General features: G+C 44.4%; 60 protein-coding genes (2 of these 60 cut by a window edge). 42 read left to right on the top strand and 18 right to left on the bottom strand.

Annotated elements, in window-relative coordinates:
- Nucleotides 1-474, bottom strand: the 5' portion of a protein-coding gene (locus Q8O20_RS00885; protein ID WP_305529618.1) for an aminotransferase class IV. Its footprint begins 96 nt before the window's first position; the window shows 474 of its 570 coding nt (coding positions 1-474); its start codon is at nucleotides 472-474; its stop codon lies off the left edge, out of view.
- Nucleotides 475-1,398: a cysteine synthase A gene (cysK, locus tag Q8O20_RS00880; protein WP_305529617.1), complete on the bottom strand. Its 924-nt coding sequence runs from the start codon at nucleotides 1,396-1,398 to the stop codon at nucleotides 475-477.
- A 230-nt stretch (nucleotides 1,399-1,628) separates the two neighbouring features.
- Here cysK and Q8O20_RS00875 point away from each other — a divergent pair, with 230 nt between their 5' ends.
- From Q8O20_RS00875 to Q8O20_RS00860, 4 genes are all read left to right on the top strand, one after another.
- Nucleotides 1,629-3,086 carry an acetyl/propionyl/methylcrotonyl-CoA carboxylase subunit alpha gene (locus Q8O20_RS00875; protein ID WP_305529616.1) on the top strand — a complete coding sequence of 486 codons (1,458 nt, stop codon included), beginning with the start codon at nucleotides 1,629-1,631 and terminating at the stop codon, nucleotides 3,084-3,086.
- A 111-nt stretch (nucleotides 3,087-3,197) separates the two neighbouring features.
- Nucleotides 3,198-4,319, top strand: coding sequence for an McrC family protein (locus Q8O20_RS00870; protein ID WP_305529615.1), 1,122 nt, complete (start codon nucleotides 3,198-3,200; stop codon nucleotides 4,317-4,319).
- Nucleotides 4,320-5,873 (top strand): McrB family protein, encoded by a 1,554-nt coding sequence (locus tag Q8O20_RS00865; RefSeq protein ID WP_305529614.1) that lies wholly within the window; start codon nucleotides 4,320-4,322, stop codon nucleotides 5,871-5,873.
- Nucleotides 5,874-5,939: 66 nt separating this feature from the next.
- Nucleotides 5,940-6,227, top strand: coding sequence for a GIY-YIG nuclease family protein (locus Q8O20_RS00860; protein ID WP_305529613.1), 288 nt, complete (start codon nucleotides 5,940-5,942; stop codon nucleotides 6,225-6,227).
- A gap of 110 nt (nucleotides 6,228-6,337) precedes the next feature.
- Here the strand turns inward: Q8O20_RS00860 and Q8O20_RS00855 are convergent, their stop codons facing one another.
- The gene (locus tag Q8O20_RS00855) at nucleotides 6,338-7,555 is read right to left on the bottom strand and encodes an apolipoprotein N-acyltransferase (RefSeq protein ID WP_305529612.1); all 1,218 of its coding nucleotides are present in this window, start codon (nucleotides 7,553-7,555) and stop codon (nucleotides 6,338-6,340) included.
- Nucleotides 7,556-7,624: 69 nt separating this feature from the next.
- On the opposite strand from Q8O20_RS00855, the gene yajC reads away from it, so the two are divergent.
- From yajC to rlmC, 11 genes are all read left to right on the top strand, one after another.
- Nucleotides 7,625-7,891, top strand: coding sequence for a preprotein translocase subunit YajC (gene yajC, locus Q8O20_RS00850; RefSeq protein ID WP_304741970.1), 267 nt, complete (start codon nucleotides 7,625-7,627; stop codon nucleotides 7,889-7,891).
- Nucleotides 7,881-9,458 carry a protein translocase subunit SecD gene (gene secD / locus Q8O20_RS00845; RefSeq protein WP_304741972.1) on the top strand — a complete coding sequence of 526 codons (1,578 nt, stop codon included), beginning with the start codon at nucleotides 7,881-7,883 and terminating at the stop codon, nucleotides 9,456-9,458. Before yajC ends, secD begins: the two co-directional genes overlap by 11 nt.
- The gene (gene secF / locus Q8O20_RS00840; RefSeq protein ID WP_304741974.1) at nucleotides 9,458-10,429 is read left to right on the top strand and encodes a protein translocase subunit SecF; all 972 of its coding nucleotides are present in this window, start codon (nucleotides 9,458-9,460) and stop codon (nucleotides 10,427-10,429) included. The genes secD and secF overlap by 1 nt, the downstream gene beginning before the upstream one ends.
- A 10-nt stretch (nucleotides 10,430-10,439) precedes the next feature.
- The gene (locus tag Q8O20_RS00835) at nucleotides 10,440-10,781 is read left to right on the top strand and encodes a DUF6394 family protein (RefSeq protein WP_304741976.1); all 342 of its coding nucleotides are present in this window, start codon (nucleotides 10,440-10,442) and stop codon (nucleotides 10,779-10,781) included.
- A 15-nt stretch (nucleotides 10,782-10,796) separates the two neighbouring features.
- The gene (gene leuS / locus Q8O20_RS00830; protein WP_305529611.1) at nucleotides 10,797-13,244 is read left to right on the top strand and encodes a leucine--tRNA ligase; all 2,448 of its coding nucleotides are present in this window, start codon (nucleotides 10,797-10,799) and stop codon (nucleotides 13,242-13,244) included.
- Between the two features lie 4 nt (nucleotides 13,245-13,248).
- Nucleotides 13,249-13,746 (top strand): LPS assembly lipoprotein LptE, encoded by a 498-nt coding sequence (gene lptE / locus Q8O20_RS00825; RefSeq protein ID WP_305529610.1) that lies wholly within the window; start codon nucleotides 13,249-13,251, stop codon nucleotides 13,744-13,746.
- Nucleotides 13,747-13,755: 9 nt separating this feature from the next.
- Entirely contained in the window at nucleotides 13,756-15,291 is a 1,536-nt protein-coding gene (locus tag Q8O20_RS00820) for a GGDEF domain-containing protein (RefSeq protein WP_305529609.1), read from the top strand.
- A complete protein-coding gene (locus Q8O20_RS00815; RefSeq protein WP_305529608.1) occupies nucleotides 15,288-16,439 on the top strand; it encodes a folylpolyglutamate synthase/dihydrofolate synthase family protein in 1,152 nt (383 codons plus the stop codon). Before Q8O20_RS00820 ends, Q8O20_RS00815 begins: the two co-directional genes overlap by 4 nt.
- Complete coding sequence (locus Q8O20_RS00810) at nucleotides 16,439-19,426, top strand: DEAD/DEAH box helicase (RefSeq protein WP_305529607.1); 2,988 nt, start codon at nucleotides 16,439-16,441, stop codon at nucleotides 19,424-19,426. The genes Q8O20_RS00815 and Q8O20_RS00810 overlap by 1 nt, the downstream gene beginning before the upstream one ends.
- An 88-nt stretch (nucleotides 19,427-19,514) precedes the next feature.
- Nucleotides 19,515-19,982 (top strand): CZB domain-containing protein, encoded by a 468-nt coding sequence (locus Q8O20_RS00805; protein ID WP_305529606.1) that lies wholly within the window; start codon nucleotides 19,515-19,517, stop codon nucleotides 19,980-19,982.
- A 1-nt stretch (nucleotide 19,983) separates the two neighbouring features.
- Nucleotides 19,984-21,102: a 23S rRNA (uracil(747)-C(5))-methyltransferase RlmC gene (gene rlmC, locus Q8O20_RS00800; protein ID WP_305529605.1), complete on the top strand. Its 1,119-nt coding sequence runs from the start codon at nucleotides 19,984-19,986 to the stop codon at nucleotides 21,100-21,102.
- Here the strand turns inward: rlmC and Q8O20_RS00795 are convergent.
- Nucleotides 21,069-21,599, bottom strand: a complete 531-nt coding sequence (locus Q8O20_RS00795; protein WP_305529604.1) for a M48 family metallopeptidase — start codon at nucleotides 21,597-21,599, stop codon at nucleotides 21,069-21,071. The two genes, rlmC and Q8O20_RS00795, sit on opposite strands and share 34 nt — an antisense overlap.
- 44 nt (nucleotides 21,600-21,643) lie before the next feature.
- On the opposite strand from Q8O20_RS00795, the gene Q8O20_RS00790 reads away from it, so the two are divergent.
- The 5 genes from Q8O20_RS00790 (at nucleotide 21,644) to Q8O20_RS00770 (ending at nucleotide 25,778) form a co-directional block, all read left to right on the top strand.
- Nucleotides 21,644-22,225: a hypothetical protein gene (locus Q8O20_RS00790; RefSeq protein ID WP_305529603.1), complete on the top strand. Its 582-nt coding sequence runs from the start codon at nucleotides 21,644-21,646 to the stop codon at nucleotides 22,223-22,225.
- Nucleotides 22,222-23,031, top strand: coding sequence for a TIGR00282 family metallophosphoesterase (locus Q8O20_RS00785; protein WP_305529602.1), 810 nt, complete (start codon nucleotides 22,222-22,224; stop codon nucleotides 23,029-23,031). Before Q8O20_RS00790 ends, Q8O20_RS00785 begins: the two co-directional genes overlap by 4 nt.
- Nucleotides 23,032-23,052: 21 nt before the next feature.
- On the top strand, nucleotides 23,053-23,706 hold the full coding sequence (locus Q8O20_RS00780) for a 3-methyladenine DNA glycosylase (protein WP_305529601.1): 654 nt from the start codon (nucleotides 23,053-23,055) through the stop codon (nucleotides 23,704-23,706).
- A 28-nt stretch (nucleotides 23,707-23,734) separates the two neighbouring features.
- Nucleotides 23,735-24,364, top strand: coding sequence for a hypothetical protein (locus tag Q8O20_RS00775; RefSeq protein ID WP_305529600.1), 630 nt, complete (start codon nucleotides 23,735-23,737; stop codon nucleotides 24,362-24,364).
- A 160-nt stretch (nucleotides 24,365-24,524) separates the two neighbouring features.
- The gene (locus Q8O20_RS00770) at nucleotides 24,525-25,778 is read left to right on the top strand and encodes a hypothetical protein (protein ID WP_305529599.1); all 1,254 of its coding nucleotides are present in this window, start codon (nucleotides 24,525-24,527) and stop codon (nucleotides 25,776-25,778) included.
- Here the strand turns inward: Q8O20_RS00770 and Q8O20_RS00765 are convergent.
- The gene (locus tag Q8O20_RS00765; RefSeq protein WP_305529598.1) at nucleotides 25,775-26,518 is read right to left on the bottom strand and encodes a trans-aconitate 2-methyltransferase; all 744 of its coding nucleotides are present in this window, start codon (nucleotides 26,516-26,518) and stop codon (nucleotides 25,775-25,777) included. The genes Q8O20_RS00770 and Q8O20_RS00765 overlap by 4 nt on opposite strands.
- 2 nt (nucleotides 26,519-26,520) lie before the next feature.
- A complete protein-coding gene (locus Q8O20_RS00760) occupies nucleotides 26,521-26,712 on the bottom strand; it encodes a YwbE family protein (RefSeq protein WP_305529597.1) in 192 nt (63 codons plus the stop codon).
- Nucleotides 26,713-26,824: 112 nt separating this feature from the next.
- Here Q8O20_RS00760 and Q8O20_RS00755 point away from each other — a divergent pair, with 112 nt between their 5' ends.
- Nucleotides 26,825-26,956 carry a hypothetical protein gene (locus Q8O20_RS00755; RefSeq protein ID WP_305529596.1) on the top strand — a complete coding sequence of 44 codons (132 nt, stop codon included), beginning with the start codon at nucleotides 26,825-26,827 and terminating at the stop codon, nucleotides 26,954-26,956.
- Between the two features lie 13 nt (nucleotides 26,957-26,969).
- On the opposite strand, the gene Q8O20_RS00750 is transcribed toward Q8O20_RS00755, so the two are convergent.
- The 8 genes from Q8O20_RS00750 to Q8O20_RS00715 all read right to left on the bottom strand — a co-directional run bounded on the left by Q8O20_RS00750 (nucleotide 26,970) and on the right by Q8O20_RS00715 (nucleotide 33,096).
- The gene (locus Q8O20_RS00750) at nucleotides 26,970-27,329 is read right to left on the bottom strand and encodes a cupin domain-containing protein (RefSeq protein ID WP_305529595.1); all 360 of its coding nucleotides are present in this window, start codon (nucleotides 27,327-27,329) and stop codon (nucleotides 26,970-26,972) included.
- Between the two features lie 54 nt (nucleotides 27,330-27,383).
- Nucleotides 27,384-28,037: a methyltransferase gene (locus Q8O20_RS00745; protein WP_305529594.1), complete on the bottom strand. Its 654-nt coding sequence runs from the start codon at nucleotides 28,035-28,037 to the stop codon at nucleotides 27,384-27,386.
- A 13-nt stretch (nucleotides 28,038-28,050) separates the two neighbouring features.
- Nucleotides 28,051-28,236, bottom strand: a complete 186-nt coding sequence (locus Q8O20_RS00740; protein WP_294896376.1) for a hypothetical protein — start codon at nucleotides 28,234-28,236, stop codon at nucleotides 28,051-28,053.
- Between the two features lie 95 nt (nucleotides 28,237-28,331).
- A complete protein-coding gene (locus Q8O20_RS00735) occupies nucleotides 28,332-28,550 on the bottom strand; it encodes a cold-shock protein (protein WP_294896378.1) in 219 nt (72 codons plus the stop codon).
- A gap of 199 nt (nucleotides 28,551-28,749) precedes the next feature.
- Nucleotides 28,750-30,375 (bottom strand): DNA polymerase III subunit gamma/tau, encoded by a 1,626-nt coding sequence (locus Q8O20_RS00730; RefSeq protein WP_305529593.1) that lies wholly within the window; start codon nucleotides 30,373-30,375, stop codon nucleotides 28,750-28,752.
- A 57-nt stretch (nucleotides 30,376-30,432) separates the two neighbouring features.
- Entirely contained in the window at nucleotides 30,433-31,179 is a 747-nt protein-coding gene (gene murI / locus Q8O20_RS00725) for a glutamate racemase (RefSeq protein WP_304740853.1), read from the bottom strand.
- Between the two features lies 1 nt (nucleotide 31,180).
- Complete coding sequence (rho, locus tag Q8O20_RS00720) at nucleotides 31,181-32,506, bottom strand: transcription termination factor Rho (RefSeq protein ID WP_304740855.1); 1,326 nt, start codon at nucleotides 32,504-32,506, stop codon at nucleotides 31,181-31,183.
- Nucleotides 32,507-32,631: 125 nt separating this feature from the next.
- Nucleotides 32,632-33,096 carry a hypothetical protein gene (locus Q8O20_RS00715; protein WP_305529592.1) on the bottom strand — a complete coding sequence of 155 codons (465 nt, stop codon included), beginning with the start codon at nucleotides 33,094-33,096 and terminating at the stop codon, nucleotides 32,632-32,634.
- 114 nt (nucleotides 33,097-33,210) lie between these two features.
- Here Q8O20_RS00715 and Q8O20_RS00710 point away from each other — a divergent pair, with 114 nt between their 5' ends.
- The gene (locus Q8O20_RS00710; RefSeq protein WP_305529591.1) at nucleotides 33,211-34,014 is read left to right on the top strand and encodes a formylglycine-generating enzyme family protein; all 804 of its coding nucleotides are present in this window, start codon (nucleotides 33,211-33,213) and stop codon (nucleotides 34,012-34,014) included.
- Here the strand turns inward: Q8O20_RS00710 and Q8O20_RS00705 are convergent.
- Nucleotides 33,992-34,405 carry a YchJ family protein gene (locus Q8O20_RS00705; RefSeq protein ID WP_305529590.1) on the bottom strand — a complete coding sequence of 138 codons (414 nt, stop codon included), beginning with the start codon at nucleotides 34,403-34,405 and terminating at the stop codon, nucleotides 33,992-33,994. The two genes, Q8O20_RS00710 and Q8O20_RS00705, sit on opposite strands and share 23 nt — an antisense overlap.
- A 62-nt stretch (nucleotides 34,406-34,467) precedes the next feature.
- Here Q8O20_RS00705 and Q8O20_RS00700 point away from each other — a divergent pair, with 62 nt between their 5' ends.
- Nucleotides 34,468-35,778 (top strand): DNA recombination protein RmuC, encoded by a 1,311-nt coding sequence (locus Q8O20_RS00700; RefSeq protein WP_305529589.1) that lies wholly within the window; start codon nucleotides 34,468-34,470, stop codon nucleotides 35,776-35,778.
- On the opposite strand, the gene Q8O20_RS00695 is transcribed toward Q8O20_RS00700, so the two are convergent.
- Nucleotides 35,773-36,321, bottom strand: coding sequence for a phosphatidylcholine/phosphatidylserine synthase (locus tag Q8O20_RS00695; protein WP_305529588.1), 549 nt, complete (start codon nucleotides 36,319-36,321; stop codon nucleotides 35,773-35,775). The two genes, Q8O20_RS00700 and Q8O20_RS00695, sit on opposite strands and share 6 nt — an antisense overlap.
- Before the next feature lie 142 nt (nucleotides 36,322-36,463).
- On the opposite strand from Q8O20_RS00695, the gene Q8O20_RS00690 reads away from it, so the two are divergent.
- The 17 genes from Q8O20_RS00690 (at nucleotide 36,464) to Q8O20_RS00610 (ending at nucleotide 54,056) form a co-directional block, all read left to right on the top strand.
- Nucleotides 36,464-37,663, top strand: coding sequence for an OprD family outer membrane porin (locus Q8O20_RS00690; protein WP_305529587.1), 1,200 nt, complete (start codon nucleotides 36,464-36,466; stop codon nucleotides 37,661-37,663).
- A gap of 9 nt (nucleotides 37,664-37,672) precedes the next feature.
- On the top strand, nucleotides 37,673-37,918 hold the full coding sequence (locus Q8O20_RS00685; RefSeq protein ID WP_305529586.1) for a FeoA family protein: 246 nt from the start codon (nucleotides 37,673-37,675) through the stop codon (nucleotides 37,916-37,918).
- A complete protein-coding gene (feoB, locus tag Q8O20_RS00680) occupies nucleotides 37,908-40,019 on the top strand; it encodes a ferrous iron transport protein B (protein ID WP_305529585.1) in 2,112 nt (703 codons plus the stop codon). The genes Q8O20_RS00685 and feoB overlap by 11 nt, the downstream gene beginning before the upstream one ends.
- Before the next feature lie 34 nt (nucleotides 40,020-40,053).
- Complete coding sequence (locus Q8O20_RS00675) at nucleotides 40,054-40,716, top strand: response regulator transcription factor (RefSeq protein WP_304740874.1); 663 nt, start codon at nucleotides 40,054-40,056, stop codon at nucleotides 40,714-40,716.
- Nucleotides 40,716-42,014 carry an ArsS family sensor histidine kinase gene (locus Q8O20_RS00670; RefSeq protein ID WP_304740876.1) on the top strand — a complete coding sequence of 433 codons (1,299 nt, stop codon included), beginning with the start codon at nucleotides 40,716-40,718 and terminating at the stop codon, nucleotides 42,012-42,014. The genes Q8O20_RS00675 and Q8O20_RS00670 overlap by 1 nt, the downstream gene beginning before the upstream one ends.
- Nucleotides 42,015-42,782, top strand: coding sequence for a 5'/3'-nucleotidase SurE (gene surE / locus Q8O20_RS00665; protein WP_304740878.1), 768 nt, complete (start codon nucleotides 42,015-42,017; stop codon nucleotides 42,780-42,782). It abuts the gene before it with no gap.
- On the top strand, nucleotides 42,779-43,417 hold the full coding sequence (locus tag Q8O20_RS00660; protein WP_305529584.1) for a tRNA threonylcarbamoyladenosine dehydratase: 639 nt from the start codon (nucleotides 42,779-42,781) through the stop codon (nucleotides 43,415-43,417). Before surE ends, Q8O20_RS00660 begins: the two co-directional genes overlap by 4 nt.
- A gap of 35 nt (nucleotides 43,418-43,452) precedes the next feature.
- On the top strand, nucleotides 43,453-45,207 hold the full coding sequence (locus Q8O20_RS00655) for an EAL domain-containing protein (protein ID WP_305529583.1): 1,755 nt from the start codon (nucleotides 43,453-43,455) through the stop codon (nucleotides 45,205-45,207).
- A gap of 50 nt (nucleotides 45,208-45,257) precedes the next feature.
- The gene (gene greA, locus Q8O20_RS00650; protein ID WP_304740884.1) at nucleotides 45,258-45,755 is read left to right on the top strand and encodes a transcription elongation factor GreA; all 498 of its coding nucleotides are present in this window, start codon (nucleotides 45,258-45,260) and stop codon (nucleotides 45,753-45,755) included.
- On the top strand, nucleotides 45,742-46,755 hold the full coding sequence (argC, locus tag Q8O20_RS00645; RefSeq protein WP_305529582.1) for an N-acetyl-gamma-glutamyl-phosphate reductase: 1,014 nt from the start codon (nucleotides 45,742-45,744) through the stop codon (nucleotides 46,753-46,755). Before greA ends, argC begins: the two co-directional genes overlap by 14 nt.
- The gene (locus Q8O20_RS00640) at nucleotides 46,715-47,488 is read left to right on the top strand and encodes a UDP-2,3-diacylglucosamine diphosphatase (RefSeq protein ID WP_305529581.1); all 774 of its coding nucleotides are present in this window, start codon (nucleotides 46,715-46,717) and stop codon (nucleotides 47,486-47,488) included. Before argC ends, Q8O20_RS00640 begins: the two co-directional genes overlap by 41 nt.
- Nucleotides 47,485-48,429, top strand: a complete 945-nt coding sequence (locus tag Q8O20_RS00635; RefSeq protein WP_305529580.1) for a chemotaxis protein — start codon at nucleotides 47,485-47,487, stop codon at nucleotides 48,427-48,429. Before Q8O20_RS00640 ends, Q8O20_RS00635 begins: the two co-directional genes overlap by 4 nt.
- Before the next feature lie 10 nt (nucleotides 48,430-48,439).
- Nucleotides 48,440-50,941 carry a chemotaxis protein CheW gene (locus Q8O20_RS00630; RefSeq protein ID WP_305529579.1) on the top strand — a complete coding sequence of 834 codons (2,502 nt, stop codon included), beginning with the start codon at nucleotides 48,440-48,442 and terminating at the stop codon, nucleotides 50,939-50,941.
- A gap of 2 nt (nucleotides 50,942-50,943) precedes the next feature.
- On the top strand, nucleotides 50,944-51,438 hold the full coding sequence (locus Q8O20_RS00625) for a chemotaxis protein CheW (RefSeq protein WP_304740895.1): 495 nt from the start codon (nucleotides 50,944-50,946) through the stop codon (nucleotides 51,436-51,438).
- A gap of 29 nt (nucleotides 51,439-51,467) precedes the next feature.
- Nucleotides 51,468-52,772: an aminopeptidase P N-terminal domain-containing protein gene (locus tag Q8O20_RS00620; RefSeq protein WP_305529578.1), complete on the top strand. Its 1,305-nt coding sequence runs from the start codon at nucleotides 51,468-51,470 to the stop codon at nucleotides 52,770-52,772.
- Between the two features lie 33 nt (nucleotides 52,773-52,805).
- On the top strand, nucleotides 52,806-53,690 hold the full coding sequence (locus Q8O20_RS00615; RefSeq protein ID WP_305529577.1) for a DUF6602 domain-containing protein: 885 nt from the start codon (nucleotides 52,806-52,808) through the stop codon (nucleotides 53,688-53,690).
- A 228-nt stretch (nucleotides 53,691-53,918) separates the two neighbouring features.
- Nucleotides 53,919-54,056 carry a DUF2442 domain-containing protein gene (locus Q8O20_RS00610; RefSeq protein ID WP_305529576.1) on the top strand — a complete coding sequence of 46 codons (138 nt, stop codon included), beginning with the start codon at nucleotides 53,919-53,921 and terminating at the stop codon, nucleotides 54,054-54,056.
- A gap of 18 nt (nucleotides 54,057-54,074) precedes the next feature.
- Here the strand turns inward: Q8O20_RS00610 and Q8O20_RS00605 are convergent, their stop codons facing one another.
- Together Q8O20_RS00605 and Q8O20_RS00600 are read right to left on the bottom strand one after the other, a co-directional pair.
- A complete protein-coding gene (locus Q8O20_RS00605) occupies nucleotides 54,075-54,500 on the bottom strand; it encodes a hypothetical protein (RefSeq protein WP_305529575.1) in 426 nt (141 codons plus the stop codon).
- Nucleotides 54,500-54,988, bottom strand: coding sequence for a hypothetical protein (locus Q8O20_RS00600; RefSeq protein WP_305529574.1), 489 nt, complete (start codon nucleotides 54,986-54,988; stop codon nucleotides 54,500-54,502). The genes Q8O20_RS00605 and Q8O20_RS00600 overlap by 1 nt, the downstream gene beginning before the upstream one ends.
- Nucleotides 54,989-55,062: 74 nt before the next feature.
- On the opposite strand from Q8O20_RS00600, the gene Q8O20_RS00595 reads away from it, so the two are divergent.
- Nucleotides 55,063-55,761, top strand: coding sequence for a DUF445 domain-containing protein (locus tag Q8O20_RS00595; protein ID WP_305529573.1), 699 nt, complete (start codon nucleotides 55,063-55,065; stop codon nucleotides 55,759-55,761).
- Between the two features lie 78 nt (nucleotides 55,762-55,839).
- Nucleotides 55,840-57,671, top strand: the 5' portion of a protein-coding gene (locus tag Q8O20_RS00590) for an ATP-dependent Clp protease ATP-binding subunit (protein ID WP_305529572.1). It continues 745 nt past the right edge of the window; the window shows 1,832 of its 2,577 coding nt (coding positions 1-1,832); its start codon is at nucleotides 55,840-55,842; its stop codon lies beyond the right edge, outside the window.

The raw sequence follows: 57,671 nt of genomic DNA, 5'->3' as shown, positions 1-57,671 counted from the left end.
GGCGAGGGTGAGAAATTTTTCATCGAGTAAACGTTCCCGTGTTGTCCCCTCTAACAGCGGAGATTCGGGAGTGAGCCATTGTCCTTTTATGAAGAGGGCAATGTTGGCGATGGTGGTATCAGTTAGATGATTATTTTTAACAATGAGAACATCATCACAATCTTCACGCTGTTCAAATAACGCAGTAAGTTGTTCGCGCTCTGAGTATTTAAGGGGATATTCGATTGTATCGCAGATGAGAAGTTTGAGTGAAGCAATTTTTTTTGGGGTATAGGGATGATACTCAATGGTATATCCGTTTGCGTCATAGAGAAAGCGGCATCGGTATAGCTCTTGATCGGGAGGGGCTATTAGCGTTTGTAAATCATACTTTTGATGAATACCGAGCACTTGAGACGATTTTTCCAACCGTTTTTGATGATAGGGGAGGTGTAGAGCTTCTCCCCCTTCACAACGAATGGTTTCTAAAAGCATTTACGCTTCAAACAATGGGGTACTCAAATAACGTTCAGCCGTATCGCATAAAATCGTGACAATGGTTTTTCCTTTGTTCTCCGGACGTGCCGCAACAAGTGCTGCGGCGTGAACGTTGGCTCCTGCAGAGATTCCGACGAGGAGCCCTTCGGTTTTAGCGAGTGCTTTGGAAGCAGCTATGGCTTCTTCGTTACTAACGGTAATGATTTCATTGTAAAGAGTTGTATTGAGAACATCCGGGATGAATCCTGCACCGATTCCCTGTATTTTATGGGGTCCCGGTTTTCCCCCAGAGAGGACGGGAGAATCTTTGGGCTCCACAGCGATAATTTGGACATTCGGTAATACGGCTCGAAGTGCCTCTCCGGTTCCGGTAAGCGTTCCTCCCGTTCCGACGGCGGCTATGAAAATATCAACATTTCCGTCTGTGTCGCTGAGAATCTCTTGTGCCGTCGTAATGCGGTGAATAGCAGGATTGGCGGGATTGGCGAATTGTTGTAAAACAAGCGCATTGGGATTGGAAGCGACTAATGCGTTGGCTTCATCAATAGCCCCTTTCATCCCCGCTGCGGCAGGAGTGAGGACGAGGTTGGCTCCGAGGGCTTTGAGAAGATTGCGGCGTTCAATTGACATTGACTCAGGCATTGTAAGGGTAAGGTTAAGTCCCAAAGCGGCGCAGATAGAGGCAAGTGCAATACCGGTGTTGCCGCTGGTAGGTTCAATAATAAGGGTGTCGGCATTGATTTTCCCCTCTTTCATAGCACTTTGAATCATATTAAATCCGATACGGTCTTTGACAGAACTGGTCGGATTCATAAATTCGCATTTTCCCAAAATAGTCGCTCCGCTTGTGGATGAGGGGCCGTTGAGCCGTACGAGAGGAGTATTGCCGATGAGTTCAGTGATATTTGCCGCGATTTTCATAAAATGTATCCCTGTTTTTTAGCCATTATAATAGCAAATTTTTTATTATCCAATAATCATGAGTGATTCAATAAGGATAGAGAAAATAGACGTGCTTCGTTTGATGTTTTTGTAGGAGGTTAAAAAATTTTGCATAAACAGCAGATTTATCCTATAATTTCATTTTTAAATCAAGATATCGGGTATCTTAAGAGCCTAAAATACTCCAAGATGTTCAAGCGAGGAAATAAGTGAAAACTAAAAAGATCAGCAAAGTATTGATTGCAAACCGTGGTGAAATCGCACTTCGTATTATTCGTGCTTGTAAAGAGTTGGAAATTAAAAGTGTCGTTGTCTTTTCAGAAGCAGACGTTAACGGTGTTTGGGTTCGTAAAGCCGATGAGTGTTATCCGATTATGGGTGATCCTATCGCCGCATATCTTGATTATGACCGTATCATCTCATTGGCTAAAAAAGCTGATTGTGATGCAATCCATCCGGGATACGGATTTTTATCAGAAAGTGCTGAATTTGCACAAGCGTGTATCGATAACGACATTATCTTTATCGGACCGAAACCGGAGCATATCGCCCTTTTCGGAGATAAAATGGCGTCTAAAGTAGCGATGCGCGCTGTCGGTGTTCCGATGCTTCCGGGTACGGATGAGCCGATCGATAATATCGATGATGCCGAAAAAATTGCAACCGGTATCGGATTTCCAATCATTATCAAAGCGGCTTTCGGCGGCGGTGGACGCGGTATGCGTATTGTTGAGAAAGCGGCTGATTTTAAAGAGATGTACGAGTCAGCTACTAATGAAGCATTGCGTTTCTTTAGCCGTGGTGAAGTTTTCATCGAAAAATACCTCAAAAATCCGCGTCACATTGAGATCCAAATCGTTGCCGATAAATACGGTAACGTTGTCCATCTCGGAGATCGTGATTGCTCGATTCAACGTCGTCACCAAAAGGTGATCGAAATCGCTCCTTCACCGTTATTGAACGAAGAAACTCGCCGCGAGTTGTATCGTATTTCGACCAAAGCGATGTTTAAACTAGGGTATGAGAGCGTCGGTACTATCGAGTATCTGGTTGACCAAGATGACAATATCTACTTTATCGAGATGAACACTCGTGTTCAAGTTGAACATCCGGTTACCGAAGCGATTTCGGGGATCGATTTGATTCAACGTATGATTCAAATTGCCGAAGGCGACCCGCTTAAATTTTTGCAAGAAGAGATTAAATTCCGCGGATACGCTATTGAATTCCGTATCAATGCGGAGAATCCGAAATTAGGATTTGTCCCATCACCGGGTCTAATAACCAACTATCTTGCACCGGGTGGTCCTGGGGTTCGTTTGGACTCTATGGCGTATACTAACTATCAAATTCCCTCAAATTACGATTCAATGATCGGAAAACTGATCGTTACGGCTTTGACATGGGAAGATGCGGTGCGTAAAGCACGTCGTGCTTTGGATGAATTTCTTATCGAGGGTGTTCCGACGAATATCCCTCTTCACCGTCAAATTGTCCGTGATGAGCACTTTATCAAAGGGGAACTCGATACAGGGTATCTTGATACCAAATTGCAACACTTTAATCTCGATGCGATCCACAACATGGATGACGAAGAGGCTAAAATGAAACACATTGCCGCTGTTATCGAAGCAATCAACAAAAACAATCTCAACGTTCGCCACTAAATTTTTTTTTCATTCCGTAGATGACAGCTTCTGTCATTGCGGACTTGATCCGCAATCTAAATCCCATTTTTATAATTTAGCTTTGCAAGAAAAAGTGTATAATAGTTATCAATGATTGTACACGAATATGAAAAAATAAACCTTTTTATTCCAACTGAATTTCAATGCTATTTCTCTGAGAAATGGGGTGAGGTCAAAGCAACTCAATATTGCGGTGCGCTTAAAATCAGTAATCAAACTCTAACAATTCTTCCAAAAATTGACAAACATAATGATGTCGCTAATCTTCGTTATCTCACCTATATGCTCTCGTATGTTTATGATTTAAAAGTGGATGAAAGTATTTCTTCTACCGATACCGAAAAAAGTCCGATTTTAGAACTATTGATCTCGATTTTCTCACGTGAACTGATACGTGAAGTTGAAAAAGGGATGTATCGCGAGTATATCTCGGTGCAAGATAACCTTCGAGTGATGAGGGGACGTTTTATGGTTGGGATGGATGCACGGACAAATTTCGTGCGGGACAAAATTTATTGTGAATACGATGAGTTTAGTCCCGATAATCCTCTCAATGCACTTTTCGCATATACGGTCAATGTATGTCGTCGCATTACTAACAGTGCCGATAATAGACGACAGCTAGGGATGCTTAATCTGATGTTCGATGAGGTTACTCCCTATTATAATCCTCATACAACCTATCATTGGTATCGGCTTAATGAGAGGTTTCGACATCTTTATAAAATCGCTCTGCTCATCCTTCAAAATCTCAATATTCGTTTTGACAAAGCTGGAGCAAATGAGTGGGCATTTATGTTTGATATGAACGTGCTATTTGAGCAGTTTATCGGCAAAATCGTCCGAACTATTGAGCCGACAGCAATAATCCAAGCCGAAAATAATTTCGGTAATCTCAAACTCAAACCCGATATTTTGATCCCTAATTGTCTTATTGTCGATACGAAGTATAAAAAGGTCAATGGCAAAGATGAGTTGAAGCGGGATGATAAATATCAGATGTACGTGTATGGGAAAAACTATAAAATCGATCAAACGATGTTGCTCTATCCGAAGCATTTAATCGATTTATGTGATTCTAAGCCTCTTTATTTAGGGAAACAGGGAGAAAGTGTGATGCTAAAAATGCGAAGCGTAGAGTTGCAGTCTGATGCGACAAGTTATAAGAATTATATTGAAGAGATAAAAAATAAAATGAAAGAGGTTTTATAGATGGCAAGGGATACAAAGAAATTTAATTTTAATGGCAAAGAGAGACTTTCGAAACGTCAACTTGTTTATGAAGTAATTAAAAAATATATTGAAGATCATCCAAATATATCTGTTAATGAACTCAAAAATGAATTTAATTCGATGCATAGAAGTTATAAAGTTTGTTTGTTACAGAATGAATATGACAACTTTGTTAGCCGTACGCAGACAGGAGAATTTCGCTATTTTGAGGCACCTATAAAAATCTCTAATGAAAATATATTTATATGCAATCAGTGGGGTACCAATTTTCCAAATGTTTTAAAAAAAATATCTGAATTGAATTATCACATTACATCGAATTTTGTTGAAGTATCTAGTATTTCGGAAAATGATGAGGATGATGAAGTAATTGAAAATCCAAAAAATATAATTTTGTATGGTCCTCCTGGTGTCGGTAAGACCTACTCACATAAACAGCTAATTTCGATTCTTGAAAAGGGTGATAGCCTCGATACATTAATGGATCAAGATTATGAAATTGAAACTTTTGATAATGTCAAAAAAGAAGGGCGTTATCAGTTCTTGACCTTTCATCAAAGTTACAGTTATGAAGATTTTGTTGAAGGATTTAGACCGAATGAGGATGGTAAAATAGTTCGAGAAGATGGTATTTTTAAAAATATTTCTTATAAAGCTAAGAAAAACTTACTTGACTCATTCAAACCAATTCAAACGTTAGAAGAAGAAAAAACTTTTGATCAATTATTTCAAGAATTTATTGATCATGTTCAGCTTGCTATTGATGAAAAAAGCAAATATGAACTTACAGAAAATGTGTATATTTTTGAAGTTGAGGATGACGCTTTTCGCTATAAAGGTGATAATTGGTCTCGTCATGATTCAGGGATTCGTATGAGATTTGATATTTTAAAAGATATGTATATTCATAAAGTTAAATCGCGTAAAGACATCAAAAATTTAGATCATATCCAAGGGCTTGCCGATCAACACGCAACGTATTTTTGGGAATTATTAAAGAAATTTTATACGTTTGAAAAGTCTCTTAAACCAGTTGATACTAGTAGTGAAACAAATAAGTATATTGCAGAATTAAAAAACTATTATCTCATCATCGATGAAATCAATCGAGGAAATATCTCCAAAATTTTTGGTGAACTTATTACCCTTCTTGAAGAAGATAAACGTCTCGGTGAAGATAATGAACTGATGGTAACATTGCCATACTCGAAAGAGCAATTTGGTGTTCCTAAAAACCTCTATATCATCGGGACAATGAACACGGCAGACAAGTCAATTGCACTCGTCGATATTGCACTACGCCGCCGTTTTACATTTGTGAGAATGGAGCCGATAGAAGAATTTTTGCCTGAAAATGTTAAAAAGATTAATGAGATCATTAAAGAACGAAGAGGTAGTGATTATCTCATCGGGCACGCTTATTTTATGGGGAATCATGATAATGAGTTTGTGATGAAATACAAAATCCGTCCGCTTTTGGAAGAGTATTTTTACGGGGAAAATATTGACAAAATTTTTGAGGGGTTGATATAGTTATTTGAGATCCTGAATCAAGTTCAGGATGACGGAGAATCTAAGTTCAGCATGACAAGGAACCGAATGAAAAAAGGTTTTGTTTATATAATGTCTAATAAAAAAGATGGAGTTTTATATATTGGGGTTACATCAGATATCGTGAAAAGAGTCTATGAGCATAAAAATGGTTTTGTGGATGGATTTACAAAGCAATATTATTTAAAAAATTTAGTTTATTATGAAGTTTATGATGACATCGAAGAAGCGATAAAAAGAGAGAAACAGCTTAAAAATTGGCATAGAGAGTGGAAAATCGAGTTGATTAATAAACAAAATCCTGATTGGGAAGATTTGTACGAAAGTATTTTATGAGATGCTGAATCGAGTTCAGCATGACGGTTTATGTCATTCCGTGCTTGACACGGAATCTAAGATCCTGAATCAAGTTCAGGATGACGAAACACAAATTCATCATGACAAAATTAGTAGACTATTCCGCTTCCCCCGCCGTTAGCCGCATGAAACACAATGGTATTATTTTTACGAGCATAAAAACGAATAAGAAGATTTTGCACCGTCGGCTCGATCGAGGGTTTGAACCATCCGTTGTTACTTACGGCAATCATATAACGTGTATCGGGAGTATAAAGTTCTTCGCGGGTTGCTTCGTAGCAGACGGCATTGCGAAACGTTACCCCTTTAATCTCAAAATCGGTCGGTTTGTCTGCCGTTACGAAATCGGCACCTCCTCCGAAAATTTCACGATTCACCCATCCGCGTAAAAATTCAGGAAGCGGGATGTATTCTCCGAAGGGGACAAGGATCGTTTTTTTTGCAACCGTGACATTGCCTTGATCGAAAAGATAGGAGACGTTATAGTTGAGGTTATTTTCTTTATGCAATGTTCCCGTAAGTATGGCGATATGCAGGGAACGTTTTGCAAGTGCTTCGGATATCGCAGTATGCTCATTCATATAGAGAGGAAATGCCGATTCGGGGAGAACGACCAGATCATACCCTTGCGCGATCGCTTCATCAATAGCATCAAAATTTTCTTGTAGTGTTTGCTCTAAACGCTCCCCCTGCCATTTGAAATCTTGCGAAATATCGGTAGAGACCAGTTTTATTTTTACATCAGGAAGCGGCGCGGTGGGATGGGTGGTTTGAATCGCGCCGAGAAGAAGGATAAGGGGAAGAATTTTTTTCCGCCCCTCAAACCATATTGTTGAGGCGAGCGAAAAGAGGATTAGAGCAAACTGCCATTTGGTAAATCCCATGTAACTTTCAACGAAGATCAGTTCGGGTTGCATCCAGTTGAAATCCATCGGCCATATATAGGTGAGACCGAAGAGGATGATCGCGCGGATGAGGGGATGTGCGGTGAGTGCCATCGTTCCGTAATAGAGGGCATAAACGATTCCGAATCCTAATGCGACAAGCCACGTCGCCCATCCGAGGCCGTAATACTGGAAACTAAATCCGATCCAATAGCACCACAGTAACCCGATCCAAAATCCGCTGATGAGAATAGTACGTTTGGGTGCGTGCAAAAGGGCATAAAGGGCAATAAGCCCTGAAAAAGTATTCAAAGCTTTAGAGGTGAGAGCGAAATGTTCCCAATAGATAAAAGCTGAGAAAAAGAGGGCGATGAGCAAAGGGGCAACAAGGAGTTCGATAATAGGTGCAGTTCGATATTTCATAAAGTAATTATATCGTTGTTAGCCACATTTCAGTATAATGCCCCAATTTCACATCACCCAAGGATATCCATGGAAATTGTTACTCAAATTCTCCCATTTGTCTTTTTGATCGCTATTATGTATTTCGTGATCATTCGTCCCCAAAACCAACAGGCTAAAAAACATAAAGAGATGATTGAATCCCTTACAAAAGGGGATAAAGTGGTCACTAGCGGTGGTTTGATCGTTGAGATCAAAAAAGTCGAAGAGGGCTTTTTCTCTGTGAAATTCAATAATGAAACCGAAGCACGTCTTGTAAAAGACGCGGTTGCCAGAAAGTACGAGGATGAAGCTTAATTTCCGTGTCGTATTACTTATAGCTGCTGCACTTTTCGGGATTATTTTTTCGATCCCGTCTCTAACCCAAAGTCAGCAAGGTGCAAAAGTGACCCTCGGGTTAGATCTTCAAGGGGGGCTCCATCTCCTTTTAGGGGTTAAAACCGAAGAGGCTGTCAATTCACAACTCAAATCGGTCGCTTCCGGTCTAAAACATTTTTCGGAACAGAATGATATTTTAATCGACGGTCTCAGTGTTGAAGAAAACCAAGTTATTTTTTCTCTTTTGGACAGCGAAGACGGTGTAAAGATTGATGAGCATTTAAAAACCGTTCAAGGTGCTGTTGCAAAAGCGTCGGGTGAATCGTACCGTGTCTCTTTTACGCCGGAAGAGGTTGAAAAGTTAAAGGCACAGGCTGTCGATCAGGCAATCGAGACGATTCGTAACCGTCTTGATCAGTTCGGTTTGGCGGAACCTGTCGTTGCGCGACAAGGTGTCGACAAAATTTTGGTCGAACTACCGGGGATCAAAACGCCTCAAGAAGAGCAACGTGCACGTGAACTGATTTCCCGTGCCGCGAAGCTTGAACTTATGGCGGTAGATGAAGATCGCTCCATGCGTGTCAATGATATGAGTGAGGCCGAGGCTGCAAGCTTCGGAGATAAAATTCTTGAAGATGCCCTTCAGCCTAAAATGAAACATCTTGTAAATGAGATCCCGATTTTGGATGGGACGATGCTTACCGATGCACAGGTCGGGTATGATCAAAATAACCGTCCGGTGATCAATTTTTCACTCAACTCTGCCGGTGCGCAGGTTTTCGGTGATTTTACAGGAAGAAGTGTCGGAAAACGTCTCGCGATCGTTTTGGACGGGAAAGTGTATTCAGCCCCCGTGATCAATGAACGTATCGGCGGGGGAAGCGGTCAGATCAGCGGTAACTACACAATCGAAGAGGCGAACGATTTAGCGATTGCACTCCGCTCCGGTGCTTTGCTTGCCCCTATCTATATGTTGGAAAAACGCTCTGTCGGACCTAGCTTGGGTGCGGACAGCATTAAAGCGTCTTTGCTCGCATTGGTGAGCGGATTTGTATTGGTCATGATTTTTATGATGATGTACTACGGATTGGCAGGTATTATCGCCAACCTTGCAGTTTTAATCAATATCTTTATTATTTTGGCAATGATGGCACTTTTAGGTGCGACACTGACATTACCGGGTATGGCGGGTATCGTCCTTCATATCGGTCTTGCGGTTGATGCGAATATTATTATTAATGAGCGTGTCCGAGAACAATTGCGTCTGGGTCTTAGTGTTCGAAAAGCATTGGAAGAGGGGTACAGCAAGGCTATGCGTGCCATCTTGGATTCCAATATAACGCAAATTATTGCGTGTACCATTTTGTATGTCTATGGAACCGGTGCCATTAAAGGGTTTGCCGTAACCCTCAGTATGGGTATTTTAGCCTCAATGTTGACGGCGATTGTCGGAACCTACGGGATTTTCCAACTCTTTACCAATCGTATTGAAAAATCGAAAAACTACAAAATGTGGTTTGGAATGACGAGAAAGGTGAATGCATAATGGAATTGTTTAAAGAAGATAAAGTCTATAACTTCCTAGGCAAAGGGAAAATCTTTTTCGTTGCTTCGTTTGTCCTTTTCTTTTTAGCGATTGCTCTTATCGCGACAAAAGGATTTTCTTTCGGTATCGATTTTACCGGTGGAACGGTTGTTCAGGTCAAATATCAGGGTGTTGCACCTATCGATAAAGTACGTGAAGCGCTAAAAAAAGATGAGCTTTTCAAGCACGCCAGTGTGACCGAATTCGGTTCACCCGAAGAGATCATTATAAAAACGGCGGCTTCAACGGACGGATTGAGCAAAGATATCGGAGACGTTACCCGCGAAATTCTCAAAGGGACGGGTGAGTTTGAGATTCGCCGTGTCGATATGGTTGGGCCGAAAGTAGGAGATGAGCTCCGCGTTAAAGGGCTTACCGCATTTCTTTTGACGTTGGCTGCGATTATGGCGATGGTGACCTTTCGCTATGAGTGGCGTTTTGCATTAGCGGCGATTATCGCGATCGTCCACGACATCGTTATTACGTTTGGGTTTGTCTCCTATTTTGAGATTGATTTCAACATTGAGAGTGTCGCGGCACTCCTTATGATCTTGGGATATTCGATTCATGATACGATTATTGTCTATGACCGTATACGTGAGCATATTCAAGAAAGTAAGAACAGTGATTTTGTTATGATCGTGAATGAAGCGGTTTCTCGTACTCAGTCTCGAACAACATTGACCTCATTGACGGTATTTTTTGTGGTACTGACTCTCTTCTTGTTTGGGGGAGATATTATGATCGGTTTCAGTTTCCCGATGCTCGTCGGTGTTATAATCGGAACGTACAGTTCGATTTTCGTTGCTGCACAGCTTGTCGTCTGGACAGGATTCAGTGTCTCTCACTATCGTGAAAAAATGGCTGAAAAAGTAAAACTTCAGGCGGAAAAAGAGCGTCTTCGGGCGCAGTTCGAACAAGGTATAGTCTAAGGAGCAGGTTATGGATTGGGGAAAAGTCGTTTATGTTTTTTTCACGCTGATGAGTTTGACCTCGGTAGCGGGGTTTTTATACGATCATACATCGATTATGTTGTTTATTGCGGCCAGTTTGAACCTGATCTCAACCATTTTGAAATTGGGTGTTCGTAACCTTTTGGCGGCAGAGCTTCTCGCTGCTTCGTTGGTAGCGGATCTTCATTTGATTCCTGCATTTATCTACATGGAAGTGGTAGGCAATCAAACGTGGGCTATTTCATTGGCTATCGGTGCCTTGATCGCCAATCTTTTTTCAATTTTTATGGTATTCATTGAGAGTGCTAAAGCTAAAGAGAATTACGAATAAATATAGGAGTTTTTTTTGAATTATACCCCCGCATCGATTGAGGCCAAGTGGCAGAAAACTTGGAGTGCAACCAAAGCGTATGAACCCTCAAATGATTTTTCTAAACCTAAAAAATATGTATTAAGTATGTTCCCTTACCCCTCGGGGCGGATCCATATGGGGCATGTTCGTAACTACACGATCGGTGATGCATTTGCCCGTTATTATCGTCAGCAGGGGTTTAACGTTCTCCACCCGATCGGATGGGACAGTTTTGGAATGCCGGCAGAAAATGCGGCGATCAAACACGGTGTCCATCCGAAAAAATGGACGTATGAAAACATTGCTACGATGCGCGGCGAACTTGCAGGGTTAGGTCTTTCGTTTTCGGAAGATAGAGAATTTGCGACCTCGAACCCTGAATATACGGCGTTCGAACAGGGATTTATCATCGATATGTTCAACAAGGGATTGTTGTATCGTAAACAGGGATTTCTGAACTGGTGCCCGCATGACTTGACCGTTTTAGCCAATGAGCAGGTGGTTGACGGCGGATGTTGGAGATGCGGAACTGAAATCGTCCAAAAAGAGATGTATCAGTATTATCTCAAAATCAGTGACTACGCCGAAGAACTCCTAGAATCGCTTAAAACCCTCGAGGGAAAATGGCCGAAACAGGTTTTGACGATGCAGGAGAACTGGATCGGAAAATCGTACGGTTTGGAGTTTGCGTTTAAGCTTGATGATGAGAGCGAAGCGCGTCTCGGTGCCGTGTATCAAAGTTTTGATGTTTTTACGACCCGTCCCGATACGATTTACGGGGTAAGTTACGCCGCTCTTGCACCCGAGCATGAAATCGTTCGTCATATGATCTCATTCGGATTGCTCGATGCGGATACTGTCAATGCTATTAAAGCGATGCAGCGCGTGAGTGCACGTGAGCGTGCTACAAGTCCGAAAGAGGGAGTATCATTGGGGATCAATGTTATTCATCCTCTTACCGGTGCCAAAGTGCCGGTTTGGGTAGCGAATTTCGTTCTCACCGATTACGGCTCGGGTGCAGTTATGGCGGTTCCGGCTCATGATGATCGTGACTATGAATTTGCAACCAAATATGATCTTCCGATAAAAGCGGTTATCTTCCCGAGTGAGGGTGAATTGCCTGCAGGGTGTGCGTATACCGAAACGGGAATATTGCGTGAGAGTGCACAGTTTAGCGCTCTGGATAATGTCAGTGCCAAAGCGTCGATTATGGATCATTTTGAAGCCGAAAAGCTCGGTAAAAAAGTAGTTAATTTCCGTCTCAAAGATTGGGGGATCAGCCGTCAGCGCTACTGGGGTGCTCCGATCCCGTTGATCCACTGTGACACGTGCGGAATCGTCCCCGAAGATAAAGCCAATCTTCCGGTAGCACTCCCTGAAGATGTCGTCATTAACGGAGAGGGAAATCCGCTCGAACATCATGAGACATGGAAACACTGCGCATGCCCGAAATGCGGCAAAGCGGCGATTCGTGAGACCGATACGATGGATACCTTTATCCAGTCGTCATGGTATTTCCTCCGCTATACTGTACCGAATGATCATAAAGAAGTATTTGATAAACAAGCCCTCGATTATTGGATGGGTGTTGATCACTATATCGGCGGGATAGAACACGCGATTTTGCATCTGCTGTACGCCCGTTTCTTTACCAAAATGCTTCGCGATTTGGGATACGTCAACAGCGATGAGCCGTTTGAACATCTCCTTACTCAGGGGATGGTTCTTAAAGACGGTGCAAAGATGTCGAAATCCAAAGGAAATACCGTCGATCCGGGTGCTTTGGTAGAGAAATACGGTGCCGATACCGCGCGTCTGTTTATCCTCTTTGCCGCTCCTCCGACCCAAGAGTTGGAGTGGAACGACAGTGCGGTTGAGGGGGCATATCGCTTTCTCAAACGATTTGCCGATCGCAGTCAATACGTCAATGTTACCGACCGCTTGCCGATGATCGATCATACTACCCTCTCTAAAGAAGAGAAAGGGGCTCGCAAAAAAGTCTATGAAGCCCTCAAACGTGCCCAAGAGGTTTACGGTGAGCGTCATACGTTTAACACGATGATTGCCGGTGTCATGGAAGCGATGAATGCATTGGGTGAACAAAGTAATCGTGATGTGTGGACGGAAGGGTACTGGATACTCACATCTGTACTGGAACCGATTGTTCCCCATATTTGCTGGGAACTCTCAACCGAATTCTTCGGTAGTAAAAATTTTGGTGTTCAAGTGGTGCGCGAAGAGGTCTTTGAAGTTGATAGTGTAGCTTTAGGTGTCTCCATCAACGGTAAGAACCGCGCAACGATCGAAGTGGGAGTGAATGAATCTCAAGAGAAAATTATTGAGATGGCAAAAGTTTCCGTAGAGAAATGGTTAGAGGGAAAAGAGATCGTAAAAGCGATTGTTGTCCCCGGCAAACTTGTCAATCTCGTGATAAAAGGGTAACACCATGAAATTTTGGATACTGAGCGCATTGATCCTCCTTAGCGGATGCGGCTATCAGCCCTCAAGCTATTACGCGAAGAGTGTTGTCGGTGAAAGTGTCAGTACCGAAGTCGTGGTAAGGATGGAAGACCCTCAAAATACGGTTATTATCAAAGATGCCGTCGATACGGCGGTTATTACAAAGTTTCGGGCTTCGCTGGTTCCTAAAAATTCAGCGAAAACTCATTTGGTAATTTCAATCGGCGGGGTCTCTTTTAGCCCGCTTCGATACGATACTAACGGGTACGTTATCACCTACCGGGCTATAGTCAGTATGAGTATTAGTCGTAAGACTGATGGTAAAACTGCTTCGTATGGAACCAGCGGGATGTATGACTTTGAAATCGAGCCCAATGCGATTATTTCCGATCAAGCCCGTTTTGAAGCGATACGACAAGGGGCTCAAAAAGCGATCGATGCTTTTGTCGCACAAGTTGCGGCGCAGGGCACAATTTCGAAATAAAGGGTAATTATGACCATTAACCAGATCGTACGAAATACCGTTGAAAGACTTAAAGCCGAGGGGAAAGTATGGACTCCCGATGTTTATACAGAAACCTTTTGTTCGGAAGCCAAACGTGCGGGATTTGCGGTTGAAGACTGCAGTGGAATTGATCGTTACAGTTCTCTTTTTGATAAAAAAACAGCGGAAGAGATTAAACAATACCGTGTTCGGACGACGGCTGAACTTATCCGCTTTTTAATCTCTAAACTTAGCCGTATGAACCCCAATGAAGCGACGGTATTGGTGGAGCTTTTGAACGATCTGGCCAAAAAAATGGCACAAAGTATTGATGTACTACATAACCCTGATGCATCGGCACTGGCGAAGAAAACCATCACTATTTTGGAGTCTCAAGGGGGATCAACCCAGATAGAGCTGCTAAAGCAGGCATGGGCAAACTTTCTTAGTGTCTATGATGACTCTTTTTTAATGAAGTTAGCCCATTTCGGTTCGGTTGATTCAGCTAATTTACGAAGTACCATCGAGAGTCTTAATCTGCATAAGAGTGCAGAGGATGGGGTAGACCATAACCGAACCATTCGTTTACTTATATCCTCTTTGGTTCCCTCAATCGCACCTACAATGGACAATGAGACGATCGAACTCTCCCAAAAGCTGAGTGATAATCCCTCCTATATCGCTACCGATGAGTGTGAAAAAGAGCTCAAAACAGCGATTGCTATGCGGATAGCTTTGGACAAGCGCAGTGTTGAAGAGATGGTAAATGCACTCGATAAACTTCTCGAAAAACTCTCCGCGCAGCTCATTGATTTGATCGAGAGAAGTGAAAGTTCAAGCAGTGAGATTCGAGAAGTTAAGCGTGATCTCGAAGCACTCGAAAATAACAAGCCCACCGATTTTAAAACGGCACATAAGCGGCTCTATACTATTGCCAGTACGTTAGAAGAGAAAGTCGAAGTATTGAGCAAAGATTTGAAGGTTCACAATGAAAAAGTGACCAAAATGGGGAAAAAGATTGCTACCCTTGAAGCGGAGTTGGCTCAGGCTACACAAGCTTCACGGGAAGACTTCTTAACCAAACTCTTTAACAAACGGGCAATTGAAGAGTATATGAATCTCAAAGAGGCCGAATTTGAGCGGCATGGGCACTCTTTTTGTGTTGCAATGCTCGATTTGGACCATTTTAAAGCAGTGAATGATACGTACGGGCATGAAGCGGGAGATGCAGTCCTTATCGCATTTGCAAAAATTCTCAAAGACGAGGCTCGAACCAGTGATATCGTAGGACGTTTCGGGGGCGAGGAATTTTTGGCGATTTTAGGAGACACTGATTTAGAAGGGGCCAAAATATTTTGTGAAAAAGTGCGCACCCACGTTGAGCAAGCCCATTTTATGTATCAAGGGCAGCGTATTGCGGTGAGCGTCAGTATCGGTGTTGCCGAACGCAGTGATTATCCTTCCTTAAAAGGGCTGGTAAAGGGGGCGGATGAGCACCTTTATGATGCTAAACGTAAAGGGCGAAATCGCGTCGAGCCTGCATGAAACTGAGCGATTTTCTATCCCGTAAACCCCTTTTTTATGATGTAATCGATTATGAGCGCTTTCCCAAAGCGTATCAAGCGGTTGCGCATCTCCTCCCTAGCCCTAAGATAATCCATCTTGTCGGCACGAACGGTAAAGGTTCAACTGGGCGTTTCTTAGCCACTGCACTGAGCCGTGCCGGGAAAAAAGTCGGTCACTACACGTCGCCCCATATTCTCCGCTTTAACGAGCGTATTTGGGTGGATGGTTCCGAGATAAACGATGAAGCGTTGGAAGCGGCACATAAAAAACTCCTCTCCTTGTTACCTGAAGCGATTGCCGAAGCGTTAAGCTATTTTGAGTACACGACTCTCCTTGCCATGGTTGCGTATGAGGGGTGTGAATACGTCGTATGTGAAGCGGGGCTAGGGGGGGAGTTTGATGCAACGAATGTTTACGAGAAGGCATTGAGTGTTTTTACCCCTATTGATTTTGATCATGCGGCGTTTTTAGGGAACACCATCGATTCTATCGCAACGACCAAACTGCGAAGTATGCAGGGAGTTGCTCTTTTGGGAAAACAAAAACACTCTGAGGTAGAGTCTATCGCACGTACGATTGCGGATGAAAAAGGGTGTAACCTCTATACCTTTTCAGAACGCTTTACACCTGAAATAGAGACAATAGCATTGCACCTTGCCACGAAAAACGCTCTAAGCGGCTATTTATGCGATAATCTGATGTTAGCAATGATGGCGTATGAGCTTTTAGGGTATAAAGCGACCGAGGAGCTGTTTGATCAGAGTGCATTGTTCGGACGCTTAAGCGCTATCGCTCCTAACATCACGTTGGATGTAGGGCATAACGCACTGGCGGCAGAATCGATTGTTCAAAGCTTTACGGGAAAAAGAGTGACCCTTATCTATAACACTTACGGCGATAAGGATTACCGAGAAATATTGGCTCTTTTAAAGCCTATTATTGACTCGGTTGAGATTATCGAAGTGAATGAGGCTCGGATTGTGGAACGGAGTGCATTGGAAAATGCATTATACGATTTGAAGATACCGTTTTCTCCGTTTGAAATAATCGGTGAGGACAAAGAATATTTGGTTTTCGGCTCGTTCAGCGTAGCCGAGACGTTTTTAAAGAGGATGAATAAGCACTGATGTCACAAGCACGATGGTATGAATACGTAAAAAATAACCCGAAAAACCTCCCTGAAATCCTCCTCTGCGAGGATGCGAAAGAGGCATCGGAACTGAGCGATGTTTCGACATTTTTAGCGATCCCCCATATCGTTTTGCCCGATTTTCGTGCGACCTATATGGACGATTTACGCCCGTTTAGTGAAGAACTTTTTGCCCTTTTTGCAGCACTGCGCACCTATTACACGGCGTCCAAAAAACCGCTGATTATTTCACCCGTCAAAACGCTCCTCTTTCCCCTCCCGAATCCCTCTTTGCTTCAAAGCGAAAGAATAGAGTTCGCTTCCCGTATCGATCTGGGGAGTTTTAAAGAGAAGCTCCTCCATTGGGGATACACCTTTGTCGATATGGTGGAGATGGAGGGGGAAGTCTCCCATCGCGGCGATATCCTCGATATTTACGTCCCGAACCAAAGCAACCCGTATCGTATCAGCCTCTTTGATGATGAGGTGGAAGAGATCAAAGCGTTCGATGTCGAAACCCAGCGTACCGACAAAGAGGAACTGGCTTCCATCGATGTCACGAGTGCTTTTTTCTCCCTTGACGCGGATCAATACAAACATTTTGAAAAAGCGATTTCATCCGCCCAAAGCGATAGTTTTGTCAAAGACATCGCCTCTTTGGGATTATGGGTATTGGGCGAACACGGAGTGGATCTGTGCGAAGGAAAAAAACGTCTCCGTATCCGAGAGATGAAAAGTGTTCTCGATGAAGCCTACGGTCTTAATCAGCCTGTATTACCACGTGAACGGCTTGAGGTAGATATCCTTCCCGAATCCGAAAAGTACACTCCATTGGGGGGAGGGAATTTCGAAACTCTCCGAAGCGTCCATAAAAATAAAAAATTTACCCTCATTGCCGCCAGTGATACTCAGCTTAAAGCCTCTGGGATATTCGATGTTAAGGGGATAACGCTAAAAACCTCAGGGATTGTCCTGAATCTAATCGGCCCCGACGAAGTGATCTTCTCCCTCAACCGCCATGAGAAAAAGCGTCGTCGCCGCCGTACTTCCATCCTCCTCGATGATTTGAAAGTGGGGGATTACGTCGTACACGAAGAGTACGGGGTGGGGATTTTCGTCGGAATCGAGCAGGCGGAGATCCTCGGTGGGATTAAAGACCTTGTCGTCATCAAATACATGGGGGATGATAAACTTCTTCTCCCCGTTGAAAACCTCGACTCGATCGATCGCTATATCGCATCAGGTAGCCTCCCTGTGCTTGATCGTCTCGGTAAAGGGAGCTTCGGCAAGCTCAAAGAGTCGGTTAAAGCACGGTTGTTCGAGATCGCTTCCGAGATTGTCGGAATCGCGGCTAGTCGAGCTCTTATCAAAGCCTCTGTCATTAATGTCGACGGGGGTGAGTTGCGCCGATTTCAAGCCGCCGCAGGTTTTGATTATACCCCCGATCAAGCGAGTGCGATTAGCTCTATCGTTCGTGATCTCTCTTCGGGGCAGATTATGGATCGGCTCCTCAGCGGCGATGTCGGTTTCGGAAAAACCGAAGTGGCGATGAATGCTATTTTTGCCGCAGCCAAAGGGGGATATCAATCGCTCCTCGTTGTTCCGACGACACTTCTGAGTTCTCAGCATTTTCAATCGCTCAAAGCACGCCTTGCACCGTTTGGTCTTCGAGTCGCCAAGTTGGACCGTTTTGTCAGCGCTAAAGAGAAAACGGCAACCTTGAGAGCGTTAGAAGCGGGAGAACTTGACTGTGTCGTCGGAACCCATGCTCTCTTTGGGGTGAGCTGTGCGAAGCTTGGGATTGTTATCATCGATGAAGAGCACAAATTCGGGGTGAAACAAAAAGAGAAACTCAAATCGCTCTATGAAAACGTCCATCTTCTCAGTATGAGTGCGACGCCGATTCCCCGCAGTCTCAACCAAGCCCTCAGCTCGATTAAAACGATGAGCGAACTCCTCACCCCTCCAAGTGAGCGTTTAGGGGTACGGACATTTGTCAAAAATTACGATGAGAAACTGATCAAAGAGGTGATCTTGCGGGAGCTTCGACGCGGCGGACAGGTTTTTTACGTCCACAACTCAATCGATTCGATGATTATCAAATCAGGCGAGCTCAAAGCCATCCTTCCCGATCTTCGTATCCTTATCCTCCACTCCCAAATCGGCGCCACCCAAACCGAGGATGAACTCGCTAAGTTTGCCGACCGCCAATACGATGTCCTTCTCGCCACCTCGATCATCGAATCAGGAATTCATATGCCGACGGTCAACACGATGATCATCGACGGAGCGGATCGTTTCGGAATGGCCGATTTGCATCAGCTGCGCGGACGGGTCGGACGGGGGCATACCGAGGGGTACGCCTATTTTATCGTCGATGACAAAGACCACCTCACCGAAGAGGCGAAAAAACGGCTTGTCGCGTTGGAATCAAACTCGTTTCTCGGAAGCGGTTCGATGCTCGCCTATCATGATCTCGAAATCCGAGGAGGGGGAAATCTCGTCGGAGATGCCCAAAGCGGTCATATCAAAAACATCGGCTATGCCCTCTATCTTCGAATGTTGGAAGATGCCATCAAAATCCTCACCAACCAAACGACGGCAGTGCGGGCGAAAGTGGATATCAAACTCACCGTCAGCGCCTTTATCAGCGATGAGATCGTCACCGAAGATCGCCTCCGCCTCGAACTCTATCGCCGCCTCAGCCAGTGTGAATCCCCGAGTGAGATTTATGAAATCGAAGAAGAGGTAGGGGATCGTTTCGGTAAACCTGATACCTCTACCAAGCAGTTTTTCGAGATTATGGTGATCAAGTTATTGTGTATCGAGAAAAAAATCAAAATGGTAAGCAATTACAACCAAAATATCACTATAGAATACGCGAGTGGGGTAAAAGAGACACTGCAGAGCAAAAGTAAAGACGATGATGATCTTATCGGAGTCGTCTTGCAGTATCTTCGCACCGCAAAACCAAAAGGGGAGTAATCACTGGAGAGTGAAAAATCCGCCGTTCAATGTTTTATTATAATTTCGGATAGGTATAATAGCAGTACTAAACCATAGGTAGGCAAAAATGGATAAAACTCTAATATTGCAGTCATTGGGTGAAGCGAAAAAAGCGCATCTTAAATGGGTGCAGCGCGCTAAGCTATTGATTGAGGGTTTGGCTATCGATGAGAGCGCAATACCTCTCAACAGCACAGACTGTGCATTTGGGAAGTGGTTTTACAGTGAAGGACAAAAACTTAATGCATTGGGGAATATGGGGTGCTTAAGTGACATTGAAAAAGCCCACTTTACCCTCCATGATGAGTACATGCAGATTTTTAAAATTTATTTTTCGGACAACGAAAGAACGTTCTTTTCAAAAATTTTCAATTCAAAAAAAAAGATAAACGAAAAAGATAAAGAGATTGCAAAAGGGCATTTTATGAAACTTCAAGCCGCATCAGATGAAGTGTTGGAGCATATCGGTCGGCTGGAACGCCGTTTAAATGCGATTTCCCAAAGCTCATTTGATGCCAATATGAGCGGGATATAAGTTGAGTTTTTGCAGTTATTACGATACCCAGCAATGCCATTCGTGCAGTTGGATCGATTATCATTATGCCGAACAGCTGAAATTAAAAGGGGAGCATTTACATACCCTTTTGAATCCGTACAAGCCTGAGGATTGGCTCAAACCTGCAACGTCGCCGCTCAAGGGGTTTCGAAATAAAGCGAAGATGGTAGCAACCCCGACATTGGAGGGTATTGTGCTGGGGCTCTCTGAAGAGGTGAGTCTCATCGAGTGCCCACTGTATGATATCAGTATGCAAAAAACATTGCATACGATCCAAGAGTGGCTCCGAGAGTTAGGGATCAAAGGGTATGACGTACGATTGCGAAAAGGGGAGCTGAAATACGTCCTCCTCACCAAAAGCAAATCCAACGGTTCGATGATGCTCCGTTTTGTCCTCAAATCGCATGGAATCATAGGACGCTTAGAGAACGGCGTAGACGATTTGATAAAACGCGCCCCCGATCTTAAAGTGATCACCGTCAACATACAGCCGGTTCATATGGCGATTTTAGAAGGGGATGAGGAGATCTTCTTAACTGAACAGCGTCGCCTAGAAGAGCGATTCAACGGCATCCCTCTCTATATACGCCCCAAAAGCTTTTTTCAAACCAACCCCGAAGTGGCCGAAAAACTTTACCGCACCGCAAGCGAGTGGGCGGATGAGAGCAAACCGAAGATTTTATGGGATCTTTTTTGCGGAGTAGGGGGATTTGGTCTCCATTGTGCGACAGGGGATCGGAGTATCGTCGGTATCGAGATCGAACCTGAAGCGATAGAGTGCGCCCGTGATTCGGCCGCGCAGTTGGAGCTTAAAAACGTCCGCTTCGAATCGCTCGATGCGGCGAGCTTCGGAGCAAGTTCGGGCGAGAAACCCGATGTGATTATCGTGAACCCGCCGCGCCGTGGGTTGGGAGAGCAATTGTGCAAGTGGTTGATCCGCGTCAATGCGGATCGGATTCTTTATTCGAGCTGCAATGCGACGAGTTTAGCCAAAGACCTTGAGAGCCTCAGCGGTTACAGTGTTCGACGCGTTCAGCTTTTTGATATGTTTCCCCACACGACCCACTATGAGGTTTTGGTGGAGCTGGTACTCGTATAAAGTTCTCCAAATGTATCGAGATACGTAAGGTAAAGACGTACTTCGAATTCGAGCTGATGATACTCGGGTTCGATATGGGTGCAAAGTTTATAGAAGGCTTTGTTGTGCTCTTTCTCTTTAAGATGGGCGAGTTCATGGATGAGTATCATCCGTAAAAACGGTTCGGGGGTTTTTTTAAACAGATGTGAGATTCGAATCTCATTTTTCGCTTTGAGCTTCCCTCCCTGCACCCGTGAGACGAAGGTATGGGTTCCGAGTGCGGAGCTGAGATCACGGATCTTGGTGTCATAAAGAACCTTGGAAATCACGCCAGAACTGCGAAAATGGGTGTTTTTAATGACCATAACATAATCATAAAGGCTTTTATCGGTATTGACCGTATGGGTATCGGGATATTTGAGTAAAAGGCGCTCACCAAGGGCATTCGTATCGATCAGTTTTTTTACCTGCGTCCGTATCTCTTGGCTGTAGTGGGTCAAATATTTAAGTGATTGCATACGCAATTGTAGTATAGTTACACAACATAATGCAAAGGTTCGGGATGGAACATCAAAAGATCGACGAACTCGTCGCAAAGATCAAAGCACTCGAATCGGAGCTGGAAGCGGAACTGCATCAAGAGTATGAGAAATTTACCTGTGAAATAACGAAAAAACGGGAAGAGCTTCTCGCCTCTTATCGGCGTGAGCACCAAGGATTATTACGCTATTTGGCGACGACACCGATTTTGCATTTGCTGAGTGCCCCCGTAATTTGGTCGGTTATGATCCCTGCCATGGTTCTTGACGCATTTGTAAGTGTTTATCAGTGGATCTGTTTCCCGATCTATAAGATCACCAAAGTCAAACGGAGCGATTACATCATCATCGATCGTCATAGGCTTGGCTATCTCAACATCATCGAAAAACTAAACTGTCTCTATTGCAGTTATTTCAACGGATTGATGGGGTACATTACCGAGATTGCGGGTCGTACCGAACAATACTGGTGCCCGATACGCCATGCATCGCGGGTCAAATTTATGCACAACAATTACAAAAAATTTTTCGATTATGGAGACAGTGAGAACTTTCGTCAAAGAAGCGCAGAGCTTAGAGAGGATCTCAAAGAGGAGAAAGAGTGAAAATAGCGTTTATCGGAGATATCGTCGGCCGTCCGGGACGGAGTATGATAAAAGAACACCTTACAAAGCTTAGACGTGAACACGAAATTGATTTCGTCATTGCCAACTACGAAAACGCCTCGCACGGCTTCGGGGTGACACTCAAAAATGCCCAAGAGCTGTTTGCTCTGGGGATCGACGTGATGAGCGGCGGAAACCACACGTGGGATAAAAAAGAGATCGAACCTCTATTGGAGTCAATGCCTCTCCTGCGTCCTCATAACTACCCTGAAGGGGTCAAAGGGACAGGGTGTAAGGTTTTCGACATTGCAGGGGAAAAACTTGCTGTGCTCAATATTATGGGACATTACGGGATGCCGTACGTCGATAATGCGTTTCGATGTGCCCGTGACACCGTCGCACACCTCAAAAATGACGGAGTCAATCATATCTTCCTCGATTTTCATGCCGAAGCCTCCAGCGAGAAGCGTGCAATGATGATGTTGCTCCAAGGAGAGGTGAGCGGCATTATCGGAACTCACACCCACGTGGGAAGTGATGATTTTCAGATTGCCAAAGGGACGGCGTATCTCACCGACATAGGTTTGAGCGGGTGTCGCGACAACGTCATCGGGATGGATTCGAAAGTTCCGTTAGAGCGGTTTATCACTGGGGTATCGGGACGATTCGAAGTGCCTGAAAAATGCCGCAAAATTCTCCAAATTGCTATAATGACATTCGATGAGGGGAAATGCACCGAAGCATTCAAACTCAAAATATTTGATGATGGAAGAGTATTCCGCACCGATGCGTGGTGCGAGGAATAGCCATCCGATAAAGGAGCTTCTATGCAGTTATCCGATTCTTTCGAACTTTTCAGTGCATTGGAGAGCCTTAAACTCTTAGAGGAGTCTCCGCCGCTGTGGTGGCCTGCCTATGGCACTTTTGAAGTGGTAGTCGGTGCCATCCTCACCCAAAACACCCAATGGTCACGTGTTCAAATCTCCCTCGATAACCTCCGTATCAAAGAGTTTCTCGCCCTTCATGTCTTAGCCCATTGCGATGTCGAGGAGCTGATGGAGCTGATCCGACCCAGCGGCTTGTTCAAAGCCAAAGCCCAGAGCCTCATCCGCCTCTCCCAAGCGATCATTGATGATTTCGGCGATTTCGAGACCTTTGCACTCAGTGTCGATAGAGATTGGCTGTTATCTCAAAAAGGGATCGGCCCTGAGACGGCGGACAGCATCCTATGTTATGCCTGCGCCCGTCCCGCGATGGTCGTCGATAGCTACACGGCACGGCTGTTAAATGCGTTCGGATATGAGTTCGAGAGTTATGATGAGTTGCAGGAGTGGTGCGAAGCGGGGGTGCGAGGCTATTTCGACACGGTTCAGCTCCCTGCGGCTTTTGCGCGGTTTCATGGGATGATTGTGGAGTATGTGAAGGGGAATAGTCGGGGGAAAAATGTTGATATCGGAAAACTTAGTTCTATGTCGGCATAATAAGTTAAAATTTATATGTGGAATTATAATGAGTGATAATGAAAATAAGTATGATATATCAAAACATCCATTAGTAGTTATTGTTCTTGCAGTGGTTGGAACTTTTGGATTTAGTTATCAATTCGTGTTACCAATTATGACAGCAAAATTACAAAATGACGTAGACAAAATACCTGTTTTTGAAATGCAAATTAAAGAAGATAAGGTAAAAATTCAAGAGCTTGAACAAAAATTAAAGCAAACAGAAAGTCAATTATTCATTGCTCAAAATGCTAATTTATTTACTCAAGACAGCCCATATCCAGTTGGTTTAGGAAAAGTTAGGATTGGGGATCCAATAGCAAATTTGATTACAGTCTATGGAGAAAAAGAATTACAAAAAAAAGATAGTTTTTGGTCTATAGATAAGATACATTCAAAATTCATTCATGTAACTTATTACTTTAATGATGAATCTCAAAAAAAAGAAATAACGCATATCTTATTTCGTACGAATGTTGACTCTCATAATAAAGATGCTTTGCAAGAAATATTAGAAAATAACTTTGGTGTACCTCTTCGATTGAAAAATGATGAAGTTGCATGGAAGACTTCAAATGGAATGATTTATAAGATTGAGGATTTTTCATATTTTTTATATCCTCCAGAACAAAAATAATTTAAAACACCTCTTTAACCCGTCCCACTTCCCTACTTTTTTGTTTAGGCAGAAAAGTAGCAAAAGAGCATACTGCGATCCAAGAACACTCGTTCCTCACTTTTATCCTATTAAGATAAGATACCTCTCATATTACGCGAGCAAATTATCAGGAGTTTATGTGGTTAAATTTTTTGTTATGGCGCCTATTTTTATCGATTATAACGGCGATTTGGTAGAAGAAAATTTGGTAGTTTTTTCTTCTGGGAATAAAAAAACCGTTGAAACGATCGTGACGGGTGCAGGATTAAAAAAATTCTCCTCAGAAGTATTTCATTACCACGCCAATCAGCAAGAAGTTCTAAATATCGCTAATGCGTTGGCGCAAGAGCGAAACCTCTACCCGTACTATCTGGAAATATCACACAAGAGTACAGCTGAAATATCAACGGTTGCTTCATTGATTGTGGATGACAATCTGAAGTTTTTGGTGGCATTTGAGATCGAATGTACCGGATATACGGATGCAGGAGACTTTATTTACGAATCTCTGAAAAACAGGTCTCCGATTGAAAATCTTGGCCTGAGCGGATGGCGTGATGAGGTTTTAGCCAAAGCAAAAACTGTCGTTTTGGATATCATGGGGCAATGTGCAAAATCGATAGGGGTATCAGCCCCTTTGGGGGCATCGTTCGTCCTCGATTCGTTTTATCCGCTGGTGATATCTGATGAAGCGGCACAGATAGACATGTCGGAACTTTTCAGTAATGAGGAGAGCAGCGCTGAGCAGAGTCATTCCACACTTGGCGGCGATAATAAAGAGGCTTTTGTCCGTATCGGGTGGAACTATGGGCTCTCTCTGGGTCTTAACGATGCAACGGCAAATCTCAAAATAATCAGTTTTTTACTTTTTTTACAGAGCTATTATTATCAAATGCGGTTTTTTAAACTTTATTTTTTGGACAAACTCGAAGATTTGATTGTCCAAAAAGAGATATCCAAGACGGAGAGCGAGACGTTTGCCCGATTAAAGCTCTCATACCACAAATTTACCCTCCATTTTATGAACTACAAAACCGGACTGAATCCAAAGTATTATTCGGAATTTGAAAAAGTCGAATTGCTGTGGCATTTGAAAGACGATATGGAAATTATCGATCGCGCTTTTGATATACAAAATGAGCGAGCCGATAAACTCTATCAGGCAACCGTAGAAAAAGACAACAACACCCAAAATCTCGCGCTCAAGCTAATCACGGTACTGCAAATATTTGGTATCTACAGTATCTATTATGACGGACTACAGTTGTCGAAAGAACCGATTTCCTATTTTAAGGGGGCGACACTCCTAGCCGTTATCTTGAGTGTCGTGATCGTGGCACTGCTGTGGAAAAACGGGTTCAAAGCGGTGTTTGCGAAAAAGAAACTCGATTAAGAGGGGATACCGGAGAGAAAGATGATCTGGTCTCTGAACTCGATCATCTCTTGGTCTGCGTAGGTGGATTCTAGCTGTGATATCCCTTTTGCGATCTCTTCATCGGTAAAGTTTTGCAGATTAGACATAAACCGGTTTCGCAGCATCCCGTACCATCGCTCTTTGGGCATACTAAAGACAAACTCCTCTGTTATCGAGGCAGGGTTGATTCCAGCTTCGAGCAGCTCTTTTTTCATCGATTCAAGTGAGGGTTGTCCCTGTGCAAACGTTTCGAGTGCTGCTGCAAAAAATGGCAACGGGGTATTTTTCGGACGGGTGACGATTAACAGTTTCCCCTTTTCACTCAGCTGACGACGGATTCCTTCAAAAAGTGTTTTACGTGCATCTACAAAGTGAACCATCTCTTTGAGTAGTATTTTGTCATAGCGGATATTGCGTTCGGAAAACGATAACGCATCAGCGCAGACAGGTTCGAGGTTATCGCTTTGTTGTATCTGTGAGAGCATATTTTCTGAGGGTTCTACGCACAGCGGTTTGTTATGAAGATCCGCTTTTTTGGCGATGAGTTTGGTGTAAAATCCCGTTCCGCCCCCAAGATCGACGAATCGATCATCGGGCATTAAATTCAAAGTGGAGACAATAGTCGTACTCATCCAGTTTTGATATTCGGGTGTCATCTGCCAAAGGCCGTTAAACTCATCAGCGATGGTGTCAAAATGGTTCTCTTTTTGTACGCTCATCTTTAAAATACCTCTTTGACTCGTCCCACTTCACCGCTCATCAACCTCACTTTTATCCCGTGCGGATGATTCGGTGATTTGGTGAGGATATCGCGGACGACCCCCTCCGTCAGTCTACCTGAGGATTGATCCTCTTTGAGGACGATGCTCACCCGTTTGCCTGACATAATATTTTTACGTTCTTTACCGTCCATAATTGATCCTTTTTCGTATTCAAGTGCAATGATAGCGCAATAGTCGATAAACGGTATGTGAACGGTAAACGCGTTATAATTCCACCATCAATTTACAATTTTAGGAGAATCAATGATTCGTTTCGTAATGCTCTCAATAGTGACAATTTTAATGTTTAGCGGATGTACGGTAAAAGAGTTTGGCGACGGTGTGAGTGATGGTATCGGCGATGTTAAACGGGTGATTCGCGGGAATAATAACTAATCCCGCATCCTCTTTAGCACGCTAACACTTCGATAACGTCTACCCCTTTGGGGACGAGACATAAAAAACTGTAGGTTTCATCACCCAAGGTCTCATAACTGTGCGGCACTCCTGCAGGGATAAGCAACACATCTCCCGCCCCCGCTTCAATCGTTTTATCTCCGATCACGACACGCGCCCGACCGCCGAGGACGTATTGTTCATGCTCAACACTATTGGTATGCAATGGCATATGTCCCCCTGCGTCTATGGTAAAGTTTCGCATAGCGAAGTTGGGGGATTCATCGGGAGATAGGAGCATCTTCATACTAACTCCTTTACCCGCTTTTTGGGGAGTCGCTTCGATGGTTTCAATGTGTTTGTGCAGATACATAAGTGCCTCGTGATGGTTAAGTACGAAAGGGTAGCATAGGAGAGTTAAAAATTTCTAACGGACGTAACGGAGAAGCTGCCCTTTAAAGGCTTGGGTAAGATAGGTCATATCCAGCGGTTTGCTCTGAGTATGGGAGAAATCGAGATTCACCATTTTTTTACTGAAATTGGAGTGGTTACCGCGCCCCGGATCGACAATGATCACTTCGCAATGCTCTTTGGTATGGCGATCGATAAATCCCGCTAAAAGGTTAATATGGTCTCTCTCATAGAGGAGATCACTTCCGATGATAAGGTCAAATTCACCCAGCGTATCATCAAAATCTCCCCATCCGGTTCGGGTAAACGGGATAAGTTTGTCGTTATTGATACGGACGTTTTCATCCATAAAGCGTTTTGCTTCGGGATGGTAATCGGTGGCGGTGATATCGGCGGCTCGGTGATTGAGAACAAGGCTTGCTAGTCCGATACCGCATCCCACCTCTAAAATACGTTTTCCCTCGATCTCAAAATCGCTCATCAGATGGGCGAGAATTTTGCTCGAATCCCAGATTACCCCAAACAGCGGCCATGACGCGGAGGATATCCCGAGGTTGTGTGCCATATCATCGGTATCGTGATATTGTTGAGTATCTCTGAGGGTTCGGACGTGGATGTCAGCGTTGATAAATTCGAGGGTTTGATATCGGAATCGTAAGGGTGAGGACATAGCTACCTTGCGCTTAAGCGCGAAGGTTTAGCCACGAGGGAGGATTGTCGAAACTGAGTTCACTTTCGTGCCAGTCGGTTTTTTCACTGTTGCGGGCGTGTAATTGACCGCCGATAAGGGTATATTGGAGCCCTGTTACATTGCTGGTAAGTTTTTTACCCTCTTTTAACGCATCTAAAACGGCTTCTCTGCTTTCCATAGTGGTCCTTTTAAATCGGCTTGGAAAAACACCTGATAGTGTCTTAGTAAAATGATTTAGGGAAGATGGGCAGAAAAAATCTGCCCAAGAGGAAGTTACAGAGCTGTAACGTTTTCTGCTTGTGGACCTTTGTCACCTTGACCTACTGTGTAAGTCACTTTTTGACCTTCGTCAAGAGAAACACGGCCATAACCAGTGCTGTTAATTTGACGGAAATGTACGAATACATCTTTCCCGCCGTTATCTTGTTGGATAAATCCAAAACCTTTTTCGCTGTTGAACCATTTAACGGTTCCGTTTAGTACGTCTGCCATAGTAAACCCTTTGTTTTAAAAATACACTTCGTTGCCGAAGTGGTCGAAAATATAAAGTGGAGTATTCTAAGGTAGATCGTACTGTTAACTAAAAGGTCTTCAATAAAAAGCAAACCAAAGATGAAACTCTAAATCATCTTTCTTAATGATAAGTATAGCTGAATAAAAACTTAATAGCAAGGTTTTTCTTAAACTATTTTTAAACTTTAGATTGGACCGTAATCTTGGTCGCTTCAAACAGTTCTGCCGCTTTTTGAATCATAGCTTCTTTGAGGACATCGCTGCCGTCAAACTCTTTGACACTGGTTTCATCACACGCACTGACGCAACTTCCGACCCCTATTTCGGCCTCTTCAACCATCGAGGCGGGTTCCGGAGTACTCTCTTCTTCGGGTAATACGATTTCTACATTGGGAGGGGTTGGTTCCTCTGCAGATTTCGTACACCCTTGGGATTTGATTTGCGTATCGATGCCGTAAATCTCACGGACAAACTGGCGGATGATCCCGAAACTGTTTTTGAGGAGCTCTTTATCCTCACCCTCGGCACAGCTCTCCCATGTCAGGATCTCATTATCAAAGGAGAGGAACGTGACATTGTTCTTAAAAGATATTCCCAATTCGGAACTTCGGTCACTGATCCGTTCACACAGCTGCTCGAAAGAAGATTTTACCGCAGGGGGCGTCGGGGTGACATGAATACTCGGCGTTTCACTCATACTTACTGCAGCAGGGGGAGAAGCTTTTGGAGGTGTATGCGAAATCCGTGATTCGAGAGACTCGATCATCTCGTCGATCTCTTTGATTTTGAGCGCTTCGATCATTTTAAAGAGGATAAGACTCACCACAAACCCGCCGTCCGCATTGATCGCGAAAAGGGTTTTGGCATCGCTCAGTATTCGGAAGAACCGCTCGATAACCAGCGGGCTGAATCGGTGATCCCCTTCATACAGACGCTCTTTGAGATAGGCGATCAGTTCATCGACGACCATTTCCGACTCATACGCTTCGAGTTCTTGGAGCATTTGGATCAGAGATGGGCGGTCTTTGGCAAAAATAGCGTCAAAAAGTCGGCTGATGTAATCGGGATCGAGAAGCCCGAGCATATCGGCGACGGTTTTGACATCTACAAATCCTTTGGAATAGATGATAGCCTGATCCATGAGGGTGAGGGTGTCACGAAGACTTCCCGAACCGCTACGGGCTAGGATATCAAGTGCTTCGGCTTGGTACTCGATGTTCTCCAAATGGAGGATGTGGCTCAGATGGTGGACGATGTTCGGATGGCTGATCCGTTTGAAGCGAAAATGCTGAGTTCGGCTCAAAATGGTTGGGGGGAGTTTGAGCGGATCGGTCGTTGCCAAAATAAATTTGACATATTCAGGCGGCTCTTCGAGGGTTTTAAGGAGGGCATTATGCGCCTCTTTCGTGAGCATGTGTACTTCGTCGATGATAAATATTTTTATATTGGCGCTGGCCGGACGGTATTTCGTATGTTCTATCAGATCGCGGATATCGTCGATCTTGCGGCTGGAAGCGGCATCCATCTCGATGATGTCGATATGCCGCCCTTCATTTGCCATAACACAGTGGCTGCATACATCACACGGTGCGGATGTGGGGCCGTTTTCGCAAATAAGTGATTTCGCAAAAATACGTGCGGTAGAGGTTTTACCCGAACCGCGAAGTCCTGAAAAAAGGTAGGCGTGAGAGAGGCGTCCCGAATCGAGGGCAAGGGAGAGGGTTTGGGAGATACTCTCCTGTCCGATAAGCTCTTCGAAACGTCGGGGACGGTATTTGAGTGCGAGTACTTCGGATGTGCCCAATTGAGACCTCTTTGATTTTGTGTAAGAGAGTTTACCGTGGTTACGATAAATTTTAGATTACAGTGACAGCCACTCTTTGGCGACGCGGCGAAGTCCTTCGGGATTTTCGGAGGCGAAAAATTTGAGGCTGGTCTCCTCGTACCGTTTTGTAAAATCGTAATGACTTTCCAAATATTCGACGATCGCTTCACCGGAGTGGATGAGGGTGCTTTTCCCTTCGAAATAGCCGTCAATCGCTCGTGCAACGAGAGGGAAGTGGGTACATCCGAGGATAATCGCATCGGGCGTTTTTTCTAATGAACCGAAATAATGGTGCAATACACTTTGGAGTACTTCACCCTCATAGAGTCCCTCTTCAACGATAGGAACCAGCAATGAGGTTGCAATGGCACTTAGATTTTGATATCCGAGAGGCTGAAGCCCTTTTTCGTAAGCTCCCGATTTGACGGTCGCTTTGGTTCCCAAAATAAGGATATTGGCATCGGTATCAGCGATTGCGTTTTTAAGTGCCAACACTCCCGGATCGACGACTCCGATAACGTCGCAGTCACTGTGCTCTCTCATCTCATCGAGGGCATAGGCACTGACGGTATTACAGGCGGTGATCAGGAGGTCGATTTCAAAATTTTTGAAAAATTCGAGGGCTTCTAGGGAGTAGCGGATGATCGTGTTTTGATCTTTGACACCGTAGGGGACACGGGCGGTATCGCCGAAGTAGATAATCTCTTCAAAGAGTTTATGTTCCAACAGCGATTTTACGACGCTCAGTCCTCCAACACCGCTGTCAAAGACTCCGACTCTCATCTTATTTTGTCGACTCGTTCATACTGTCGAGGAATTCGATATTGGACTTACTTTTAAGCATAGTGCTGTAAAGGAAGCGGAGTGCTTCCACTTCGTCCTCTTGTTTGTGCAACATAGAACGAAGGACAAATACTTTTTGCAAGACATCCGGCCCGAGGAGGAGCTCCTCTTTTCGGGTTCCCGATTTGAGGATATCGATAGCCGGGAAGATACGGCGATCGGAGATTTTACGGCTGAGGACAATCTCGGAGTTTCCGGTCCCTTTGAACTCTTCGAAAATAACTTCATCCATTCGGCTTCCCGTATCGACAAGGGCTGTGGCAATAATGGTGAGACTTCCGCCGTTTTCGATGTTACGTGCCGCACCGAAAAAGCGTTTCGGTTTATGGAGTGCGTTGGCATCGACTCCCCCTGAGAGAACTTTTCCCGAACTCGGGGTAACGGTGTTATACGCACGAGCAAGTCGGGTGATCGAGTCGAGGAGGATCACGACGTCTTTGCCCAGCTCAACGCGTCGTTTTGCCCGCTCGATGACCATTTCGGCCACTTTGACGTGGTTTTTAGCCGGTTCATCAAACGTTGAACTGTAGACTTCCCCTTTGACGGAGCGTTCCATATCGGTGACCTCTTCGGGGCGTTCGTCGACGAGAAGAACCATCAATTCGATTTCGGGATGGTTGCTGGTGATGCCGTGGGCGATCTCTTTCATCAGCTCTGTTTTACCTGAACGTGGAGGGGCGACGATAAGACCGCGTTGCCCTTTACCGATAGGAGAGAACAAGTCCATCATCCGTCCCGTTAGTTTGGTCGGTTGATATTCGAGTTTGATCTGCTCGAGCGCATAGAGCGGTGTGAGGTTTTCAAAGAGGGGACGTTTTTTGGACTCTTCGGGAGGGAGGTAGTTGATCGCTTCGACTTTGAGAAGGGCGTAGTAGCGCTCTTGGTCTTTCGGCGCACGAACCTGTCCCGTAACGATATCTCCGTTACGCAGAGCGAAGCGGCGAATTTGGGTGCTGGATACATACGCATCGTGCATGGAGTCACTGAAGCTTTGGTCTACCGCACGCAAGAAGCCGTAACCGTCTTGCATAATCTCCAAAATACCGGTAAAGAGGATGAATCCCCCTTGCTGTACCTGTGTTTTTAGAATTTCAAAAATAAGATCTTGACGCTTGAGTTCGTTGGGATCTTCAATGCTTAATGAGGTAGCAATTTCGAGGAGGTCTTCGAGCTTTTTAGTACGGAGGGCTTCAATCGTGAATCCATCTACAGGGATGTGGGTACGATTTTTCGTGTTGTTTCGAGGAGTTTTTGCGGTATCGCTCATGCGTGGAGTGCCTTAAAGTGTGTGGATTTAATCGGCGAGTTCTAGGTGAGATGTCATTGACAGGTCATTGTTTTGTTCCGACATTATAAACTATACTGAAGCGGGTTGTCAAGAAAGGATAGTATTTAGTACGGATAGAGTTTAAGATTGAATTTGAGGGCGATCATATTTCTTTGCGGTATGACGTCGAGTATAAAATATTTATGGCGGTAATAGAGCATCGGCATAAAGGCGATACTCGTGTTGTCTTTGCCCTCGGTGCATTCGACCGAGCGCAGAGTGTCAAAACAATAGCCTCTCTGATATCCTACGACTCCATAGATACCAAATGAATCGATAATATCGTATCGATACCCGATAGCCGTAATGTCGGTTGTTTTGTTACGAGAATTGATAAAATGGAGATAGGCGAGGGTGTAGCGCTGATCAAGAACGGCTTCCGCACCAAATGCATTATGATCTTCATTGTAAGGGTTTCCATGCTCATCTGTGTCGAAATGGTGGGATACAAGTGCGAGTGTCGCATAGAGTTCCACCTCTTTTGCATTCATACAGGAGACAAAGAGAATGAGGGTAAGAAAGAATTTCATACAAAAGATTTTATCTTAAATGAGAGAAAATAGAAGGGAGCAATGTGAAGATGTGAACGGTTTTTGCTATGTCTGTTTTTAGAAAAGCAATAAACATATTTTAAAAGGTTCATCTTGTTCGATTTTTTTACCAAGAAATCCGAAGAAACTACCGTTGTCACAGCGGTAGAGACTCCCAGAAATTTTACGAATTCGATCGGTATGGAGTTTCTCTACATCGACGGCGGCGAATATACGATGGGACGTAATCCGCAGTATAACGAAGGGGGAGAGGTGGAATCTCCCGCACATTCGGTAAAACTTGGCGGATTTTGGATCGCGAAGTACCCTGTGACCCAAGAGCAGTATTTCAAACTAACCCGTGTTAACCCCTCTTTTTTCAAAAATGACAAGGTCGAAGAGGAGAGCTCTCGTCGTCATCCGGTGGAACAGGTGAGCTGGTTCGATGCGAAAGCCTATGTGGAACTGCTCAACCGCTATGAGGGGAAAACACGCTTTTATGCATTGCCGACCGAAGCACAGTGGGAATACGTCACTAAAGCGGGGGGGAATACCCGATTTTCATTCGGTGATTCCGAAGCATTACTCGATGATTATGCGATTTATGAGTACAGCTCCAACGGAAGAACGGCGGTAGTTGATGGCAAAGCTCCAAATCGACTGGGAATTTACGGACTTTTGGGGAACGTATGGGAGTGGTGCGAAGATGATTTTTTCGCTAACTACAACGGCGCCCCAACCGACGGAAGCCCCCGTATCGGCGGAGCCGAGGGGGAGTCGTTCAAAGTGCGTCGCGGCGGGAGCTATAAAACAGGATACTTGTGTTTGCGCAGTGCGTTTCGGGGATATTCCCGTCCCGATCTCGTAGCCAATGATATTGGATTTCGTCTCGTTATCAACGGTGATCCGTTGAAGTAAACTCACCGCTCTCATAAAGCCATTTTCCCTCAACGTTTAAAAAGCGGCTCTTTTCACACAATGAGCCGCCATCCAAAATCGCTTCAAATGTCACAAACGCTTTGTCCTCTCCATCGATAAACTCATTTATTCTCAAACCTAAAAAGCGGGTAGACTGCGAGAAATTCAAAATACTTTTTTTCCAATTCTCTTTATCTTCCGTGTAATCGGAGTTGTTCGGATGGGTTGTTGCCATAATGTACTCTGCTAAACCCAGAGCAAAGGCACTGTAGCGTGAACGCATCAGTTTTTCAGCAGTAGAGGGGATAATACCTTTGTGGTAGGGTTGACAACATTGCTTATATTTTTTACCGCTGTGACAAGGGCAGAGGGCGTTGGGTGAAATTTTCATACCGTATCTTACAAAATGCCATCTTTTTAACCTCTTAGGAGTGATGGGTTATAATCACCCTTATGATATATGAAGTAACAACACTTATTGGCTTTTTAGCCGCCGGAACACTCGGATGGATGTGGAACCAATCCCGCCAACACTACGCGCTCCTTGAAGCACGTGCATTGCAACTCCAAGAACTTTATGTGCAGGAGCAAACCCTCAAATCAAAAATCCAAACGGAATTAGAGACTACTCAAAAAGAGTACCATAGCTTGGAACGCGATTATGCGGTGCTCCATACCCGTCATGAAGAGTCGGCACGCTCCTTTGAAGAGAAAATTCGTCTTTTGGACGAAGCAAAAGTACAGATGAAAATGCAGTTCGAACAACTTGCGGCGCAGATTTTTGAGCAAAAAGCGAAAACATTCGATGAAGCCCATACGAAAGGGCTTGATTTACTCCTCAAACCGTTTCGTGAGCAGATAGCGCAATTTGCAACCCAGAGCAAAGAGCAGTTTATCCACGATGCGAAAGAGCGTCAAAGTATCAAAGACGAAATCCTCCGCCTCAAAACCCTCAATGAACGGCTCAGCCAAGATGCGATCAACCTCACTCAAGCCCTCAAAGGGGAGAACAAGACCCAAGGAAATTGGGGAGAGATTGTGTTGGAGCGGATACTCGAAGAATCGGGACTGCGTGAGGGGCATGAGTATGAAACCCAAAATACCTACAGCGATGAAGAGGGGAAAAAGTTCCGTCCGGATGTCATCGTCCATCTCCCTCAGAACAAAGATATCATTATCGACTCCAAAGTCTCACTCGTTGCCTATGATGCTTTTATCCGTGCTGAAACTGACGAAGAGCGTGCCCATGCACTCAAACAACATCTCCTCTCCATCCATGCCCATATCAAAGGACTAAGCTCCAAGCGGTACGAACAGCTCAGCGGGGTTCGTACACTTGATTTTGTCCTTCTCTTTATGCCGATTGAGGGGGCATTTTTGCTCGCACTGGAGCAGGATAATACGTTCTTTAAAACAGCGTATGAACAAAATATCGTCGTTGTCTCTCCCTCGACCCTTCTCGTAACTCTCCGTACCATCGAGCATATTTGGAGAAGCGAGTATCAAGAGCGTAATGCCAAAGCGATTGCCGAATCGGCAGAAGCATTGTATGAGAAACTGGTGGCGTTTGTCGAGGATATGGAGAAGATCGGCGAGCAGATCGGACGTACCCAAAAAAGCTATGAGGGGGCGATGAATAAGCTCTCAACTGGAAAAGGGAATTTAATCCGTCGTGTGGAATCGATGCGGAAACTGGGATTGAAGCCCAAAAAGATGCTTCCCTCATCTCTTATCGATGCAGATGATGAAGAAATCCTCTTATAGGTGAGGAATTTTTACCTTTGAATTCAACAATGCTCCGATGATGATCATCAGGGCAAGTACCCCCATCCATCCGATAAATCCCGATCCCAGCCATACTAGCCAGAGCAAAATCGCTCCCAGCGGCGTCGGAACACCCGTAAAATGTTTCGCGACCTCTCCCGCATCGGTATTGATATTAAATTGGATCAGACGGCGCAAACCGCTGATGACGTAGTAGATCGAAGCGATTGAGGTAATAATGAGGGGGATACCTTCTAAGTGGGTATAAACTCCTTGGAAGATAAAGAAGGTCGGGACGAGGACAAAGCTGAGAAAATCGGCGAACGAGTCGAGCTGAACCCCAAATTCGTTGGAAAGATTGAATTTACGGGCTATTTTCCCATCAATAATATCAAAGGCTCCCCCCATCCAAGCCAAGATGACCGCGATCACAAACTGATTTTGAGTGATAAAATAGCTTGCCAGCAATCCGCAGGTAATGTTTGCCATTGTCACCAAATTGGCGAGGTTAAAATGGCTGGTTGAGCGCCAGAGAAATTGCATAAAAGTCCTATTAGTGTATTATTTGGTTTGAAATTATACCCAAAGAGGGGAAAAGATAGTCTAATTGAAAAAGGTTATCATTATTAAGGGTAATGTAAGTTGATAATCTCTATCATTCTATAACAATAAAAAAAGGGAAACGATGAAAACGATAATCTTATTGAGTTTGGCAGCTGTCACTGTATTAAACGCAGGAAGTATTGATGAAGCGTTTGTAGCGGGGAAAGCGAGCGGACAAATTCGTGCGGCGTATACTTCTATCGAGAATGATGCGGGAGGGAAATCTTATGGAACTGCACTCGGTGGTATTTTAAAATACGAAACAGCTGAATGGAACGGATTGAAAGCGGGAGTAGGGGCGTATGTGTCTCAAAAACTCCACGCAGTATCAGGTAATGCAGATAAAAATGAGCTCAATACAGAGCTTTTTGACATCAACGGAAAATCGTATGCGTATGTCGGTGAAGCTTATCTTGATTACACAATGGATGATTTAAGCCTCCGTGTCGGTCGCCAACAAATCGATACTCCGTTTGCCGATACCGACGATATCCGTATGCACCCGAACACTTTTGAAGCGGCGATTGCAACGTATAGCGCTATTGAGGGGACAACGCTCGTAGGTGGATACGTGACGCGCTGGGCGGGATACGATTCAGAAGGTACCGTCTCTAAAGATAAATTCAAAAAACTCGGGGGCAATGAGAGCAACGGTGTTGCCGTTGTCGGTATTGTGAATGAAAGTGTTGAAAACCTTGCCCTACAAGGTTGGTACTATAGTATTGACGAAGTTTCCGATGCACTCTATACCGATGCAACCTACACTATCCCATTCTCTGAGACGATAGCTCTTGCACTCAGCGGGCAATACGCTAATTTTTCAGAAGAGAAAGCTAGCGGCATGGACGGAAGTGTTTACGGAATCGGTGCGGCATTCAACGTTAGTGCATTGACACTTGGAGCAGCGTATAATAAAGGATCCAATGATGAGGGCAAATCCGTTTCTAACGGCTTTGGTGGCGGACCGTATCTGACCTCGATGGAAGAGTGGACGATTGACGGGATGAACGACGTTAAAGCGTATCAACTCAGTGCTGGAGTGGATTTAGCCAATGCAGGGTTGGACGGGTTAACCCTCACGGCACTCTACGGTAATTTCAAAAGTGATACGGATGGAACCAAGGTAACTGAATTCGATCTCATCGCTTCATTGGAACTGAGCGAAGCCATTACCGGTGATATTAGCTATGCGATGATCGATGATAAATACGATAATGCCGACGGAAGCGGAGGAGATGTTGGTTATGATCGTTTTCTTGTCCGTTTGAACTATAATTTTTAAGGATCACACGTGAAAAATGAAACGATGACGCTATTGAGCGCTTGCACCAAAGGGGGAATTGCCACCGTAGCGAAGATTAATGCGACCGGTGCCCTCAAACAACGCCTCATCTCATTTGGGCTGATGAAAGGTGCTGAGGTCATAATGCTTGAATGCGGAATGACGAAAAGTACCTATGAAATAAAAATCGGCAATGTCAGTATCGCACTGCGCCGTGAAGAAGCCGAGTTGGTTGAGGTGTCAGATGTCCACTAAAAAAATTACCGTAGCACTTGTCGGACAACCTAACGTCGGCAAAAGTATGCTGATCAACTCAATCGGAAATGCGCGGCTGCATGTCGGGAACTTTACGGGGGTGACGGTCGAAAAAACCGTTGTCATGTTTGAACAAGAGGGGTATGAATTCAATGTCGTCGATCTCCCCGGAACCTATGCCTTTACCGACTACTCCATCGAAGAGAGAGTAACGCACGATTATCTTTGCAATGAAGAGTACGATCTTATTATCAATGTCCTTGACTCGACCAATATGGAGAAAAATCTTCAGTTGACCGCAGAACTCATGACCATGAACAAAAAAATGGTGATTGCCCTCAACATGTCGGATGAAGCGGATAAAGAGGGGATTGAAATCAATGCACCGTATCTTTCTCAACTGCTCGGTATCCCAAGTGTTTGTGTGTCGGCAGCCGCTAAAACAGGTCTTGACGCATTAATGAAAGCCGTTATCTCTGTGCATGAATCATCCTTTCAGGAACAAAAACTGATTTTCAGTGAAGCGGTCGAAGAGGAGATCGGGCTTATAGCCGATTATTTAAATCGTCGTAAGTTTAAAGCATCGATTAGCAACCGAAATATTGCAATTCATCTCCTTCAAAAAGAGAAAAAGACCTATCGGGTATTGCACGACAACCCGATTTGGACGGAGTTGCAACCGATGTTGATCGAAGCAGACCGCCACGTATTGCTCCATCACGACACAGATGATATGAAAGAGGCTTTTGCGGAAGAGTATTTCTCCTTTAATCGAGGGATTATCGCTGAAGCGGTGAAGGTCAAGCCAAAGTCACCGCTGAAAAAAACAACGACGGAAAAAATCGATTCAGTATTGATTCATCCTATTTTTGGGATACCGATCTTTCTCTTTTTTATGTGGGGATTATTTCAGCTCACGTTTGAGATCGGTTCTATTCCGATGGATTGGATCGATGCATTTTTCATCTGGTTCGGTGAGGCGGTAGGTGCTACGATCTCCAATGATGAGATTCGTTCTCTGATCGTCGATGGGGTGATTGCAGGGGTAGGGGCGGTTGTTTTGTTTGTCCCTAATATTGTAATTCTTTTTGTCGGGATTGCGTTGCTCGAATCGACAGGATATATGTCGCGGGTAGCGTTTTTATTGGACGGTTTTTTCCATAAATTCGGACTGCATGGGCAGTCATTTATCCCCCTTGTGAGTGGATTCGGATGTTCGATTCCGGCCTATATGTCGGCACGTATTCTAAAAAATGACCGTGATCGTCTCCTCACCCTTTTTGTCATCGGGTTTATGAGCTGCGGTGCACGCCTTCCCGTCTATGTCCTTTTTACAGGGGCATTTTTCGGATCTGACATGGCGGGGAATGTCTTGTTCGGTATTTACATACTCGGTGCGATGATCGGTCTTGTCGCGGCAAAAGTTCTCAAAATGACAGCGTTTAAAGGTCTTGATGAGCCGTTCGTTATGGAGATGCCGAAATACCGCCTCCCTTCGCTGAAATTGATTTGGCATACGGTTCAGATCAAAACGATGATGTACGTGAAAAAAGCGGGGACATTTATCGCCGCCGCATCGCTGCTCGTATGGTTTTTAAGTACCTATCCGAAAGACGGCTCGCTTGATGCCCTATACACGGTAAAAATTGAAGCGGCCGCATCGGAAGAGGAGGCAAAAGTTCTTGAAAATCAGCTTGCCGAGGCACAGCTTTCCCAAAGCTTTTTAGGACAAATCGGCCATGCTATCGAGCCGGCATTTGCACCGCTTGGATTTGACTGGAAAATGGCGGTAGCGCTTCAGACGGGATTGGCGGCAAAAGAGGTGGTTGTTTCGACGATGGGTGTATTGTATTCACTCGGAAGCGATGCGACCGAAGCGGATAACTCTTTGATGAGTGCAATCAGTTCTCACATCCCACTGGCGTCGGCGGTGGCCTTTATCGTTGTGATTATGACCTATCTACCGTGTTTGGCGGCATCGGTCGTCTTCACCCGTGAAGCGGGGGGGATTAAATATTTTGTGTATTTGTTTCTGTTTACCTCTATCGTGGCTTATTCACTGGCGTATGTCGCGTATCACGCAGTGTTGTGGCTGAGTTAGGTAATCATTAACCACTCTGCGTTACAATATCACCATGAGTAAAATATTAATGATTGAAGACGATCTCGAGCTTGCCGAGATCCTCACCGAATTTTTAGAACAGTACCAGTTTGACGTAACGACGGAAGATGATCCGTTCAAAGCGCTGAGCATTCTCAAATTAGAGAAATTTGATGCGGTCATTTTGGATTTAACCTTACCGGGTATGGATGGGTTGGAGGTGTGCGAAGCGATTCGTGCACGCCAAAACATCCCTATTATTATCTCCTCAGCTCGTTCCGATGTTACCGATAAGATCAACGCCCTTGAACTCGGTGCTGATGATTATCTCCCAAAACCCTACGATCCGAGAGAACTGGAAGCCCGTATCCATTCGGTATTGCGCCGATATGATGCCGCTTCGGAACTTGCACTTCAGAGCGAATGTGATTTTAAACTCAATGAACCTTCTATGCAAATCAGCTATAAAGGGCGACCGCTTGAATTCACCAATGCAGAGTACGGAATTTTGGCGCATATGATTAAAAAGCAGGGGATGGTTGTTTCGAGAGAAGATTTAATTCACAATGTGAGTGCGATCAACGAAGACTCCTCGAACAAAAGCATCGATGTTATGATGGGACGTATCCGTAATAAGCTCGGAGACAAATCCCTGATCGAATCGATTCGCGGTATCGGGTATAAACTTCTCAAGTAATGCTTAAAAATAACGCTGTTCTTGCCACCGTTGTTTTCGCCATGGTGGTGACCGTATCGAGTGTCAGTTACACCTTCTATCAGCTCTATGAAACCAATCGTGCCAAACATATCGATAATATCTTCAGCAAACACTCTCTCATCAGTCAAATCTATCACACCTATATTATCAAGCAGGTTTCTCAGCCGATGTTTGAAGCTAATCTGGCACTCTATGATCTTGAAGAGATATCGGATGAAACGGACTATGAGACGATAATCCGTCAAGGGAGAATCCTCAAAAGTGACGGTAACGGGGATGAGATGATGGAACAGTATTCTCTCTCAGAATCTCCTTTTGAAACGCATGCGGCGCAGCAGGTTATTACGTCGATGATCGAGCATCGAGGGCATATCTATTTTTGGGTCGAATCTTCCCGTCATAGCGTATTGCTTGAAGATCGGAATATCGAACCCTATCGACCGTTAAATCTCCTTTCGGCGTATGGGACGATTATGACGATTTTGCTCGTCTCCTTTGCTCTTATTATTTATCGTTTGCGACCTTTGCGCCGATTGCGGAAACAAATTGCCCGTTTCGGAGAAGGGGATATGGGGGTACGCTTCCGCATAGAGGGGAGTGATGAGATAGCCCTTATCGCAAATGAACTCGATTCGACCCAAAACAAAATCCGCTCTCTAATCGAGTCTCGTACCCTGTTTTTACGCAACATTATGCATGAGCTAAAAACCCCTATCGCGAAAGGGCGGATTGTCGCAACAATGCTGAGCGATGAGAAACAGCGCGGTCGGTTTGAAGGGATTTTCGAACGTCTTGAATCATTGATCGGGGAGTTTGCCCTGCTCGAAGAGATTACGTCAGGGAACCAGTACCATGAGAAAAAAGAGTATCGGCTCATCGATGTGATCGATGGGGCGATCGACCTTGCGATGGTAGAATATGATGCGGTTGATCGTCACATTGATGCATCGATTAAGATCGAAGCCGATTACCGTCTTTTTGTGACGGCGGTAAAAAATCTGATCGATAACGCGATCAAATACTCTCCTGAAAAAAGGATGGAGATTTGGATGGAAGAGGGGGAGATCATTTTCGCGAATGAAGGTGAATCGCTCAAAAAACCATTGAACTATTATATTGAACCTTTTACCAAAGAGCATCCGACGAAAGACAGCTTCGGATTGGGGCTTTATATCGTCGATGCGATTTTAAAAGAGCATGATTATGTTCTTGCGTATGAACGCAGAGAAAACCGTAACTGTTTTATTTGTGTCCCTGTAAAAACCAAAAGGAAATAGATGAAGAAAATTTTGATTACGAATGATGACGGATATGAATCTGCAGGGCTTTTAGCCCTCATTGACGCATTGGAGGGACTAGGACAAATCACGGTTGTTGCCCCCTCGACGGAGAAATCGGCGTGCGGACACTCACTGACGTTGACACGACCTCTTAGTTTTATCAGTGTCGGGGACGATTTTTACAAACTCGATGACGGCACCCCGAGCGATTGTGTCTATCTTGCCCTTCATTCCCTATTCGAAGAGTCCAAACCCGATTTGCTGATCAGCGGGATTAACAAAGGTTCCAATATGGGGGAAGACATTACCTATTCGGGAACGGCGGCAGCGGCGATGGAAGCGGTGCTCCACAGTGTTCCGGCGATTGCTATCTCACAAGTGATGGATTTTACCCAGCCCGTCGGTGATTTTGCATTGGCGAAACAGGCGATCCGCCATCTGGCGGAGAAAATTTTGAGGGGAGATTTTCCGCTGAACGAGCGGGAATTTCTCAATGTGAATATCCCGCACGATGTTAAGGAACTGGAGTTTGCCGTTACTTATGCAGGGTATCGCTATTATGCCAATGACGCCCATCTCCATCGTAACCCGCGTGGGATGGAATACTACTGGCTCGGACTTCATCCTCTGGAGTATAAGGCTCGCCCGAAACGTGAATCATTATGTGATTTTGAAGCGATTGAGGCGGGAAAAGTGTCTCTGACGCCGATCAAACTCGACATGAGTGCCTATAAATCGATGCAGCAATTACGGGATTGGCTGTGAGACATACCCGCACTAAACTTGTTTTCGGAGAAGATGCACATGCGAAACTCCAAAACGCTAAAATACTCCTCCTCGGGGTCGGCGGTGTCGGAAGTTTTTGTTTGGATTGTCTTTACCGTTCAGGAGTACGCGACATCACGATCATCGATTTCGATCGCTACGATGTGACAAACCAAAATCGTCAAATGCACTCGGAAATGCACGAGGGGGAGTTGAAAGTCGAAGCACTCAAAACTCACTATCCCGAAGTGATCGCGATTGCGGAAAAAATCACCCCCGAGTGGATCGAGGCGTTTGATTTTGAGCCTTATGATCTTATCCTCGATGCGATTGACGATATGCGTGCCAAACTCGCGTTAATCCAAAAATGCTATCCCAAACTTATCTGCTCCGTCGGTTCGGCAAAACGGCTAGACCCGACGAAGATCGAAGTGCGTTCCATTTGGAAAACCGAAGGAGACCCCTTTGCTTCCAAAATTCGTAATGAACTGCGTAAACGTAAATTCAAAGGGGATTTTAGCTGTATTTGCAGCTCTGAGCTTCCCCGAATCAAAGAAAAAGGGAGTTTTGTCGCGGTGACTGGGGGATTCGGCCTTGCAATGTGTTCGCTGGCTCTGCGGAAAATAGCTTTGTAACCTTCTTGTGACGTGAGCGTTTTATACTCTCCATCATGGAACCTCTTCACCCCCTTTATCATCACTATCTTGACGTTTTGGATGTGGCATTTCAGCCGATCGTTGATATCCATTCCGGAGCCATTTTCGGCGTAGAAGCATTACTGCGTGGAACGGATACTCTCGGATTTGAAACGATCTTCTCTTTTTTTGACCGTTTGTACGAGGAAAATATCCTTTATTCGTTTGATTTGCGTCTTCGAGAGAAGGTGATGGAAAAGTTTTGTTTGATCGAAGGGTATGAGAGTCTCAAACTTTTTTACAATCTTGATAACCGCGTACTCGAGATGACCGATTTTTCGAAAGGAAATACCTTTCGTCTCCTTGAACGTTATAACCTCGATCCAAAAGCGATCGTCTTTGAACTCTCAGAACATAATGAAATTCTTAATATTGATCATTTTACAAAATTGATGCACCATTACGGCGATGAAGGATTTTGTATCGCGATTGATGATTTCGGGATCGGGCAGTCCGGGTACAAACTGCTCTATCATTGCACCCCTAATATTATCAAGATTGATCGTTTTTTTTTAACAGATATTGACAAGGATCCCAAAAAAAAGCTCCTCGCCCGAAATATGGTTCAGCTCTCCACGTTGTTAGGATGCCGTGTCGTAGCGGAGGGAGTTGAGACCGAGCGGGAACTTTTGGTATGCAAAGAGATCGGATGTCATATGGTACAGGGGTATTTTATCCAGCGTCCCACACTGGAGTGTTCCCTTATTGCCAAAAAATATCTCCTGAGCGGAAACAATTTAGTGGAAGAGAAACGCTCTTTGGGAAATCAAAAAATTATTTTAAAACGGCTCGAACCGCTCAAATCAATAATGATCACGGATTCTATGGAGACATTGCTCGATTTACTGAATGAAAAAGGGACCTATCTCGTTCCCGTCGTGGATGGGGCAATGCATCCGTTAGGGATTATCCATGAACATCAGCTCAAAGCGATCGCCTGTTCACCTTATGGGCGCTCACTAACTCAAAATCGCTCTTCCAACCTCTCGACACTGGAAACCTACATCGAACCGATCCCCGTAGTCGATTTGACAATGCCTCTGGAGATTATGATCGAGCTTTTTTCTCTCTCTCAAAATGCTCCGGGGGTGTTGGTTGTCGAGTCCTCACGCTATATCGGGTATCTGAGCGCACGCGAGATGATCGAAGTGGTACATGAGCGCAATCTTATCCGAGCCCGTGATGAAAATCCGCTCACCCGTCTTCCGGGAAATTTCAGAATAAACGAATACATCGCGTATGTGATCGAGAGCGGCACTGACGCGGCAGTGGTCTATTTTGATTTTGATCACTTTAAGCCCTACAATGACTATTACGGATTTCGAAACGGCGATAGGGTGATCTTGCTGTTTGCCGAGTTAATGCAAAAAGTTCTTTGCAACGATTATTTCAAAGGGCACATCGGAGGGGATGATTTTTTCGTGGGGGCAATTTTGGATGAGGCACAGACATTTGAAAAAGTATGCGGAGAAATTGAGCAATTGATAGCCGCTTTCAGCGATGAGGTAAAAGCATTCTATGAACCCTCGGATCGTGAACGGGGTTTTATTCTCGGAGAAGATCGAGAGGGGAATAAGCGGGAATTTAAACTCCTCGGTGTGAGTGCCGTTGTCGTTCGTATGGGAAGGGGTGAATCGATCACCTCAAGCGAACATCTTCAGCGAACCTTCGCTATGGAGAAAAAAACTGCAAAAAAATCACCTAATCATATGAGTATCATCGGTTATTGAGACGATAGCTTTGGTATAATGCCTTTTATTATCAATCTTCGGAGTTAACTGTGGAACAAAAAGAACCCATGACCAAATACGGGTTTCAGCGTCTTAGCGATGAGCTGAATACCCTTAAAAATATAGACTTGCCGGCCGTCAATGTTGAAATTGATCGTGCCAAAGAGTACGGAGATTTAAAAGAGAATTCTGAATACCACGCCGCTCGTGAAAAGCAGGCTTTCATCGGAACCCGTATCGCAGAATTGGGAGAGGTGATTTCACGTGCTCAGATCGTTGATCCGAGTGAACTTGAACACGCCCGTATCAGTTTCGGCTCTACGGTAGTGTTAAGCGATCTGGATAGCGATACCGAAGTCACGTATACGATCGTCGGCGGATGTGAAAGCAATCCTGCACAAGGCCTTATCTCCTTTAACTCACCGCTGGCAAAACAGCTTTTGGGTCGCGTAGAGGGGGATGAACTCAATGCAAAACTTCCCGGCGGAACCAAAAACTTTGAAGTGCTTGAAGTGAAATATCAGGAGATCGTGTTTGAAAGCCATTAACGTCGGAATCATTGGAGTCAGCGGTTATACAGGATTAGAGCTGGTTAAAATGCTTGTTTCCCATCCGACTTTCAATCTACTCTACTGTGCCAACACCGAAGGTGCGACGACGGTGGCCGAACTTCACCCCTCACTGATGGGTGTTTGTGATTTGAACGTCGAAAAGGTGGATATTGATCGTGCGGCAAGTACGTGCGAACTCATCTTTTTAGCCCTTCCGCACAAAACAGCGATGCAGACGGCAAAAGGGCTTTTGGAAAAAGGGATCAAAGTGGTCGATCTCTCCGCAGATTACCGCCTCAATGCCGAAAACTACGAAGCGTTTTACTGTGAACACGAAGATTTGGACAACCTCTCACATGCGATCTATTCCATCCCTGAACTTCATGGAAATATTGCGCAAGGTGCTCGTCTTATCGCTAATCCGGGATGCCATGTGACGGCGTCGCTGATGGCGTTGGCCCCTTTTTTAGATCATATTGATCTCACACACCCTATTTTTATCGATTCTAAAACCGGCGTTTCAGGGGCGGGAAAATCACCGAGCAGCACGGTTCATTATGTAAGTGTCAATGACAATATCAACTGCTATAACATTATCAAGCATCGCCATGCGACCGAGATCGAACAGCACGCTTCGGCGTTGTGTTTTAATGAAGTCAAGGTAACGTTTGTCCCCTCTTTGGTTCCGATGACTCGAGGGATGTTGGCGTGTGTCTATGCGACTCTTAAAACAGAGTGTGATCCATTGCCGCTGATGCATACATTTTATGAGGGGAAACCTTTCGTCCGTGTACGCAATGCTCCTCCGCATACGAAAATGACCTCGGGAACCAATTTTGCCGATGTGTATGCTACGCGTCACGGCAATGCACTTGTTGCAATGTGTGCAATCGATAATCTGATGCGCGGTGCCAGTTCTCAGGCGTTGGTGAATGCCAACATTATGATGGGATTGGATGAATCTCTCGGAATACCGAAAATCTCGTATGTCCCCTAAAACACTCCAAAGCGGTGCGATTCTTATCGCAGATGCCCACTGCGCTCCATGGCGCACTAGCTTTATCGATTTTCTTTATGCTCTCGAATCAGGTGAAATTGTGACGCCTCAACTCATCTTGATGGGGGATGTGTTTGATATGCTTTACGGTCCGATACCGCGAACATATCACTACAACACTGAGGGAATTGAACTCCTTAACCGCCTCTCAGAGCGACTTGAAATTATTTATTTAGAGGGAAACCACGATTTCCTACTCAGGAATTTACTCCCAAATATTGAGGTTGTCGCTCGCGAGGATCAGCCTATAGTGATGACGTATGAAGGGCAAACAATAGCCTTTTCGCATGGTGACAGTGCTATGGGATTGGGATACGAAATCTATACGGCTCTGATCCGCAGCCCTTTGGTATTGGCTTTTCTCCGAACCATTGATACGTTCGGGGGCGGTTTTATCGTTAGGTGGCTGGAAGCGCAGATGAAACGAAAATCACACTGCCGCAGTATTGAGAATTTTCATACATTGATAGAGAAGCGTTTAAAATCGCTTCATTTGGATTCGATTGATATTTTGGTTGAGGGGCATTTTCATCAAAATTGCTCTTTTCAATTCTCTCAACTTCATTACATTAACGTGGGTGCTTTTGCTTGCAATGAAAGATACTTTACTGTACAATCAAGTCAAAATAAGACGTTATTGCACGAAGCAGTTTTTCGTAAGGAGCCCCGATGAAGGGACAAGGAGATATTTTAAAAGTCGGCAGCAACGAGATGGAGCTTGTCGATTTTCGTATATTTAAGCGCGAAGGCGATGAAGTATACGAGGGAATATATGGTATAAACGTCGCAAAAGTGCGTGAAATCATCCGATTTCCAAAACTCACCGAATTACCGGGAACCCCTCCGTTTATCGAAGGGATTTTTGATCTTCGCGGTGTTGTGATCCCCGTAGTGAATTTGGCCAAATGGATGGGAGTTGACGCTCCCGACAATGTGGATAAAGAATCACGGGTTATTATTACGGAATTCAATAATATTCTCATCGGGTTTGTTGTCCATGAAGCGAAACGGATTCGCCGTATCAACTGGAAAGATATTGAACCCGCATCTTTTATTTCGGGTGATGGCGGGATGGACAGTTCCAAAATTACGGGTGTTACCCGTATTGAAGACGATGCGGTTCTTTTAATTCTCGATTTAGAAAGTGTTGTCCAAGAACTGGGGCTCTATCAGCCTGCCAGCGGCAAGCTCGAAGACGGTAAATACAACTTCAGCGGATATGTTCTTCTGTTGGATGACAGCTCTACCGCACGTCGTATTATCAAAGAAGCATTGGAGCAGATGGGCTTTGATGTTATTGAAGCGACGGATGGGGAGAACGGTCTTAGAATTCTCGAAGATATGTACACTAAATACGGTGAAGAGATTGGCTCTAAACTCCGACTGATCGCTTCGGATATCGAAATGCCGTTAATGGACGGATTCCATTTCGCGGCGAATGTAAAAGCCGATCCAAGATTTAAAATGATTCCGATTGTTTTCAATTCTTCGATTAGTGACTATTTCAGCGAACTTCGCGGAAAAGAGGCAGGCGGAGAAGCGTACTTAGTCAAATTTGATTCGAATTTATTTTACGATGAAGTAGCGCGTGTCGTACGTGCTCATATTCAATAGGGGTTAGGCAATGGATGAATTTCAAGAGATATTACAGGACTTTTTGGTTGAGTCGTTTGAACTGATTGAACAGCTTGACCAAGACCTTGTCGAGCTGGAGTCACGACCTGATGATTTGGATCTACTCAACCGTATCTTCCGGGTAGCCCACACAATTAAAGGGGCTAGCTCCTTTTTAAATTTTGATGTATTGACCCATTTGACACACCACATGGAAAATTTGCTCAATATGGCACGTCACGGAGATTTGGTCATTGATGCTGACGTTATGGACGTTATCCTCGAATCGATTGACTTGATGAAAGCGTTACTTGTCCGTATCAGAGACAGTGGAGAAGACAGCGGATTGGAAGTGAATCCATGTGTTATTCGTTTGGATGCGGTCGCAAACGGTACCTCATTGGGTGAAACGGTTCCTGCCCCGGCAGCTCCATCGACCCCTACCCCTGAACCAAAAGTTGCCGTTGCAACAAGTGAAGAAGAACCTGATTATTCAGGGATGAGCGATGAGGAAGTCGAAGCAGAGATTGAACGTCTTATCGCAGTGCGTCAGGCCGAAGATGCCGCAAAACGAGCGAATTCAGCAAAATCTACAACCCCTTCCGCCGAAGAAGAACCGGATTACTCAGGGATGAGCGATGAGGAAGTTGAAGCAGAGATTGAGCGCCTTATTGCAGTACGTCAGGCTGAAGATGCTGCGAAGCGTTCGAATAAAGCGCAAGAACCTGAATCAGTCAAACCCTCAGTTGCAGCCGCTCCGGTAGCGGTTACCCCACCGGCCGCCCCTAAAAGTGAGCCTGCACCTGTGGCAAAAGCTGCTCCTGCACCTAAAAAAGTTGAAGCGAAAGATGATGGTGAAAACCGTGGCGGATCAGCGGTCGAACAAACCATCCGTGTTGATGTCAAGCGACTTGACCATTTGATGAATCTTATCGGAGAACTCGTACTCGGTAAAAACCGCCTTATTAAAATCAATGATGACGTTGAAGAGCGTTATGAAGGGGAAGCGTTCCTCGAAGAACTCAACCAAGTCGTATCGATTGTCTCCTTGGTAACGACCGACTTGCAAATTGCCGTTATGAAAACCCGTATGTTACCGATCGGAAAAGTGTTCAACAAATTCCCTCGTATGATCCGTGACCTCTCTCGTGAACTTAATAAAAAAATTGAGCTGGAAATCACCGGTGAAGAGACGGAGCTTGACAAATCAATCGTTGAAGAGATCGGTGATCCGTTAGTACATATTATCCGTAATTCATGCGACCATGGTATTGAGACACCCGAAACACGTCTTGCCGCCGGCAAAGAAGAGGGTGGAACTATCCAGCTTAAAGCGTACCATGAAGGGAACCATATCGTTATCCAGATTATCGATGACGGTAAAGGGCTTGATGCCGATATGCTCAAATCCAAATCGATTGAGAAAAATATTATTACCGAAAAAGAAGCCGATACGATGTCAGAGAAAGAGGCATTCGGTCTTATTTTCCGTCCTGGATTCTCAACGGCTGCACAAGTTACCAGCGTTTCAGGACGCGGCGTAGGGATGGACGTTGTTAAAACCAACATCGAAAAACTTAACGGTATGATCGACATTGATTCCGAAGTGGGGAAAGGGACTTCAATGAAGCTCAAAATCCCACTTACTCTCGCAATTATTCAAGCGTTGCTTGTCGGTGTACAGGAAGAGTATTATGCGATTCCTCTTGCATCGGTTCTTGAGACGGTTCGTATTAGCAAAGATGAAATTTATACGGTTGAGAGTCGCTCCGTTATGCGTCTTCGTGATGAAGTCCTATCTCTTGTACATATCGGTGATATTTTCGAAGTTGAGCGTGTATTTGACAACAGCGAACATGCGTATGTCGTTGTCCTCGGACTGGCTGAGAGTAAAATCGGTCTTATCGTCGATTCCTTGGTCGGACAAGAGGAGATTGTTATTAAATCCCTCGGCGAGTACCTTAAAGGGATCGAAGGGATTGCAGGGGCAACGATTCGCGGTGATGGCGGCGTAACCTTGATCGTCGACGTTGCGGCATTGATGCAAATGGCAAAATCGGTTAAATCAACCGTAGGACAAGAGAGTGCGGAAGCGAAAAGCCGCGGAGGAGCTAAAAACTCAGCGAGTGACTACTGTGTGATGATTGTCGATGATTCCAAAACCGACCGAACCATTATGCGCAAAGCGCTCGAACCGTTGGGAATTACTCTGGTAGAAGCAACAGACGGTGTCGAGGCCCTGAATATTTTAAAGCAGGGTGATCATAACTTTGACGGTATGCTTGTTGATATTGAGATGCCGAGAATGGATGGCTATACGTTGGCTGCAGAGATTAAAAAATACAACAAATATAAAAATCTTGCATTGATTGCGGTTACGTCACGTACCGGGAAAGCTGACCGAATGCGCGGCGTTGAATCAGGCATGGTGGAATACATAACGAAACCGTATTCACCGGAATATCTGATGAATGTCGTCAAACGCAATATCAAGTTTAATGAGGGGCTATAACAATGAGCGAAAAACTTCAACAAATTATTAACAAACAGAACAAAGCCCTCTCGGGAGACGACGTTAAAATCGATGAAGTGATCCAGTTGGTGGGATTCATCGTGGGGGATGAAGAGTTCTCGGTGCCCATTTTAAGCATTCAAGAGATTATCAAACCGATCTCTTGGACACGCGTTCCGCAAACTCCTGAGTATATTTTAGGGGTTTTTAATCTTCGCGGTTCCGTTATACCGTTGATTGATTTGCGTTCTCGTTTTGGATTAGAGACCCAAAAACATACGGAAGAGACCCGTTTTATCGTTATGAAAAACGGTGACGATGTTGCCGGATTTGTGATCGACCGTCTCACCGAAGCAATACGTTTGCCGAAAAAAGATGTCGGGCCTGCACCGGATACCATTAACGAAGAAGAGAGTATGATTGACGGTGTCGGTAAACAAGCCGATCGTATCATTACAATCCTCAAAGTAGGAAAACTTCTAGAGCGAAATTTCTAATTTAGCTCCATTTATGGCACAATAACGCCATGAATGAAATACACTTTTTAAATCGTCGCTCAAAACTCCTCGACACAATGGAGGAGGGTGTGGCGATTATCACTTCTGCACCTGCCAAAACCCGCTCTAACGATACCGAGTACCCTTACCGTCAAAACAGCGACTTTTATTATCTTTGTGGATTTAATGAAGATAACTCTATTTTAGTCCTGATCAAAACGGATGAATCAATCAAAACCGTTTTATTTGTTGAAGCGCACAATGAGGATCATGCCCTTTGGAACGGTGCACGTTTAGGGGTTGATGGTGCGCGGGAGCGATTTAGTGTCGATGAAGTGCATAATAGTGCCGAATACACAGGGATGATCAAAGAACTGTTACGGGAGCATATCAATCTCTACATCGATCTCTACCATGAGTCACCGCGACTGATCGAAGCCAAAACGGCGGCAGAGGCACTTCAATCTATGCGGGGCGTCAAACGCCATATCCGCTCCATTCGTGATGTTACCCATCTGATTCGAACCTTACGGTTGATTAAATCTGAGCTAGAGATCGCCCATATACGTAAAGCACTCACGATTACGGCGGAAGCACATCATATTGCAATGCAAAAATGTCGTGCAGGGATGAAGGAATACCAACTTCAAGCCGCAATGAGTTACGTTTTTTTAAACAGCGGTGCGATGAGCGAAGCATACGGAGCGATTGTCGCAGGGGGGAACAATGCCAATACTCTCCATTACGTCGATAACCGTGATGAGCTAAGAGATGGTGATTTAGTCCTTATCGATGCGGCGTGCGAATGGGAACTCTATGCGTGCGATATTACCCGCACCTTTCCGATCAACGGAAAATTCAGTGAGTCTCAGCGGGAAGTGTACGAAAAAGTTCTTGCTGTGCAGATGCGGGTCATTGATGTAATCAAACCCGGTGTCAAACGCGACTGGCTCCAAAGCTACAGCGAAGAGTTATTATGTGATGCGCTGATCGAACTGGGGATTTTGAGCGGTGAACGAAGTACATTGGTAAAAGCCAAAGAACATAAAAAATACGCTCCGCACGGCATTGGACATTGGATGGGGCTGGATGTTCATGATCCGTGTCCGTATGTGGATGAATCGGGTGAATCATTAGCCTTCATAGCGGGGATGGTGATGACCATCGAACCGGGGCTTTATTTCCGTGCCGATGATGAGAGTGTCCCTGAACGTTATCGGGGTATCGGTATCCGAATCGAGGATAATATTCTCGTTACCGAAGAGGGGTATGAGAATCTATCGGCAATGATTGCCAAGAGTGTGGAAGAGATAGAAGGGATGTGTAATGGATAAAGTTTTACTTTTGTGTCAAGAGAAGCAGTTAACATGCAGTTATTGAATATTCCAGAAATTTTTAAAAGTGAAGCAGAAGATTTAAAAAAAGTACGCAAAGATGCTATTAGAATTCATGGAACGGCTGATATACGAGCTGCTGGAAATGAAATTGAAATTCATATACGTGAATTTTTTAAAAGAATGCTACCTAAGACACTTTATATTACTCATGGACATTTGATTGATTGCAATGGTTTAGTCAGCCCACAGCTTGATATAATTATCGCTGATACATCAAATTTACCTTCTCTAATGACTACAAAAGATGGTACAGAATATATTCCTATCGATTCAGTTTATGCTTGCGGTGAAATTAAGTCAACCTATTACAAAAATAAAAAATATATAGAATCCTTTACAGGGGTATTGTCAAAAATAAAAAATGAAATGTTTCATGAAAAAATAAAAAATACTGCCTTTAATGGGATTATGACAGATGAAACGTTATTAAGAGATATGTATTTATCAAAAGGTAATAGAACACTCAATAATATTTTTACTTTTATATTTTTTGTTGACTCTGGAGATTTTCAGTTTAAAGATATAAAAGCACACTTCAAAAGTACGAATTTGATAAATTTACCGGCACTTTCAGTTCTACTCAATAAAGGAGTAATTTTATCGGCGAAAATAGACGAATTTGGTTTTAATCACACTCGTTATCCTGATGATACTGACGAAGTAAATTATAATTGGTGTTTTACACCTTTCGCACCAAAAGATGAAAGTGCAACCCTTGAAGGGAATTGTTTGGGTTTTTTATATTATTCAGTACTTCAGCATATTGCCAATTCATATCTTGAGCCACCAAATCTTTCAAAATATTTGCAATCAATGCAAATTGTAAAAAAATCAACGTTAGAATGGTTAGATTGAAAATAATATTTTATGGGTTAATGGGGACAGGCCGAATTAAATTATTAATCGATGGATCCCGTGTCGTGGCACGGGATGACGAAAAACATAAACAAGATTTTTTGGAGGCGTGGGATGAATGCTTTAATCAGTAAGATTGAACTAGATACTAAAATTTTAGTCTATCTCAATAGCGGTGATGTTTTAACTTTGCCGTATTCCTACACTAAGCGTATCGAGTAAAGCAGTGTGTCACAACTCTTAAACCACCATTTCATCGGAGGTGGAAGAGGTATCCATTTTGACGATATTGATGAGGATATATCGTTGGAAGGGATTATTGACTATAAACTAAAACATGAGCTTGTTTTGTCGCATTGTGCGTAGTCAAATTTCCACTTTTGTTCAATTATAACTATAACTCCATCCGCTGAGGCCGTCTTTCGCCTCTTTAAAACCGTCAGAATTCCCTAGAAAATCGATAATATGCAACAATGTCCACGGGATCGTATTGGCTTCGGCATCATCGACAATGTGACGCGGCATCGGGGTCTCTTGGGTCGTCATGGCAAATGCGATCCGTTCACGGTTGCTTAACACATGGCTGGTTGCGGTGATATTAAGCTCACGGCAGAATTTTTCCAAAACAAGCGGCTTCACCTCTTCGGGGATTACATCGGACGTGTTGAGGATGATAGTGAAATGGATTGGAAGTTCATCCGCCATCATAGAGGGTGATGCCATTAAGATGTACTCGACATTCTCAAGGAGTCTTTCGATCTCTCCTGATGAGAGGTAACTGTTGATTTTCAGTGCTTGCATCTCTTGCATTAAACTTTTCCTTCAAGTATTTTTGTGATGAGTGAGGTCATTCCGATATGGAGATTGTAGTTTGTGATCGGAAAATCGACCATCTCGTTTTCAAGATTGACACTGTACCCGCTCAGGTATTTCCCCAAAATTTCTAAATCGATCGGTTGATAGGTATTGCAAAACTCGGCTGAAAGCTTTGTACGTATTAACTTACCCTCTCGGTTACTGATCGAGAGGGTAAATGCGAGCGTTTTGAGGCTGAAGAGATCGCACCAGCGGATAAAGAGTGCGGGTATCAGCTCGGCGTGAGGATTTCCCTCGGGATCAAACAAGAGATGTTCTTCTCTAAGAGGAATCAGTACACTTAACACAGCCTCGCAAAAAGGGAGACTTTTCTGTCGCCAGAAGGGGGCTTCATCACTTCGATTAAGTGCTGCGGAAAGTGCTCCTAAAATCTCAGAGCGTTCACCGTTACGAAGCAGAGTTTCCATACTATTAAGAATCACAGTAGCACTCCTTTTTTGGGTGTAACTTTAACCTTTTTTGTATAATACACGTATTAACACTAGGAGCTTTTAAAATGGATAAAGGATGGGCAACAAATTTTGTTTCAGCAGGTTTGGTCGGTGCGTCATACAGCATAGACGGTATAGCATCAGAGGTGTTGCGCAGTGCCGGATTATTCGCCCTCTCAGGAGCGGTGACGAATCAGTTGGCTATTCATATGCTTTTTGAAAAAGTACCCTATCTTTACGGGTCAGGAATTATTATAGACCGATTCGAATCGATACGCGAAGCTTTGAAAACACTCATTATGGAGCAATTTTTTACTCCCGAAAAAATTGAGAGCTTTGTCCAATCACAAGAACGTACCATCGATCTTACTCCTATCATCGAACAAACCGATTTTACCCCTGCATATAATGCATTGGTACGAAGTGTGATGGATTCACCTTTAGGTGGGATGTTAGGGATGTTCGGTGGAGAAGCGATTATCGGAAAACTCAAAGAGCCGTTTTTGGAGAAGATCAAACTCTCTACGATAGAGATTTCTCAGAGCGAATCGTTTATGAGCGCACTGAATACCCATTTACATCAGGGGAGCTCTCATCTTACCGAAACGATTGAGAGTATTGTTGTCTCCCGACTTGCCGAATTGACACCTATCATGATCAAAGAGATGCTTCACACGTTGATGAAAGAGCATTTAGGATGGTTGGTCGTATGGGGCGGAGTCTTTGGAGGAATGATCGGAATCGTGTCGGTATTTCTACTGTGAGTCATTGTATTTAAAAGACTTGACAACAAGTGACTCAAAGTATTATAATTCTTGTAACTTACTAATAAGGATTTAAAGATGAAAAAAATATTTGAAAAATTAACCCATCAAATGACCGAGATGATCGAGTCGTCGATCTCATTGGCCCTGCACAATAAAAACAGCGAGGTCGAATCGATCCATTTTTTATGGGCATTGCTTGCCAACAGTAATTCTCCGCTCAATCAAGCATTGGTCAAAATGAATATCGATAAAACGGCAATTGAACTCGATGTTAAAAGTGCTGCAAGTAAACCAGCCACTTCGTCCAGTGTGACGAAAGAAAATATCCGACTCTCAAAACAGTTTATTCACGCACTTGAACGCGGTTCTGCTGAGATGGCGGTCAACGGGGATCAATTTATCGCTATCGATACTTTTTTAATGGGAAATTTAAACCATTCCCCCTTTAAAGAGATACTTGAAAGATATGTGAATGTGTTTGAATTGCGTAAAACGTTTGAAGCGATGCGCTCAGGTCAAAAGATTGAGTCACAAACGGATGATGAAAATCTCGAATCACTTTCCAAATACGGTATCGATTTAACGCGTGAAGCGATAGAGGGGAAACTCTCTCCGGTCATCGGTCGAGATGAAGAAATTTCTCGTATGATGCAAATTCTCATCCGTAAGACAAAAAATAATCCAATCCTTTTAGGAGAACCTGGGGTCGGGAAAACAGCACTTGTTGAGGGGTTGGCACAACGGATCGTTAATAAAGAGGTTCCGCTTAGTTTGCAGAACAAACGGGTTATTACCCTTGATATGAGTGCATTGATTGCAGGGGCAAAATACCGCGGGGAGTTCGAAGATCGCCTGAAAGCGGTCATCGATGAGGTGAAAAAAAATGCGAATGTCATCCTCTTTATCGATGAGATTCACACGATCGTAGGGGCGGGTGCGTCTGAGGGTTCTATGGATGCTGCCAACATCCTCAAACCCGCACTTGCGCGGGGTGAGTTGCATACAATCGGGGCAACAACACTCAAAGAGTACCGTAAATACTTCGAAAAAGATGCGGCGCTTCAACGCCGTTTCCAACCGGTCAATGTGGATGAGCCGAGTGTCAATCAGTCGTTACAAATTTTGCGTGGACTGAAAGAGCGTCTTGAAGCACATCATAACGTCACGATTACCGATTCGGCGCTTGTAGCGGCGGCAAAACTCTCGGATCGCTACATCAATGATCGTTTCCTCCCCGACAAAGCGATCGATTTGATTGATGAAGCCGCAGCTGAGTTAAAAATGCAGATTGAGTCCGAGCCGAATGCCCTTGCCTCCGTTAAACGCCGTCAAACGAACCTTAACGTTGAACAAGAGGCACTCAAGATGGAAGAGAGCGTCGCCAACACCAAACGACTTGAAGAGATTCAAAAAGAGCTTGCCGATGTGAGTGAAGAGCGTCGAAGTCTCGATGCGCAGTTCTCGCATGAAAAAGAGGTGTTTAACTCTATGGCGAAACTCAAAGGGGAGCTTGAATCGAAGCGGCGTGAAGCGGAATCGGCGAAACAAAATGCTGATTTTAACAAAGCGGCAGAGATCGAATACGGTCAAATCCCGAAACTTTTTGAAGAAGAAAAGGTGCTTCAAGAGAAGTGGAAAAATATGATGGCAGCGGGGACACTTCTCAAAAACAGTGTTGATGAAGCGTCGATTGCGGGGATTGTGAGTCGATGGACAAAAATTCCGGTCAACAAAATGCTCCAAAGCGAAAAAGAGAAAATCCTTCATATCGAGGATGAATTGAACCGTGATGTGGTGGGACAGGAGCGTGCCACCCATGCGGTAGCCCGTGCGATTAAGCGTAATAAAGCGGGACTCTCCGATAAAAGCCGTCCTATCGGATCATTCTTGTTCCTAGGGCCTACGGG

This window comes from Sulfuricurvum sp. (assembly GCF_030691015.1).
GTDB lineage: Bacteria > Campylobacterota > Campylobacteria > Campylobacterales > Sulfurimonadaceae > Sulfuricurvum.
Note: the sequence above shows the minus strand (reverse complement) of the source record. Positions and strands in the feature narration are given on the sequence as shown.

Coding starts and splice junctions, on each gene's coding strand:
- cysK (WP_305529617.1), bottom strand. CDS start 1,398: ATGAAAATCGCGGCAAATATCACTGAACTCATCGGCAATACTCCTCTC.
- Q8O20_RS00870 (WP_305529615.1), top strand. CDS start 3,198: ATGATTGTACACGAATATGAAAAAATAAACCTTTTTATTCCAACTGAA.
- Q8O20_RS00865 (WP_305529614.1), top strand. CDS start 4,320: ATGGCAAGGGATACAAAGAAATTTAATTTTAATGGCAAAGAGAGACTT.
- Q8O20_RS00860 (WP_305529613.1), top strand. CDS start 5,940: ATGAAAAAAGGTTTTGTTTATATAATGTCTAATAAAAAAGATGGAGTT.
- Q8O20_RS00855 (WP_305529612.1), bottom strand. CDS start 7,555: ATGAAATATCGAACTGCACCTATTATCGAACTCCTTGTTGCCCCTTTG.
- yajC (WP_304741970.1), top strand. CDS start 7,625: ATGGAAATTGTTACTCAAATTCTCCCATTTGTCTTTTTGATCGCTATT.
- secD (WP_304741972.1), top strand. CDS start 7,881: ATGAAGCTTAATTTCCGTGTCGTATTACTTATAGCTGCTGCACTTTTC.
- secF (WP_304741974.1), top strand. CDS start 9,458: ATGGAATTGTTTAAAGAAGATAAAGTCTATAACTTCCTAGGCAAAGGG.
- Q8O20_RS00835 (WP_304741976.1), top strand. CDS start 10,440: ATGGATTGGGGAAAAGTCGTTTATGTTTTTTTCACGCTGATGAGTTTG.
- lptE (WP_305529610.1), top strand. CDS start 13,249: ATGAAATTTTGGATACTGAGCGCATTGATCCTCCTTAGCGGATGCGGC.
- Q8O20_RS00820 (WP_305529609.1), top strand. CDS start 13,756: ATGACCATTAACCAGATCGTACGAAATACCGTTGAAAGACTTAAAGCC.
- Q8O20_RS00815 (WP_305529608.1), top strand. CDS start 15,288: ATGAAACTGAGCGATTTTCTATCCCGTAAACCCCTTTTTTATGATGTA.
- Q8O20_RS00810 (WP_305529607.1), top strand. CDS start 16,439: ATGTCACAAGCACGATGGTATGAATACGTAAAAAATAACCCGAAAAAC.
- Q8O20_RS00805 (WP_305529606.1), top strand. CDS start 19,515: ATGGATAAAACTCTAATATTGCAGTCATTGGGTGAAGCGAAAAAAGCG.
- Q8O20_RS00795 (WP_305529604.1), bottom strand. CDS start 21,599: ATGCAATCACTTAAATATTTGACCCACTACAGCCAAGAGATACGGACG.
- Q8O20_RS00790 (WP_305529603.1), top strand. CDS start 21,644: ATGGAACATCAAAAGATCGACGAACTCGTCGCAAAGATCAAAGCACTC.
- Q8O20_RS00780 (WP_305529601.1), top strand. CDS start 23,053: ATGCAGTTATCCGATTCTTTCGAACTTTTCAGTGCATTGGAGAGCCTT.
- Q8O20_RS00775 (WP_305529600.1), top strand. CDS start 23,735: ATGAGTGATAATGAAAATAAGTATGATATATCAAAACATCCATTAGTA.
- Q8O20_RS00765 (WP_305529598.1), bottom strand. CDS start 26,518: ATGAGCGTACAAAAAGAGAACCATTTTGACACCATCGCTGATGAGTTT.
- Q8O20_RS00760 (WP_305529597.1), bottom strand. CDS start 26,712: ATGGACGGTAAAGAACGTAAAAATATTATGTCAGGCAAACGGGTGAGC.
- Q8O20_RS00755 (WP_305529596.1), top strand. CDS start 26,825: ATGATTCGTTTCGTAATGCTCTCAATAGTGACAATTTTAATGTTTAGC.
- Q8O20_RS00750 (WP_305529595.1), bottom strand. CDS start 27,329: ATGTATCTGCACAAACACATTGAAACCATCGAAGCGACTCCCCAAAAA.
- Q8O20_RS00745 (WP_305529594.1), bottom strand. CDS start 28,037: ATGTCCTCACCCTTACGATTCCGATATCAAACCCTCGAATTTATCAAC.
- Q8O20_RS00740 (WP_294896376.1), bottom strand. CDS start 28,236: ATGGAAAGCAGAGAAGCCGTTTTAGATGCGTTAAAAGAGGGTAAAAAA.
- Q8O20_RS00735 (WP_294896378.1), bottom strand. CDS start 28,550: ATGGCAGACGTACTAAACGGAACCGTTAAATGGTTCAACAGCGAAAAA.
- murI (WP_304740853.1), bottom strand. CDS start 31,179: ATGAGAGTCGGAGTCTTTGACAGCGGTGTTGGAGGACTGAGCGTCGTA.
- rho (WP_304740855.1), bottom strand. CDS start 32,506: ATGAGCGATACCGCAAAAACTCCTCGAAACAACACGAAAAATCGTACC.
- Q8O20_RS00715 (WP_305529592.1), bottom strand. CDS start 33,096: ATGAAATTCTTTCTTACCCTCATTCTCTTTGTCTCCTGTATGAATGCA.
- Q8O20_RS00705 (WP_305529590.1), bottom strand. CDS start 34,405: ATGAAAATTTCACCCAACGCCCTCTGCCCTTGTCACAGCGGTAAAAAA.
- Q8O20_RS00700 (WP_305529589.1), top strand. CDS start 34,468: ATGATATATGAAGTAACAACACTTATTGGCTTTTTAGCCGCCGGAACA.
- Q8O20_RS00695 (WP_305529588.1), bottom strand. CDS start 36,321: ATGCAATTTCTCTGGCGCTCAACCAGCCATTTTAACCTCGCCAATTTG.
- Q8O20_RS00690 (WP_305529587.1), top strand. CDS start 36,464: ATGAAAACGATAATCTTATTGAGTTTGGCAGCTGTCACTGTATTAAAC.
- feoB (WP_305529585.1), top strand. CDS start 37,908: ATGTCCACTAAAAAAATTACCGTAGCACTTGTCGGACAACCTAACGTC.
- Q8O20_RS00675 (WP_304740874.1), top strand. CDS start 40,054: ATGAGTAAAATATTAATGATTGAAGACGATCTCGAGCTTGCCGAGATC.
- Q8O20_RS00670 (WP_304740876.1), top strand. CDS start 40,716: ATGCTTAAAAATAACGCTGTTCTTGCCACCGTTGTTTTCGCCATGGTG.
- surE (WP_304740878.1), top strand. CDS start 42,015: ATGAAGAAAATTTTGATTACGAATGATGACGGATATGAATCTGCAGGG.
- Q8O20_RS00655 (WP_305529583.1), top strand. CDS start 43,453: ATGGAACCTCTTCACCCCCTTTATCATCACTATCTTGACGTTTTGGAT.
- Q8O20_RS00640 (WP_305529581.1), top strand. CDS start 46,715: ATGAATCTCTCGGAATACCGAAAATCTCGTATGTCCCCTAAAACACTC.
- Q8O20_RS00635 (WP_305529580.1), top strand. CDS start 47,485: ATGAAGGGACAAGGAGATATTTTAAAAGTCGGCAGCAACGAGATGGAG.
- Q8O20_RS00630 (WP_305529579.1), top strand. CDS start 48,440: ATGGATGAATTTCAAGAGATATTACAGGACTTTTTGGTTGAGTCGTTT.
- Q8O20_RS00625 (WP_304740895.1), top strand. CDS start 50,944: ATGAGCGAAAAACTTCAACAAATTATTAACAAACAGAACAAAGCCCTC.
- Q8O20_RS00620 (WP_305529578.1), top strand. CDS start 51,468: ATGAATGAAATACACTTTTTAAATCGTCGCTCAAAACTCCTCGACACA.
- Q8O20_RS00615 (WP_305529577.1), top strand. CDS start 52,806: ATGCAGTTATTGAATATTCCAGAAATTTTTAAAAGTGAAGCAGAAGAT.
- Q8O20_RS00605 (WP_305529575.1), bottom strand. CDS start 54,500: ATGCAAGAGATGCAAGCACTGAAAATCAACAGTTACCTCTCATCAGGA.
- Q8O20_RS00595 (WP_305529573.1), top strand. CDS start 55,063: ATGGATAAAGGATGGGCAACAAATTTTGTTTCAGCAGGTTTGGTCGGT.